At 59.0% G+C, this 56,179-nt stretch carries 61 protein-coding genes (2 of these 61 only partly in view); 50 read left to right on the top strand and 11 right to left on the bottom strand.

Annotation, left to right across the window (positions count from 1 at the left end):
* The 31 genes from LJX92_RS05745 to recX all read left to right on the top strand — a co-directional run.
* A protein-coding gene (locus tag LJX92_RS05745) for a phage tail protein (protein ID WP_228309401.1) crosses the window boundary here: on the top strand, window positions 1–211 show its end. Its footprint begins 320 nt before the window's first position; the window shows 211 of its 531 coding nt (coding positions 321–531); its start codon lies off the left edge, out of view; it ends in the stop codon at window positions 209–211.
* A gap of 53 nt (window positions 212–264) precedes the next feature.
* Window positions 265–1,017 carry a hypothetical protein gene (locus LJX92_RS05750; protein ID WP_005785395.1) on the top strand — a complete coding sequence of 251 codons (753 nt, stop codon included), beginning with the start codon at window positions 265–267 and terminating at the stop codon, window positions 1,015–1,017.
* A gap of 9 nt (window positions 1,018–1,026) precedes the next feature.
* Entirely contained in the window at window positions 1,027–1,263 is a 237-nt protein-coding gene (locus tag LJX92_RS05755; protein ID WP_005785396.1) for a tail fiber assembly protein, read from the top strand.
* A 90-nt stretch (window positions 1,264–1,353) separates the two neighbouring features.
* Entirely contained in the window at window positions 1,354–1,527 is a 174-nt protein-coding gene (locus tag LJX92_RS05760) for a hypothetical protein (RefSeq protein WP_003189022.1), read from the top strand.
* A 2-nt stretch (window positions 1,528–1,529) separates the two neighbouring features.
* Window positions 1,530–2,696: a phage tail protein gene (locus LJX92_RS05765; RefSeq protein WP_228309402.1), complete on the top strand. Its 1,167-nt coding sequence runs from the start codon at window positions 1,530–1,532 to the stop codon at window positions 2,694–2,696.
* Entirely contained in the window at window positions 2,696–3,202 is a 507-nt protein-coding gene (locus LJX92_RS05770) for a phage major tail tube protein (RefSeq protein WP_005785401.1), read from the top strand. The genes LJX92_RS05765 and LJX92_RS05770 overlap by 1 nt, the downstream gene beginning before the upstream one ends.
* Window positions 3,203–3,382: 180 nt before the next feature.
* The gene (locus tag LJX92_RS05775; RefSeq protein ID WP_228309403.1) at window positions 3,383–3,955 is read left to right on the top strand and encodes a phage tail assembly protein; all 573 of its coding nucleotides are present in this window, start codon (window positions 3,383–3,385) and stop codon (window positions 3,953–3,955) included.
* Between the two features lie 127 nt (window positions 3,956–4,082).
* Window positions 4,083–5,621, top strand: coding sequence for a tail tape measure protein (locus tag LJX92_RS05780; protein ID WP_228309404.1), 1,539 nt, complete (start codon window positions 4,083–4,085; stop codon window positions 5,619–5,621).
* Entirely contained in the window at window positions 5,621–6,004 is a 384-nt protein-coding gene (locus LJX92_RS05785; protein ID WP_005785407.1) for a phage tail protein, read from the top strand. The genes LJX92_RS05780 and LJX92_RS05785 overlap by 1 nt, the downstream gene beginning before the upstream one ends.
* Window positions 5,997–6,209: a tail protein X gene (locus LJX92_RS05790; protein WP_005785409.1), complete on the top strand. Its 213-nt coding sequence runs from the start codon at window positions 5,997–5,999 to the stop codon at window positions 6,207–6,209. The genes LJX92_RS05785 and LJX92_RS05790 overlap by 8 nt, the downstream gene beginning before the upstream one ends.
* A gap of 9 nt (window positions 6,210–6,218) precedes the next feature.
* Window positions 6,219–7,229 carry a contractile injection system protein, VgrG/Pvc8 family gene (locus LJX92_RS05795; RefSeq protein WP_103733419.1) on the top strand — a complete coding sequence of 337 codons (1,011 nt, stop codon included), beginning with the start codon at window positions 6,219–6,221 and terminating at the stop codon, window positions 7,227–7,229.
* 62 nt (window positions 7,230–7,291) lie between these two features.
* A complete protein-coding gene (locus LJX92_RS05800; protein ID WP_228309405.1) occupies window positions 7,292–7,489 on the top strand; it encodes a hypothetical protein in 198 nt (65 codons plus the stop codon).
* A gap of 92 nt (window positions 7,490–7,581) precedes the next feature.
* Complete coding sequence (locus LJX92_RS05805) at window positions 7,582–8,073, top strand: phage tail tube protein (protein ID WP_005785416.1); 492 nt, start codon at window positions 7,582–7,584, stop codon at window positions 8,071–8,073.
* 8 nt (window positions 8,074–8,081) lie between these two features.
* Complete coding sequence (locus LJX92_RS05810) at window positions 8,082–8,432, top strand: phage tail assembly chaperone family protein, TAC (RefSeq protein WP_005785418.1); 351 nt, start codon at window positions 8,082–8,084, stop codon at window positions 8,430–8,432.
* 29 nt (window positions 8,433–8,461) lie between these two features.
* Entirely contained in the window at window positions 8,462–8,716 is a 255-nt protein-coding gene (locus LJX92_RS05815; protein ID WP_032803291.1) for a hypothetical protein, read from the top strand.
* Between the two features lie 62 nt (window positions 8,717–8,778).
* Window positions 8,779–10,002 carry a phage tail tape measure C-terminal domain-containing protein gene (locus tag LJX92_RS05820; RefSeq protein WP_078820431.1) on the top strand — a complete coding sequence of 408 codons (1,224 nt, stop codon included), beginning with the start codon at window positions 8,779–8,781 and terminating at the stop codon, window positions 10,000–10,002.
* A 28-nt stretch (window positions 10,003–10,030) separates the two neighbouring features.
* Window positions 10,031–10,369 carry a phage tail protein gene (locus LJX92_RS05825; RefSeq protein ID WP_005785426.1) on the top strand — a complete coding sequence of 113 codons (339 nt, stop codon included), beginning with the start codon at window positions 10,031–10,033 and terminating at the stop codon, window positions 10,367–10,369.
* Between the two features lie 51 nt (window positions 10,370–10,420).
* Window positions 10,421–11,104, top strand: a complete 684-nt coding sequence (locus LJX92_RS05830) for a phage minor tail protein L (RefSeq protein ID WP_057021849.1) — start codon at window positions 10,421–10,423, stop codon at window positions 11,102–11,104.
* 2 nt (window positions 11,105–11,106) lie between these two features.
* Window positions 11,107–11,880, top strand: a complete 774-nt coding sequence (locus LJX92_RS05835) for a C40 family peptidase (protein ID WP_005785430.1) — start codon at window positions 11,107–11,109, stop codon at window positions 11,878–11,880.
* A gap of 33 nt (window positions 11,881–11,913) precedes the next feature.
* Window positions 11,914–12,543, top strand: coding sequence for a tail assembly protein (locus tag LJX92_RS05840; RefSeq protein ID WP_005785432.1), 630 nt, complete (start codon window positions 11,914–11,916; stop codon window positions 12,541–12,543).
* Window positions 12,540–13,199: a tail assembly protein gene (locus tag LJX92_RS05845; RefSeq protein WP_228309406.1), complete on the top strand. Its 660-nt coding sequence runs from the start codon at window positions 12,540–12,542 to the stop codon at window positions 13,197–13,199. Before LJX92_RS05840 ends, LJX92_RS05845 begins: the two co-directional genes overlap by 4 nt.
* Before the next feature lie 59 nt (window positions 13,200–13,258).
* Entirely contained in the window at window positions 13,259–17,200 is a 3,942-nt protein-coding gene (locus LJX92_RS05850; protein WP_228309407.1) for a phage tail protein, read from the top strand.
* Window positions 17,197–17,592 carry a hypothetical protein gene (locus LJX92_RS05855; protein WP_228309408.1) on the top strand — a complete coding sequence of 132 codons (396 nt, stop codon included), beginning with the start codon at window positions 17,197–17,199 and terminating at the stop codon, window positions 17,590–17,592. Before LJX92_RS05850 ends, LJX92_RS05855 begins: the two co-directional genes overlap by 4 nt.
* The gene (locus tag LJX92_RS05860; protein ID WP_228309409.1) at window positions 17,592–18,323 is read left to right on the top strand and encodes a hypothetical protein; all 732 of its coding nucleotides are present in this window, start codon (window positions 17,592–17,594) and stop codon (window positions 18,321–18,323) included. Before LJX92_RS05855 ends, LJX92_RS05860 begins: the two co-directional genes overlap by 1 nt.
* Before the next feature lie 1,098 nt (window positions 18,324–19,421).
* Window positions 19,422–19,769, top strand: a complete 348-nt coding sequence (locus LJX92_RS05865; RefSeq protein ID WP_228309410.1) for a hypothetical protein — start codon at window positions 19,422–19,424, stop codon at window positions 19,767–19,769.
* A complete protein-coding gene (locus tag LJX92_RS05870; protein WP_228309411.1) occupies window positions 19,766–19,978 on the top strand; it encodes a hypothetical protein in 213 nt (70 codons plus the stop codon). The genes LJX92_RS05865 and LJX92_RS05870 overlap by 4 nt, the downstream gene beginning before the upstream one ends.
* A gap of 196 nt (window positions 19,979–20,174) precedes the next feature.
* Entirely contained in the window at window positions 20,175–20,600 is a 426-nt protein-coding gene (locus LJX92_RS05875; RefSeq protein ID WP_228309412.1) for a structural protein, read from the top strand.
* A 35-nt stretch (window positions 20,601–20,635) separates the two neighbouring features.
* A complete protein-coding gene (locus LJX92_RS05880) occupies window positions 20,636–21,109 on the top strand; it encodes a lysis system i-spanin subunit Rz (protein ID WP_228309895.1) in 474 nt (157 codons plus the stop codon).
* An 81-nt stretch (window positions 21,110–21,190) separates the two neighbouring features.
* Entirely contained in the window at window positions 21,191–21,691 is a 501-nt protein-coding gene (locus LJX92_RS05885) for a CinA family protein (protein ID WP_034126488.1), read from the top strand.
* A gap of 83 nt (window positions 21,692–21,774) precedes the next feature.
* Window positions 21,775–22,833, top strand: coding sequence for a recombinase RecA (recA, locus tag LJX92_RS05890; protein ID WP_005785454.1), 1,059 nt, complete (start codon window positions 21,775–21,777; stop codon window positions 22,831–22,833).
* A gap of 8 nt (window positions 22,834–22,841) precedes the next feature.
* Window positions 22,842–23,309: a recombination regulator RecX gene (recX, locus tag LJX92_RS05895; RefSeq protein WP_005785456.1), complete on the top strand. Its 468-nt coding sequence runs from the start codon at window positions 22,842–22,844 to the stop codon at window positions 23,307–23,309.
* A 62-nt stretch (window positions 23,310–23,371) separates the two neighbouring features.
* Here the strand turns inward: recX and LJX92_RS05900 are convergent, their stop codons facing one another.
* Together LJX92_RS05900 and LJX92_RS05905 are read right to left on the bottom strand one after the other, a co-directional pair.
* Window positions 23,372–24,484 (bottom strand): TIGR00730 family Rossman fold protein, encoded by a 1,113-nt coding sequence (locus LJX92_RS05900; protein WP_228309413.1) that lies wholly within the window; start codon window positions 24,482–24,484, stop codon window positions 23,372–23,374.
* A 293-nt stretch (window positions 24,485–24,777) separates the two neighbouring features.
* Entirely contained in the window at window positions 24,778–25,212 is a 435-nt protein-coding gene (locus LJX92_RS05905; RefSeq protein WP_034126491.1) for a PA3611 family quorum-sensing-regulated virulence factor, read from the bottom strand.
* A 178-nt stretch (window positions 25,213–25,390) separates the two neighbouring features.
* Between LJX92_RS05905 and LJX92_RS05910 the strand changes: the two genes are divergently transcribed.
* From LJX92_RS05910 to LJX92_RS05920, 3 genes are all read left to right on the top strand, one after another.
* Entirely contained in the window at window positions 25,391–26,110 is a 720-nt protein-coding gene (locus tag LJX92_RS05910) for a tRNA-uridine aminocarboxypropyltransferase (RefSeq protein ID WP_228309414.1), read from the top strand.
* A 251-nt stretch (window positions 26,111–26,361) separates the two neighbouring features.
* Entirely contained in the window at window positions 26,362–27,012 is a 651-nt protein-coding gene (gene erdR / locus LJX92_RS05915; RefSeq protein WP_003189050.1) for a response regulator transcription factor ErdR, read from the top strand.
* Window positions 27,013–27,087: 75 nt separating this feature from the next.
* Window positions 27,088–27,450 (top strand): diacylglycerol kinase, encoded by a 363-nt coding sequence (locus LJX92_RS05920; RefSeq protein ID WP_003189051.1) that lies wholly within the window; start codon window positions 27,088–27,090, stop codon window positions 27,448–27,450.
* 3 nt (window positions 27,451–27,453) lie between these two features.
* Here the strand turns inward: LJX92_RS05920 and LJX92_RS05925 are convergent, their stop codons facing one another.
* A complete protein-coding gene (locus LJX92_RS05925; protein ID WP_003189054.1) occupies window positions 27,454–28,380 on the bottom strand; it encodes a LysR family transcriptional regulator in 927 nt (308 codons plus the stop codon).
* A gap of 125 nt (window positions 28,381–28,505) precedes the next feature.
* Between LJX92_RS05925 and fpr the strand changes: the two genes are divergently transcribed.
* Entirely contained in the window at window positions 28,506–29,285 is a 780-nt protein-coding gene (gene fpr, locus LJX92_RS05930) for a ferredoxin-NADP reductase (protein ID WP_003189055.1), read from the top strand.
* Between the two features lie 128 nt (window positions 29,286–29,413).
* Here fpr and tsaA read toward each other — a convergent pair whose 3' ends face one another.
* The 5 genes from tsaA to rimO all read right to left on the bottom strand — a co-directional run bounded on the left by tsaA (window position 29,414) and on the right by rimO (window position 33,348).
* Complete coding sequence (gene tsaA / locus LJX92_RS05935; protein ID WP_228309415.1) at window positions 29,414–30,109, bottom strand: tRNA (N6-threonylcarbamoyladenosine(37)-N6)-methyltransferase TrmO; 696 nt, start codon at window positions 30,107–30,109, stop codon at window positions 29,414–29,416.
* A gap of 3 nt (window positions 30,110–30,112) precedes the next feature.
* Window positions 30,113–30,574 carry a DUF1456 family protein gene (locus LJX92_RS05940; RefSeq protein ID WP_005785469.1) on the bottom strand — a complete coding sequence of 154 codons (462 nt, stop codon included), beginning with the start codon at window positions 30,572–30,574 and terminating at the stop codon, window positions 30,113–30,115.
* Between the two features lie 68 nt (window positions 30,575–30,642).
* A complete protein-coding gene (locus tag LJX92_RS05945; RefSeq protein WP_005785471.1) occupies window positions 30,643–31,353 on the bottom strand; it encodes an rRNA pseudouridine synthase in 711 nt (236 codons plus the stop codon).
* A gap of 71 nt (window positions 31,354–31,424) precedes the next feature.
* Entirely contained in the window at window positions 31,425–31,898 is a 474-nt protein-coding gene (locus LJX92_RS05950) for a GNAT family N-acetyltransferase (protein WP_032877496.1), read from the bottom strand.
* Window positions 31,899–32,007: 109 nt separating this feature from the next.
* The gene (gene rimO, locus LJX92_RS05955) at window positions 32,008–33,348 is read right to left on the bottom strand and encodes a 30S ribosomal protein S12 methylthiotransferase RimO (protein ID WP_005785474.1); all 1,341 of its coding nucleotides are present in this window, start codon (window positions 33,346–33,348) and stop codon (window positions 32,008–32,010) included.
* A 289-nt stretch (window positions 33,349–33,637) separates the two neighbouring features.
* On the opposite strand from rimO, the gene LJX92_RS05960 reads away from it, so the two are divergent.
* The 3 genes from LJX92_RS05960 to LJX92_RS05970 all read left to right on the top strand — a co-directional run bounded on the left by LJX92_RS05960 (window position 33,638) and on the right by LJX92_RS05970 (window position 37,259).
* A complete protein-coding gene (locus LJX92_RS05960; protein WP_005785476.1) occupies window positions 33,638–35,539 on the top strand; it encodes a potassium transporter Kup in 1,902 nt (633 codons plus the stop codon).
* A 126-nt stretch (window positions 35,540–35,665) separates the two neighbouring features.
* The gene (locus LJX92_RS05965) at window positions 35,666–36,772 is read left to right on the top strand and encodes an NADH:flavin oxidoreductase/NADH oxidase (protein WP_005785478.1); all 1,107 of its coding nucleotides are present in this window, start codon (window positions 35,666–35,668) and stop codon (window positions 36,770–36,772) included.
* Between the two features lie 301 nt (window positions 36,773–37,073).
* The gene (locus LJX92_RS05970; RefSeq protein WP_005785481.1) at window positions 37,074–37,259 is read left to right on the top strand and encodes a hypothetical protein; all 186 of its coding nucleotides are present in this window, start codon (window positions 37,074–37,076) and stop codon (window positions 37,257–37,259) included.
* 53 nt (window positions 37,260–37,312) lie between these two features.
* Here LJX92_RS05970 and LJX92_RS05975 read toward each other — a convergent pair whose 3' ends face one another.
* A complete protein-coding gene (locus tag LJX92_RS05975) occupies window positions 37,313–38,938 on the bottom strand; it encodes a glucan biosynthesis protein D (RefSeq protein WP_032877493.1) in 1,626 nt (541 codons plus the stop codon).
* Between the two features lie 304 nt (window positions 38,939–39,242).
* On the opposite strand from LJX92_RS05975, the gene LJX92_RS05980 reads away from it, so the two are divergent.
* The 8 genes from LJX92_RS05980 (at window position 39,243) to LJX92_RS06015 (ending at window position 48,955) form a co-directional block, all read left to right on the top strand.
* Complete coding sequence (locus tag LJX92_RS05980) at window positions 39,243–39,950, top strand: tellurite resistance TerB family protein (protein WP_223017657.1); 708 nt, start codon at window positions 39,243–39,245, stop codon at window positions 39,948–39,950.
* A 582-nt stretch (window positions 39,951–40,532) separates the two neighbouring features.
* Window positions 40,533–42,155, top strand: coding sequence for a methyl-accepting chemotaxis protein (locus LJX92_RS05985; RefSeq protein ID WP_032877491.1), 1,623 nt, complete (start codon window positions 40,533–40,535; stop codon window positions 42,153–42,155).
* A complete protein-coding gene (locus LJX92_RS05990) occupies window positions 42,155–42,667 on the top strand; it encodes a chemotaxis protein CheW (RefSeq protein WP_005785488.1) in 513 nt (170 codons plus the stop codon). Before LJX92_RS05985 ends, LJX92_RS05990 begins: the two co-directional genes overlap by 1 nt.
* Window positions 42,664–43,920: a CheR family methyltransferase gene (locus LJX92_RS05995; RefSeq protein WP_032877489.1), complete on the top strand. Its 1,257-nt coding sequence runs from the start codon at window positions 42,664–42,666 to the stop codon at window positions 43,918–43,920. The genes LJX92_RS05990 and LJX92_RS05995 overlap by 4 nt, the downstream gene beginning before the upstream one ends.
* Window positions 43,917–44,618: a chemotaxis protein CheW gene (locus LJX92_RS06000; protein WP_032877488.1), complete on the top strand. Its 702-nt coding sequence runs from the start codon at window positions 43,917–43,919 to the stop codon at window positions 44,616–44,618. The genes LJX92_RS05995 and LJX92_RS06000 overlap by 4 nt, the downstream gene beginning before the upstream one ends.
* Entirely contained in the window at window positions 44,615–46,894 is a 2,280-nt protein-coding gene (locus LJX92_RS06005; protein WP_103733436.1) for a hybrid sensor histidine kinase/response regulator, read from the top strand. Before LJX92_RS06000 ends, LJX92_RS06005 begins: the two co-directional genes overlap by 4 nt.
* Window positions 46,891–47,901 (top strand): chemotaxis response regulator protein-glutamate methylesterase, encoded by a 1,011-nt coding sequence (locus LJX92_RS06010; protein WP_078820447.1) that lies wholly within the window; start codon window positions 46,891–46,893, stop codon window positions 47,899–47,901. Before LJX92_RS06005 ends, LJX92_RS06010 begins: the two co-directional genes overlap by 4 nt.
* A 52-nt stretch (window positions 47,902–47,953) precedes the next feature.
* Window positions 47,954–48,955, top strand: a complete 1,002-nt coding sequence (locus LJX92_RS06015) for a response regulator (protein ID WP_032877485.1) — start codon at window positions 47,954–47,956, stop codon at window positions 48,953–48,955.
* A gap of 146 nt (window positions 48,956–49,101) precedes the next feature.
* Here the strand turns inward: LJX92_RS06015 and LJX92_RS06020 are convergent, their stop codons facing one another.
* Window positions 49,102–49,356 carry a bacteriocin immunity protein gene (locus tag LJX92_RS06020; protein ID WP_078820448.1) on the bottom strand — a complete coding sequence of 85 codons (255 nt, stop codon included), beginning with the start codon at window positions 49,354–49,356 and terminating at the stop codon, window positions 49,102–49,104.
* A gap of 1 nt (window position 49,357) precedes the next feature.
* Window positions 49,358–51,388 carry an S-type pyocin domain-containing protein gene (locus tag LJX92_RS06025; protein ID WP_228309416.1) on the bottom strand — a complete coding sequence of 677 codons (2,031 nt, stop codon included), beginning with the start codon at window positions 51,386–51,388 and terminating at the stop codon, window positions 49,358–49,360.
* Window positions 51,389–52,157: 769 nt separating this feature from the next.
* On the opposite strand from LJX92_RS06025, the gene prfB reads away from it, so the two are divergent.
* The 4 genes from prfB to LJX92_RS06045 form a co-directional block, all read left to right on the top strand.
* Window positions 52,158–53,253, top strand: a protein-coding gene (gene prfB, locus LJX92_RS06030; protein WP_098465888.1) for a peptide chain release factor 2 whose coding sequence is annotated in 2 segments (ribosomal slippage) — window positions 52,158–52,229 and window positions 52,231–53,253 — 1,095 coding nt in all. Because the reading frame shifts where the segments join, the coding sequence is not laid out codon by codon here.
* Between the two features lie 80 nt (window positions 53,254–53,333).
* Window positions 53,334–54,836 carry a lysine--tRNA ligase gene (gene lysS / locus LJX92_RS06035; RefSeq protein WP_005785507.1) on the top strand — a complete coding sequence of 501 codons (1,503 nt, stop codon included), beginning with the start codon at window positions 53,334–53,336 and terminating at the stop codon, window positions 54,834–54,836.
* Between the two features lie 84 nt (window positions 54,837–54,920).
* Complete coding sequence (locus tag LJX92_RS06040) at window positions 54,921–55,637, top strand: TetR/AcrR family transcriptional regulator (RefSeq protein ID WP_078820451.1); 717 nt, start codon at window positions 54,921–54,923, stop codon at window positions 55,635–55,637.
* A 53-nt stretch (window positions 55,638–55,690) separates the two neighbouring features.
* Window positions 55,691–56,179, top strand: the beginning of a protein-coding gene (locus LJX92_RS06045) for a flavohemoglobin expression-modulating QEGLA motif protein (protein ID WP_005785511.1). Its footprint extends 789 nt past the window's final position; the window shows 489 of its 1,278 coding nt (coding positions 1–489); its start codon is at window positions 55,691–55,693; its stop codon lies off the right edge, out of view.

The raw sequence follows: 56,179 nt of genomic DNA on the forward strand, positions 1-56,179 counted from the left end.
GACGTATAAGGCGGCGGCGGCTCGGGTGCTGCAGAAGTTTACGTTGGATGTTTCGCCGTTGCCGACGGATAGCGTGACGATTGTGGTGGGTAGCGACAATTTGAATGTGCTATTGACTGATGAAATTGCGGCCTTATCAGCTGCGAGCATAGACAATATGGCACGCGGTGTAGGGGTTCTATTTCGAGTGATGGAAGTCGAAAGAAAATAGAGCGTTTTCAATTTATTTTACATGACGCTATCCAGGCGTTTAGGAGCATTCATTTGAGTACCGAACAGCAACTTGCTGCCGTTGTAAGCGCGGCAAATAACTTGACTAACGTCATTACCGGAAAAGTCGGAGAAATTGACAAGGCGATAGTCGATGCCCGCCAGGCGTACGACGCTCAATTGTCGGAGTTGAAAAATAGACTCCCAAGATTGGCGGTCACCAAGAACTTCAATTTGTCCCCGAATGCCGATGGAACACTGATTGAAAATTGGGGGATTCACGCTGAAGTGACACCGACTAAGCTGCGAACTATCACCACTGCCTCTCAAGCGGCCGGACGCCCGCAAGCTGATGTGGATTTCTTGCTTCAGGTGCAGGCAGATGTGCGTGAGCAATATCCAAATTTTGAAATCAGGGCCAGCGACTATTGGCGCACGTTGGTACATCTGTGGCAAATGAAGTGGTCGGTGTCAGACGCTAGTCCTTGGCTCGCGTTCCCTTACACTGTCGATATGGCGCTCGCGAATGGCTCTGGTGCAGTACCGCAGAACTCCTACCTTACCGTTGGTGCCTTCGTACGTCTTTTGGAGGGTAACGTGTCTGGAGCATGGAGTAATGGCGTTGAAAAAGGCAAATGGCGCTGGTGCTCCAGTGTTATTTCTCCTACAGAGTTGTTTGGAACTTATTACCATCTGCACCCGATGCGCACCTCGTCAACTGGCGTTGTTGAGGTGATGCTCGCAGGGGCATGCACAGGCGTTGTAACCAACCCAGGTGATTGGGGAACGATGTTGGCCCTAGGCTGAGGAGAGAATATGAAACCACTATTTATACCTGCTGAACTTCATCCGATTATCAAGTGGGAAATGATTCGTAAGGCAAGGGATCAAGACTTGTCGGCGAGTGATTATGCAGCAATGCCAGACTATCCGATGCTCGACACCCATAAGCTCTTGTTCGCTGAGTATCGTCAAAAACTGCGTGATATTCCAGATCAGGGAGAAAACCCTGATGCAGTGCTCTGGCCATCCAAACCAGATTTCCTGAAATAACTGATAACCGCGAAAGCGGTTTTTTTTCGCCTCCCCAAAGCCCCTCCTCAACAGGGGCTTTTGTATTTTCCACCCGGAGATTTTTCACCCATGCCCACCCGCCAAACCTACACCGTCCTTATCCCATTCCCCATCGGCAACGGCCATTGGTCCACCGCTGGCGAAGAACTGGAACTGCTGGACGTCGAAGCATCCGCCTTGCGCACCGCTGGCCGCCTGGAACTGACCAGCGTCCTCAACTCCACCCCCAAGAAGGCTGAATAATCATGGCTGAGGTTTTGAACTTCGAGCACAACGGCATCACTGTGAATGCCACCGAATCACCCGAGGCCATGGGTGGCCTTGGCGATAACGTGATTGGCTTGGTCGGCACTGCCCCCAACGCCCACGCATCGATCCCGAAAAACGCCCCGTTCCGTATCAACAGCTTCACCACCCAGGCGCTGCTGGACCCCACCGGCACCGAGTCGGGCACCTTGTTCCAGGCGGTGTACCAGATCCTCAAAGTGGTCAAGGTGCCGGTCTACGTGGTCATCGTCGAAGAAGGCGCCACCCCGGCCGATACGGTCAACAATGTGATCGGCGGCAACGACCCGATCACCGGCCGCAAGCTGGGCCTGGCGGCCCTGAGCAGCGTGCCTGAAGACCTGACCATCATCGGCGCCCCAGGCTTTACCGGCACCAAGGCCGTGGCCGGTGAGTTTGCCTCCTTCGGCAAGCGCATCAAGGCGCGTGTGGTACTGGATGGCAAGGACGCTTCGGTGGCCGATCAAGTGACCTACAGCGGCGAGCTGGGCGGTGCCGACCTCGGTTTCGACCGTTGCCTGCTGGTGCACAACATGCCGTCGGTGTACTCCAAGGCCGCGAAGAAAAACGTATTCCTGTCGCCATCCTCGTTGGCCATCGCCGCACTGGCCAAGGTCAAACAGTGGGAAAGCCCGGGCAACCAGGTGACCTTCGCCGAAGACGTTTCCCGCGTGGTCGAGTACAACATCCTCGATACCTCCACCGAAGGGGACCTGCTCAACCGCTACGGCGTGAGCTACTACGCCCGCACCATCCTCGGCGGTTTCTCGCTGCTGGGTAACCGCTCCATCACCGGCAAGTTCATCAGCTACGTCGGCCTGGAAGATGCTATCAGCCGCAAGCTGGTCAAGGCCGGCCAGAAAGCCATGGCCAAGAACCTCACCAAGTCCTTCATGGACCAGGAGGTCAAGCGCATCAACGACTGGCTGCAAACCCTGGTGGCCGACGAGACCATCCCTGGCGGCAGCGTATACCTGCACCCGGAATTGAACAGCGTCGAGAAGTACAAGAACGGCACCTGGTTCATCGTTATCGACTACGGCCGCTACGCGCCGAACGAACACATGGTTTATCAACTCAACGCCCGCGATGAAATCATCGAGCAGTTCCTGGAGGACGTTCTCTAATGTTTACCAACCGAGTCAGACAGGCCATTGCGGCCACCCTTCAAGGCCTGCCGTTGTCCGCAACCGTGGAAGAGTTCACCCCGCCGAAGATCGAGTTCGACATGGAGCCCATGTCCGGCGGTCGCTTTATCGCCGAGGAAATGGCCAAGAGCGGCAAGGTGCTCAATGCCAAGCTGGTGCTGCAAGGTGCCGGTCCGGAAATCATGCTGGCCCTGGGCGTGCGCATGGGCGACGACATCCTGCTGAACGTGCGTGAAGCCGGCCAGGACCAGGACGGGAAGACCTACTTCACCTACCACACCGTCGGCGGCAAGCTCAAATCCCTGGAGGAGGCGAAGCTGAAAATGGGCGACAAGGCTACCACCACGCTGGAACTGTCCTGCCGTACCTACAACCGTCTGGAAAATGGCGTTTCGGTGATCGACATCGACGTGCGCACCCAGAAGTTCGTGCTCAACGGCGTCGACATTCTGGGCGATGCGCGCCGCGCCGTGCTGATGCCGTAAGGATAACTGCAATCGAAGCGGGCACGGTCAATGTGGGAGCCGGGCTTGCCCGCGATGCAGGCGACTCGGTGCGTCTGGAGCACCGAGTTGATGCTATCGCAGGCAAGCCAGCTCCCACAGAGACCGCGCTCAGATTGGGATTCCCGTGCTTTTCAATACCGTTCTACAAGGAATTGCCCCATGGCCTGGATGCCACCGTTGCACATCCTGCTGGCTCCGATCACCGCCGACACCGGCGCGACGATCCAGCAGGTTCAGCTAAAACCGTTGTTCTACGCCGCGCAAAAAGACGCGCTGGCCCGGGCCGGTGATGACGAGGACGATCAGTTTTTCGAACTGGCGAAACTCGCCACTGGCCTGTCGGAAAAAGAGCTCGACCAGCTCAAGCGCCCTGATTACGTGAGCATTGCCCAGTACGTACACGAGATGTCGACGCGCCCGACGTCGTTCTTCCTGAATGCGGATGAAGTGACACCCCAGGACCAACCCGTCCAGTTGCTACTGCCCCTGAACGCAGCCGGCCGAACCCTGACCGAACTGCCGCTGGAAATGCCTGCCCTGCGCGCCACCAAGGTGATGAAAAAACTCGCCACCAACAAAGAGCGCGCCGAATTCATCACCGCCCATTGCACCGGCCTGATGATCCCTGACCTGGCCGGTTTGACCGTGCCCGACTGGACGGAACTGCAGGAGCGTATCGACGATTTTTTAAATCAACCGGCGGACTTCTTTCGCAGCGCGACATCGACGTAATCCTCGATGTGGTGCCGCTGATCTACTCGGTCAATGAGGCGGAGATCCTCGACTGGGACGCCGGAAAAGCATTGCGCCGCTACGACATAGCGATCACTCGCCTTGGCGTTAAACAGGAGTAAGCGGGATGCAAGAGACTCAATTTGGGACCAGGCTCGTTCAGGAGGACAAGCGTTGGCTGCTTGGCGATGCGGAAATGGGCAATGTGCTGGCGCCGTTTTCCGCAGAGCTCGCCGCGCCTGTCAGCCTTGAATCGGTGCCACAATCGTCGCCGTTATTGTTGCCGCAGCCGCAGCCGCAGCCGCAACTCCAGCTGCAACCCCAGCCCCAACCGCAACCGCTGCCGGAGCTGACCTCGGCGCTGATCACCGTTAGTGTGGACATCAACGCTCTGGCCCAAGAGCAAATTCGGTTGCGCGAAACACTGGAAACGCTCACCAGCACGCTGTTCATTAGCGCCAATTCGCTGGCAACCAAGACGGCAGAGGTCCGCGCGGGAGTCGCAGAAAGCAAGCAGGACGAGCCTGCGTCTGCTACCCCGTCCTGGGGGGAAAAAAGTGTTGAACTGGCCACCGATGCCGTCAAGTTCGTCGGCAAGGAAGTGTTCACCGGTTTGTGGGATAAAGCCAAAGACCGTCTTTCAGGCAAGGCGATTGATGCGGTGGCTGCCAGGTATCCGAAGGGTGCCAAGTGGCTCAAGGACGATAACGGCAAGGGCGCTGAAAAAGGCAAGGACTGTTGCTGCACCGGAGCAGTGCCTGCGCAGATTCGCGGCCCGCTTGATAGCGCTGCCGCACAGTTGCCAGAGAGTGTCGGTGAGACCGCCAGGAAAGAAGAGAAGGCACGCCCCAAAGATAATCCCAGGAGGCCGCGCGGCAAGCGTAACAAGGCCCGTCAAATAAAATCGCGCGAGGTCAAAATCCCAGAGGTCAGAAGGCGGACGGATCTCAAATCGCAGCCTACTGTCACGCCAGCCCCTGCTGCGCCGCCAGTCAATATCATGGGCCAGCCGCAGCTAGCGTTCGACAGCAAACGGGTGAGCGAGACTACACGCAGTATTTCCGGCAACTCATTGACCTCTTACGCAGCCGCTTCGGCAGACCGAGTCGCAGCACAGGGTGGGCCCAAGGGTTTGGCCCCTGGACTGTCGGGGACGCTCGCAAAGCTTGAATCGTCCGCCGTACGCCGCCTTGGCCCGCTGAAGTATGTCGACACCGCCGTGGATGTGATCCAGGGCGTACGCAATGGCGACGCCAAGGCCGTCGGTGCTGGCCTTAGCACTGCTGGCGGCGCCTGGGCGGGAGCATCCGCCGGCGCCGCGCTCGGCACGCTGGTTTTCCCTGGCATTGGCACCGCAGTCGGTGGCGCCATCGGTGGCTTGCTCGGCAGCGAAGCCGGCAGTTGGCTTGGGGACAAGTTGTTCGGTTCAGGCGATCGTCTACCTGCGCCGAACGCGCTGAGTAAAGAGCTCAACAGCGCGCGAACGGACAACGTCCAGGTCACGCTCTCACCGAGCATCCAGATCACCGGCGTTAATCCGGCGGACGCCCAGCAAGTGGTCAATCAGGTGATCCAGGCCCTGCAGTTTCAATGCGTGCCGATGGTCACCGATTCCCTGGGCATCCGGCGCAACGCGGCACTGGCCGATCCTTCAGGAGGTGATTGATGCGACAACAAATGGTGCTGGGCGACTTTATTTTTGGCTTATCCCGAGGGTTCGCCTATTCCACACTGGCCCGCAACAGCGACGGCGGCTGGAGTGACCTGGCGATTATTGCCAGCAAGCCGCAGTCGCGTCAGAGCGGCCAGAAGCTGGAAAAACTCACCTTCAGCGGCACGGCCATGTACGCCGTTGGCATGCAGCGCCTGGACGAATTGCGCGCTCTGCAAAATGCGCGGGCGCCGTTGCCGCTGGTCGACGGTATCGGCCGTAACTGGGGCCTGTGGCGGATCAATTCGGTGGTGGAAGCCCAAAGCAATGTGATCGATGACGGCACTGCCATGGTCATGACCTGGACCCTTGAGCTGGAGGAGTACGTCAATGCGTAGAGTGCGAAGTATTGCCGGTGATTCGGTCAACCTGCTGCTCTACCGCGAACTGGGGCGTTGCGATGACGCGGCGGAAGAAACCCTCTGGCGCTTGAACCCTGAACTGGCTGAATACGGCCCGGTACTGCCGGCAGGCGTATGGGTGGTCGTGCCTGAGATGCAAGCCCGGCCGGCTGCTGTACGGCCCGTTCTGGCCTGGGATTAAGGAGGCTGCATGGCACAGGGATTTACCCCGATCGTAGAGTTCTACGGCGCCAACGCGGCGCTGCTCAATCAACGCCTGATGCACTGGAGCCACACCGACGCCGCGGGTATCCAGACTGACCGCCTGGAACTGACCCTTAATATAGAAGGGTTGGAGGGCTTGCCCAGCCTCAGTGGCAAGATTGGCCTGCGCGTCGGTTACCAGGAAACCGGCTTGGTGGAAAAAGGCGAGTTTGTTGTCACCCAACGCACCCCAGTGTTGTTTCCGATGCGCCTGATGATCGTGGCGACCGCCGCGCCCTTCAGCGAGGCGGATAAAAGCGGCTATCGCCAGCGCCGCTCCGCCAGCCATGGGCCGACTACCTTGGGGGCATTGTTTCGCCAAGTGGTCAGCCGCCATGGTTTTTCACCGCGAGTGGCACCGACACTGGACGGCATTGCGATTGCGCACATCGACCAGTCCAACGAAAGCGACATGGCCTTCATCACCCGCCTGGCCAAGCGTTACAACGCGGTCACCAAGCCGTTTAACGAGCTTTACGTGCTGGCCGAAGCGGGGCAGGCCAAGTCCCTTACCGGCCAGTTGCTGCCCGAAGTGAAGCTGTCTGTGACACACGACAACCGCCCGGGAGACCAGGCCTTTATCACCGCCAAGCTCGACGAAAAATCGCGCTCCAAGTACATGGGCAGCCGCGTCAGCTGGTGGGATTCCGGGGCTGGCAAGCAGCGCATGGTCCAGGTCGGGATTGCCCCGTTCAAGACCGTGCGCCAGCGCTGCCAGAACGAAGCCGAAGCCCGCGCCGTGGCCGAAGGCGAACTGCGCCGGGTGGGCCGTGAAGGTTTGAAGCTGCAGATCGATTGCCCCGGTAACCCTTTGCTCGCTGCCGAAGGCTTGCTGGTGCTGGATGAAACCTGGCCTTCGTATATGCAGGGGCGCTGGTCGATTACTCAAGTGACCCACGTTGGCGACCCGGCGACGGGATATCGCAGCTCGATCATGGCCAGTGGACTGGCGTCTTGATCGTCACTACTGCGCGCCGTTGAAGCTCCCCATTACCGACCTGAAGCGATACAGGAACCAAGATGCCTATGAACGACGAAGAATTGGCCGCGATCAACCGCTTGATCGCCGCCCTGCAAACCCAGACCGATGGCCAGGTGGAGCTCAACGCGGCCATTCGACTGTTGGCCCAGAGCAACCAGGCGTTGGTCGACCTGATCAAGAGCCGAGAGCCGGACCCGAATGCGCCGCCTTATCTGGATGGCAAACCGGCCCCCTGATCCCGTCTCGACCTGCCTTGCACGCAGCAACACAGCCGTTGCACCCCACAGCCCGCCTTCGCGGGTTTTTTATTGTTCATGGAGAACATTCGATGTCGATTCTTACCCAAGGTACCCAGATTTTTGCCCTCGTCCCGCCGGTCTCCGGCACCGGGCCCTACACCGTGCTGGAAGTCGAGCACGCCACTTCGTTCGAACCGGGCGGTGCCCCGGCCGAGCAGATTGAAGACACCAGCCTCAATGCCGAAGAGCGCAGCTACAAGAAAGGTTTGCGTACCCCTGGCACGGCGAGCCTGGGCCTGAACGCCGACCCGACCAACGCCAGCCATATCCGCCTGCACCAGCTCTCCGAGGCCAAGGGCGATACCGGCGTGAAGTGGGCGGTGGGCTGGTCCGACGGCAAGGACGTGCTGCCAACCGTCAACGCCAAGGGCGATGGCTTTGAGCTGCCGGCAACCCGCACCTGGTTCACATTCGACGGCTACGTCTCGGACTTCCCGTTCAACTTCGCACTGAACGCAGTCGTGACCACCACCGTCACCATCCAACGCACCGGCGCCAGCGCCTGGATCAAGAAAGTCTGAGAGACGCCATGAACCTCAAACAACTGAAAGCCAAGGGCGGCATCGTCGATGCCCAGCCGGTGAAGAAAGACATCAGCTGGACGCACCTGGACAGCAAAACCGGCAAGCAAGTGACTGACACATTCACGGTGCACATCCGTCGCCAGTCGTTCGGTGTGATCGAACGTCTGTTCAGCCAGGGCGAGTCGGCACAGAGCCGCAACGCCAGCTACCTCGCGGCCTCAGTGTCGTTGGGGGCCGAGGGTGATGAAGCCCTGAGTTACGACGATGCGTTCGGTCTTGAGCCGTCATTGGGGTTTGTGATCCTCAATGCAGTCAATGAGGTCAATGGCACCCAGGGTGGTGGCGCAAAGAGCTGACGGCCGCCGATGAGTTCTGGCACGAACTGGTGCTGAACGGAGTGGGCGGCCGCACGATCGCCGAAGCCAAGGAACGCATGACCTACCACGAAGCCCTGGCCTGGGGACGCTATATCGACCGATATGGCTCCCTGCACGCCGGTAGGCGGCTGGAGGCGGGCAGCGCGTTGGTGGCGCTGCAGACCCACCGGCTGGGCGGCGGCACGGCCGAGATGATTGACTTCATGCCCCACGAGCTGCGCCGGGGTGTGTCGCTTGAACGTGCGATGAACGAGTGGCGTTAAGGACGACGCCACTTTCCTTGAAACCCGTTTCGACGGGTTTTATCCATGACCCGGAGAAACCTATGGCAACTGCTTCCCAGGGTAATCTGACGCTCAACCTCGGCAGCCTGGAGCAGGCCCTGGCGAAGGCGTCGCGGATTACCGAAAACAGCATGCGCGAGATGCAGCAGAAGATCGAGGACGCCAGTAAAAAGGTCAGCGCCTCTGCCGCAGCTGCGCTACAGGTCACGTCCGGCCAGTTCAAGGGCTTTCAAAGGGCCTATGACCCGGCCACGGATGCGGCGGAAAAATTTATCCAGAAAAATGCGCAACTGGTGCAAGTGCTCAAGCAGAGCCAGGGTGCGCAGAATGATTTTGTTGGCGCGCTGGATGCGCAGTCCAGTTACACCGAGCGGGCGGGGCTGAAGTTTCCAGTGGGTGGGCCGTACGCAGAGGCTGTACCGACGCCTTCGGGTGACGACGCGACGATGGCATTTCTGGACGACGCAAAGACCCGGCAGGTAAAGAGCAACTTCGCCGAAATGACGCAGTTGCTTGATGACTGGCGCCAGGGGGCGAGCAGCGCATTCGAAGAGTATTCGACCAAGGCAGGCACGGCGGCCGAGCAGTCGAAGGCAGTGTTTAGCAGTGCTTTCGAAAAGATGGACCAGGCGGTGCTGACGTTCGCAACCACGGGCAAATTCAATTTTTCGGATTTCGCCACGTCAGTGCTCAAGGACATGGCCACGATGGCGGCGAAGACCGCGGCATCCAGTGCGCTGAGTTCGTTGTTCGGGCTGGCCAGTTCGGCAGTGGGCGCCTGGTTGGGCAGCAGCACGCCCACTCCGACAACCACCAGTGTCGGTGCTAACAGCTACACCTTTAACCCCCAGCTCAACACGGCGGGTATTCATTACAACGCGAAAGGGAGCGCCTGGAACTACGGTGTTCAAGCCTTCGCCAACGGCGGCACCTTCACCAATTCCGTCGCCTCAGGCCCAACCCTGGCCCCCATGGCCCTGTTCGGCGAAGCCGGCCCCGAAGCCATCATGCCTCTGAGTCGTGGCTCCGACGGCTCCCTCGGTGTGCGCGCACTGGGCGGCGGTCAGTCAGGCAGCACCAGCAGCAACCAGGTGGTGATCCAGCAAACCATCAACGTTGCCGACGGCCAGGGCTCAGGCACCGACACCAACGCCCAGAACGTTGCCCGCGCCTACGCCGGCTCTGCCCGTCAGGGCGCCGCCGAGCAGATCGCCCGCGACCTCAAGCCGGGCGGGCAAATCTGGTCGGCCATCAACGGCCGCTGATCATTAACGGCTTACGCCTGGAGAAAACATGAGCACAGAAACTTTCACATGGGTGCCCAAGGTGGAGCCCGTCGGCAGCGTCGAGTTTCGTCTTAAGACGGCCAAATTCGGCGATGGCTACCAGCAAACGGCAGCGGACGGGATCAACAACAAGACCCAGTCCTGGCCACTGACGTTCGTGGGTGATGAAGCGCGCATCAAAGCGATCGTTGCTTTCCTTGATCGCCATGCCGGCGCCAAGGCGTTCAACTGGACCGCACCACTGGCAGCGCCTGCGTTGTATCGCTGCAAGGGTTACCAGCCAACGCCCATGGGCGCCGGGCTCTACTCCCTGACGGCAACGTTCGAGCAAGCCTTCCACCCCTAGCGCCGCCTCCACCCCGCCGTAGTGCGGGGTTTTCTTTGCCCGGAGAATCATATGTCCATCACTGCAGATATCCAGACCCTGGAGCCCGGGGCCTGGGTGGAGCTTTTCGAGCTCGATGCCACCCCCCTGGGTGCCGAGTTGTACCGATTTCACGGTTACCCTCAGGAGTCATCGATCTTCTGGCAGGGCCACGAATATTCACCCTGGCCGATCCAGGCCGAGGGCTTCGAAATGTCGGGGCAGGGCACCCAACCGACGCCGACACTGGCCGTAGGCAACGTCGGCGGTTTCATCACGGCGCTGGTGCTGTATTTCGAAGACCTGGTAGGCGCGCGCCTGATCCGCCATCGGACTTTGGCCAAGTACCTCGACGGCCAGCCCGAAGCTGACCCGGAAGAGGAACTGCCGCCAGACATCTGGTACGTCGAGCGCAAGGTTGCCGAAAGCAGTGAGACGGTGAAGTTCGAACTGGCCAGCGCGCTGGACTTCAACGGCGTGCAACTGCCCCGTCGACAGATCGTTGCCAACGTATGTTGGTGGCTCAGCTGCGGCGGTTATCGCGGCCCCTATTGCGGCTACAACGGCGGCCCGGTGGCGGATGCCAATGACGTGATTGTCACCGACGCGGCCAAGGATAAATGCGGTGGGCGGCTGACCAGCTGCAAGCTGCGTTTCGGCGAGAACAACCCACTTCCCTACGGCTCATTCCCGGCAGCCGGACTATTGCGGAGCTGAGCATGAACAAGACCAATCTGGCGGCGATTGCCCGGCACGCCGTGGCCGCGTATCCCCATGAGTGCTGCGGCCTGCTGATTCGTGAAGGGCGCAAGCGTGTGTATGTGCCGTGTCGAAATACGGCGAGCACACCCAGCGAACACTTTCGCCTGGCACCCGAGGACTACGCTGGCGCCGAAGAGCGCGGCGAGATTCTCGCGGTGGTGCACAGCCATCCGGATTGTCCGGCGACACCCAGTGAAGCAGACCGCGTGGCGTGCGAAGCCTCCGGGTTGCCCTGGCACATTGTTGAGGTACGCACCGACGACGACGGACAGGTGCGTACCGGTGAATGGGCCAGTTGCACGCCAAACGGCTACCAGGCGCCCCTGATCGGTCGTGCCTTCGCCCACGGCGTGCATGACTGCCTGAGCATCATCCTCGACTACTACCGCCGCGAGCTGGGCATCGAGCTTGGCGACTATCAGCGTGAAGACGGTTGGTGGGACAAGGGCGGCAACCTCTACCTGGACAACCTGCCGGCCGCCGGTTTCGTGCAGGTCAGCCAACTGCAACAGGGCGATATCGTGCTGATGCAGATCCGCTCGCCAGTGCCCAACCATGCCGCGATCTACCTGGCCGACGGCGTGCTGCAAAGCGAACCCGAGCATTACCCGGCCCCAGGTTCCATCCTGCACCACCTGTATGGTCGCGACAGCAAGCGCGATACCTACGGCGGCTATTGGGGCGAGGTGACGGTCAGCTATTGGCGACATGGCCTGCGGGCCAAACACTAACCACATCGGCGGATCATTCGCCTGGAGGATGCCATGCATCATGAAAAAGTCAGGACGGTGCGCCTCTACGGCAGCCTGGGCGCGAGCTTCGGGCGTGTGCATCGGCTGGCGGTGAGCAATGCTTCGGAAGCGATCCATGCGCTGTGCATTCTGGTGCCGGGGTTCGAGCGTTTCTTGATGGAGTCCAAGGACCGGGGCGTGACGTATTCGATTTTCCTGGGCCGCGACAACATTGGCCAGGATCGCCTCAAGGCACCTCCAGGCGCTGCGGATATCCGTATCGCACCGGTGCTGATGGGCAGCAAGCGCGCAGGGTCGATGCAAACCATTATTGGTGTGGCGCTGATTGTGGCTGCGTCGTACTTCTCTGGCGGTCTGGCCTCGGGCAGTTCCTCTGCCTTGATCGGCGCTTCATCCACCACCGGTTGGACCTTCGCCGCGAGCATGGGGATTTCCATGGCCATGGGTGGCGTCGCGCAGTTGATGTCACCCATGGCCAAAGGCCTGGGAACCATGGACCGTCCGGAAAACCGTGCGAGTTACAGCTTCAATGGGCCGGTCAATACAAGCATTCAAGGCAGCCCGGTGGGCCTGCTTTATGGTCAGTTGACGGTAGGCAGCGCGGTAATCAGCGCAGGCATTTATGCACAGGACCAACTATGAGGAAGATTGCGGTGACTCCCGATTCCCCAACGTGCGTGCCAGCCATACAACAAGCCGCCACTGAAAAGGTGCGCACGGTTCGCTTGTACGGCGTGCTGGGTGCGCGCTTTGGCAGAGTGCATCGATTGGCGGTCAGTAGCGTTTCAGAAGCCATCCGGGCCCTGAGCATTCTCCTGCCTGGCTTTGAACGTTTCCTGATGGAATCCAAAGACAACGGGCTGACCTATTCGGTGTTCATGGGCAAGCAAAACATTCCCCAGGAGCGCCTCGGTGCCCCTGTCGGCAATGACGACATCCGCCTGGCGCCAGTGCTGATCGGCAGCAAGCGCGCAGGCGCCCTGCAGACCATTGTCGGTGCGGTGCTGATCGTCGTTGGCGCAATTATCACGGGCGGCACCTTTGGTGCCGGCGCACCGTTTGGTTCGAGCCTGATCATGATGGGCGCCTCCATGGTAATGGGCGGGGTAATGCAAATGTTGTCACCCGTGCCCAAGGGCCTGGCGGCGCAAGATGGCCCCAACAACCGCGCCAGCTACAGCTTCAACGGACCGGTCAACACCAGCGCCCAGGGCAACCCGGTAGGCCTGCTTTACGGCCAACTGATCGTCGGCAGCTCGGTGATCAGCGCCGGGATCTACACCCAGGATCAACTCTAACGTTCCTGCTCTTCAACCAGCCCGCCGAGTGCGGGCTTTATTTCGCCTGAAGGAAAGCCATGACTGACCTCACTCTCGCTGGCAGCAAAGGCGGCGCGTCCAAGCCCCGTCCCTCCGTGGAGGCGCCAGACAGCCTGCAAAGTACGGCCTATGCCCGTATCCTCGATCTCGTCAGCGAAGGCGAGATTGTCGGTTTGAAAAACGATAAGCGCTCGGTGTTTCTCGACGAGACCCCGCTGGCCAACGCCGATGGCAGCCTCAACTTCAGTGGCGTGACCCTCGACACCCGCAATGGCAGCCAGGACCAGTCACATATCCCTGGCTTCCCGGCCGTGGAAAACGAAAGCCCGGTGTCCATCGAGCTGCGCAGCGATCAGCCCTGGACCAAGTCCTACTCCAACCTGCAATTGTCGGCAGTGCGGATACGCTTGGCGGCCACGCGGCTGTCGCAGACCAACACCAGCAATGGCGACACCAACGGTTATACCGTGCAGTACGCCATTGACCTGTCTACCGACGGCGGTGCGTTTACAGAGGTGCTGGCCGCCGCGTTCAGCGGTAAAACCACCACCAAGTACGAACGTTCCCACCGCGTTGACTTGCCCCCTGCCAAAGTGGGTTGGGCCCTGCGCGTGCGGCGGATCACACCGAACTCCACCAGTGGCGCGATTGCCGATACCACCACCGTGGAGTCTTCCACCGAGGTGATTGATGCCAAGCTGCGCTACCCAGGCTCGGCGTTGATCGGTCTGCAATTCGATGCCGCGCAATTCCAGTCGATCCCCTCGCGCTCTTTCGAACTGCGTGGGCGAATCATCAAGGTGCCGAGTAACTACGACCCGCAAACCCGCACCTACAGCGGTGTATGGGACGGCACATTCAAATCGGCCTGGACCGACAACCCGGCCTGGATCTACTACGACCTGCTGTTACACCAACGCTATGGCCTGGGCCACCTGCTCAACGCCGGCCAAGTGGATAAGTGGGAGCTTTACCGCATCGGGCAGTACTGCGACCAGCCGGTGTCCGATGGCAAGGGCGGCACCGAACCGCGCTTCACCTGCAACCTGTACCTGTCGGTGCGCGCCGATGCCTTGAAGGTGCTGCAAGACCTGGCGACCACCTTCCGGGGCATGGCCTATTGGGGCGCGGGTTCGGTGATGGCGGTGGCGGACATGCCGGAAGACCCGGTCTACACCTACTCCAACGCCAACGTCATCGGCGGCCAATTCATCTACGGCGGCTCGGCGAAAAAGACCCGCTACACTGTCGCCCTGGTCAGTTGGAATGACCCGACGGATTTCTATCGCCAGAAGGTGCAGTACGTCGACGACGCCGAAGGCATCGCGCGCTACGGCATCCAGCAAACTGAAATCAGTGCCACCGGTTGTACCTCCCAGGCGCAAGCCCAGCGCATCGGCAAGTGGGCGTTGCTGACCAACCGCCTGGAAACCGAAAGCGTGACCTTCGCAGTCGGCCTGGACGGCACCCTGGCGCGGCCCGGCCAGATCATCCGCGTGGCCGACAACGACCGCGCCGGCCGCCGCATTGGCGGGCGCCTGCGTGCTGCCACACTCGACACCCTGACCCTGGATGCCGAAGTCACCGCCACTGCTGGCGACACCATCACCCTGGTGATGCCCAACGGCAAGGCGGTGTCCCGAGCGGTCAAATCCGTCAGCGCCGCAGGTGCGGACGAGCAGTTGGTTGCCCTGCAAACCAAGCTCGATGAACTGCCGCCGGCCCAATCGATCTGGGCCATCGACTCCGCGACCCTGGCTTTGCAACAGTTTCGCGTGTTGTCGATTTCCGAAGACTTTTCGGATGACGAAATCAAATACAGCCTCAGCGCGGTCAAGCACGTACCGAGCAAATTTGCCGCCATCGACAACGGCGCCAAAATCGACAGTCCGCCGATCACCGTGATCCCGCCGAGCGTGCAAGCAGCACCTACCGGGGTAACGGTCAGCAATGACCATTTCGTCGAGCAAGGCAGCGCGGTCAATGTCATGACCATCGAATGGCAGCGGGCGGCCAATGCCATTGCCTATGAGGCTTACTGGCGCAAGAACGACGGTGAGTGGGTCTACGCTGGCCGCACGGGCGGCAGTTCTATCGAGGTGTCCGGCATTTATGCCGGGCGTTATGTGGCCAAGGTGCGGGCGATCAACGCGCTGGATATCGGCTCCCTGTATAGCGAGTCCGTGGAGACCGTCCTTAACGGCAAGACCACACTGCCGCCGACCGTGGCAGCGCTGACGACGGAGTCGTTGGTGTTTGCGATCAAGGTCAAATGGCAGATTCCGCAGGGGGTGAGCACAGCGGATTTGCAGCGCACGGAGATCTGGTACGGGAAAACCGCTGATTTGGCGATGGCAACCAAGCTGGGGGATTACGCCTATCCGCAGACCGATTTGACCATGATGGGGCTGGCGGCGGGGACGTCGTTGTTTTTCTGGGCACGGTTGGTGGATCGCACGGGCAATATCGGGCCGTGGTTTCCAAGCGGGTCGGGCGTCAACGGGCAAGCGAGTTCGGATGCGTCGCCGATTCTGGATCTGATCGCAGGGAAGATTGGTGAAACGGAGTTGGGTAAGCACCTGTTGGATCGCATTGAGCTGATTGACGGTGTGGGCGTGGGCTCGGTCAACGAGCGCCTGGACAAGACGCGCAAGGATCTGGAAGGGCTGGTGGATCAGGTAACGGATGCGTTGCTGTTTGATTCGGCCAAAGCATATACCAGTGGTGAGTTTGTGCGGTTGGGCAATCACCTATACCAGGCTGTTGCGTCGGTGCCTGCTGGAAATACACCACCCAATACAACGTATTGGGTGGATATCGGCACGCTTGTGCAAACCACTGCGGCACTGGCTACACAGATACAGCAGAACTCGGCGGCGATTGCTCAGCATGGCAACGACATTAACGCTCAGGCCCAGCAACTGAATGCTGTGAAGGTCACGGTTGATGATCCGGTCACAGGTGTAAGCGCTACAGCTAATGGGTTGAACACCTTGAAGGCTACGGTGACCACGCTGGATGGCAAGGTTACTAGCACGGCAGAGCGGGTAGATGGCATTTCGTTGCAGGTAAACCCTTCTATGCAGGGTGACGAAACCGGGTGGCAGGGTTCCGAACAGCAGTACGTCGGCGTCTGGTCGATTCAGTCGGCGATTATCGAGGGCGACCTGATCCAGGGGCAGCGCACGGAAGCTCTGGAGGTAAAGAGTTCCGCGAACACTGCTGCTGTGCAGTCTGAACAGACTGCGCGTATCAATGCCGACGGGGTACTGGGTAGCAGGATCGATACGGTCATGGCGCAGACCAACGCCAACAAAGCGGCTGTTCAATCCGAACAGATTGCACGTATCAATGCCGATGGCGCTCTCGGTAGCAGGATCGATACCGTCACTGCACAAACCGACGCCAACAAAGCGGCTGTTCAGAACGAGACCAACGCGCGGACAAATGGCGATCAGGCGCTGGGCCAGCGCATCGACACCGTCCAAACCACGGTAGGGGGTCATACGTTGGCTATCCAGACCAACGCGACCTCTATTCAGACTGTGGACGGTAAGGTCTCGGCCAACTGGTCTGTACGCATGCAATACGATGCAGGTAAGGGACAGTATTCCTATGCCGGTATCGGGCTTGGTTTGGAGAATGGGCCGGGTGGGTTGGAGAGTCAGTTCATCATCAGTGCTGATCGGTTTGCAGTAGGGCAGAAGAATCAATTCCCGTTCGTTATTCAGGATGGGCAGACGATTATTGCTGATGCCTTTATTGGAAATGGAACTATTACTAACGCCAAGATCGGTAATTACATTCAATCTAATAACTATAAGGAGGCAGAGAGAGGTTGGAGGTTGTTCTTCGACGGCACCTTCGAAATGAATGGCGTCGTACCAGGGCAGGGTCGCTCTACCATGACGCATCGCTCTATGCGTTTTTGGGACAATAATAATATTAAAAGGGTTCAGCTTGGAGATTTAACCGAATGAGCTATGGTTTGAATATTTTTGATGAGAGAGGCGTGCAAACATTTGGTATGGATGACTTTACGCTACAGCTGCTCTACTCCATTGTATTGCCAGCTTCAAATCTCGGTGGTGTTGGCAGAAGGTCTGACTATATGACCATTGATGTCCCAGGGTACGATCCGAATACAGGGATCGTAGTCATCACACCAACAAAATATGCCAATTATGAGCAAGGGGCAGGTCAGCCTGCTTGGGGCTTTTTGCCCACCTATCGAGACCTTGGTGGAACTAGTATTGCTCTGTATCAGTATGTTAACTACGGCACCCCTGATGGTGGCGGGCGCGGGAAATATCGAGAAATTTGGAAACAGTTCACTGTTGAATGCACGGTGGAGGTTTTTAGGAGGTTGTAGTGGCAGGTGACTACGGTTTATCGGTTGTAAATAATTCAGGTTCTACCGTAATTAACTCTAGCAAGAAGATACTTGTTTTTTCAGAAAGGGGGGCGTTTGCTATTAAATCAAGACATTCAGATTCTCAGGGTGTCGGCATCTATAATTTTATAAAGCCCATTAAGACTCTGGCGCCCCCACAGATATTTTTGCGAACCGTATCTGCCACGAGCTCATCAATCATACTGTACGTTGTGATTATGTATGGTGGTGCAGGTAATTGGACTGGTGTCGGATTTACTTCAGGGGCTGGTGGTATCGATTTGCAGAATCACAACATGGAAATTGTAGTTTGTAAATATAGTGATGCATTGCCGGCCTCGCAGTACGGAATGGTTTTGAGAGATGAGAACGGTGCGATTCTTTTTTCGGCAGAGGATAGGGTGGTTAGATATAGTAGGTTTACAAAGAATTGGATAAGAACCAGAAGTACCTTTACCGATACGTACTCATCCGATATTACGCCAAGCGCTGATGAGTTTATATGTATGTCGCAAATGGATAGGGGAGTGAATTGGTATGCTGGTCAATCAGCCTACGCTACTTTGCAAATTCGATTAAATAATGCGCCGGCGCTGAATATGAAGGTTCAGTTGCAGAACTTAGGAGATCTTTATGGGCAGGGGACGAACGGCACCTGTTTTAGTATTCCAGTTTGTAGGTTTCCAGTTGATAGGTATTACAACGTTTAGCTTGGCTGGAAATAGGCGCCTGAGTGTTCAGGTTTGAAATTTATAACGCTTGGAGGTTAATTAAATGGCGAGACAAGAAATCAATCTGGGCGCCGCACCGACCGGAGCAGGTGGCGACACTACACGAAGTACCGGTGTCAAGATCAACGCTATGACCCAGGAACTTTACGTTTCAGCAGGCCTCGCAAATAATAGTGGGTGGGGTGGGGCAAGTCCTATAGTAATGCCAGAAGGGTTTGACGCGAATACACTAACCGGTACCAAGCTGGTCCTGTTCAATAACGGGGTAAATCTGCCAGACGTTCAATATTGGTTCGTGGAGAACATTGATAATGGTGGCGGTTATATAACTCAACGCGCAATGAAATTTACGTCTCGCGGGTACGCCGTCAGGCAGAGACACCCCACAACCGGTTGGACAGCTTGGGAAAGGCAGATTACGTCCAACGAATGGAACGCAAAAACCGATCTTCCTAATGCTAACGCTAACACCTTGATGGTTGAGGGGTCATACACTACGACCTCGACCTGGGTGGGGTCCCCGTTTCCAGGCACTGACGGTACGAACCAGGGTTTTCTGACTAATAGAATGTGGAATGCGGCTCAGGACCAGTATCGGAGCCAGACATTCCGCTATCTAGATGGTACTAGGTCGGGAGGCAGCCTATTCGAGAGGCGTTGTGTTGCGGGAGTATGGCAGCCGTGGGCTCAAGCAACTGACGCCTATAGCTTGGTTGGCTCAGTCGCCTCCGATACATCTGGATCAGCCTTTCAAGTGGGCACTGCCGGATCGGGGGTAGGCCAAGGATGGTATCAGTTCGATAGAGGTGGGAGGCTTATTTGCACCGTGTACCTTGGTGACAGGGCAATGGCCGCTAACGAAGTTTACGCAGTTGGAATAAGTCTTCCTGCATCCTTCACCTTGACAAAAAGCATTGTTGTAACCGGTTCCGTCATCCCCACTCACACACATGACCATTACGGTTTGGCGAATGGCCACATAACGTCACCAACCAACTGCGTTGTCGCGTGGAGAAATGGGCCGATGGCGCAAGGCTTCAACAATATGGCGGTTTGCGTAACCGGATGGTGGAAATAATGAAAATCGTATTTAAGTTTTTTCCGCTGCTTTCGATGGATGATACTGAAATCGTACCGCCGACCCTGTCGGTGAGGGGCGAAAAAGTCACGCTCAATGGTGTTGAGACAGACTTTTCAGTATTACCTGATGGGTACGAAATTTGGTATGCCGATATCGATGCGCCTGGTTATCGCGACTACTCGCGGCGCCTCGGAAATGTACTGACGATCGGTATTGAACTGCAGTTCAAGCACGGAGCACCGGTGACTGTCAGATGCCCCGCCGACATCACGGTTACGAAGGACGGCAACGTACCCGTGCCGGAAGATCAAACAAACAGTGAGGCGGAGCTAATCAAGCCATGAGTATCAATCTCGATCATCTTAAGAAAATCGTCACACCTGCAGATATTAAACGTGCCGCAGAGCGGACTCTTGCACTTCAATACTTGCAGTCTACCGATTGGCAGGTTATCGCCGACTATGAGCGCAAGCGACCAATTCCTGACGAGGTGCAGGCAAAGCGAAAAAACGCTCTCGACATCGTGACCGCTGAGCTTGTCACCGACACCTGACCGAAACGTACACCGATACCGCCGTGAACGGTTTTTTTTCGCTTGAAGATAAGTGCGCCGATCATCGAGCAACATCGCTTCAGATTTACCTAGCGCGCCAGCCGCATAACCTGAGCCACTTATACGGACCCGTATGTACGGTGGTATGAGAGACGGCGGACGTAAGTCCGCCTCCTACTTGATTCTGGAGAACACAATGCCAGTCACAGAACCTCGCGGGGTACGCAATCGAAACCCCGGGAATATCGACTACAGCCCAGCCAATCGATGGCAAGGCCAGCTCAAACCTGACCCGGCTATCGAGAAGCGATTTGTACGATTTGATACCCCCGAGAACGGTATCCGCGCCATGGGCAAGTTACTGCTCACTTACCAGCGCAAATATGGGCTCAGAACGGTGAGGGGGCTTATTGACCGCTGGGCACCCAATGTTGAGAACGATACGGCGGCATATATACATGCCGTAGAGGTGAGCAGCGATACGCCGTCTGAAGCCGAGATCGACCTGACCAAACCATTTGTGATGCGTGGGATCGTGAGGGCAATTATTCGTCATGAGAACGCGGGATATGTTTACCCCGATGCAGTGCTGGCCGAAGGTGTGCGAAGGGCTTTGCTTTGAGTCGGGTGCAGAAACTGGTCGGCTTGCTGGTGTTGATGGTGTTGTCGATGGCAGGAGCGGCAGCGGTTGCTTGGCAACTCCAGGCCTGGCGCTACGGTTTGCAACTGGAACGTCAGTTAACATCCCAGGCCGCCAAGCTAAACCAACAAATTGAGGCGGCGCTGAGTCAGCAGAGAACGGAACAGGAAAAGCGCCTGGCCCTTGAGCAACAGCTCAACGCCAGCGACCAGCAACACACCCAGGAATTAACCAATGCCCAACGCAACCAAGCGGCTCTGCGCGATCGCCTGGCCACTGCTGATGTGCGGCTGTCAGTCCTTCTCGACAGCGCCGCCACTGGCTACGCAGTGCCTGCCACCTCCACACCCGGCAGCGTGGTTCATGCAGCCCCGCGAGCCCGACTTGACCCGGCGCATGCTCAGCGAATTATCCGCATCACCGACGACGGCGACAGCGCCCTGATCGCCTTGCGCGCTTGTCAGGCCTATGTGCAGGCCGTCGCGCGTTAGCCTCTTGATGCACTCTGTATCTTGCATGGCCGATAGGCTCCTGTAGGGTAGGCGAACCCCCGCCCATTCCTGGAGACGACCGTGAAGGAAATCACTCAACTGGCTGCCGAACTGGGGCGCCGTTTGCAGGTGCTCAGTGCCCACGTCACCACTGCCGAGTCCTGTACCGGCGGCGGCATTGCCGAAGCCATCACGCGGATCCCGGGCAGTTCGGCCTGGTTCGAGGCGGGCTATGTCACCTATTCCAACCGACAGAAGACCCGGCAGTTGAATGTGCCAGAAAAACTGTTCGCCAAAGTCGGCGCCGTCAGCCAGGAAGTGGTGGAAGCGATGGCTCGCGGCGCGCAGGAAAAAAGCCTGGCGCGGTTTGCCGTGGCGGTCAGCGGTGTCGCCGGCCCGGATGGCGGCTCGCCGGACAAGCCGGTGGGCACCGTTTGGCTGGCTTTTGCCGTGGGTGAAGAGGTGACGGCTGAGCTTGCGCACTTCCCCGGCAACCGCGACGAGGTCCGCCGACAAACGGTAAAAGCCGCGCTGGAGGGCTTGTTGCGACGAGCTGCAGCAGAAATAGACAATCAGGGGTAGGCGATCTCGGATCTTTGTGGAACAATACTGTCTACTTATACAGGTGTTGGCCGTCAGGCCTTATTGATTACGTGAGGACTTTAATGGACGACAACAAGAAGAAAGCCTTGGCTGCGGCCCTGGGTCAGATCGAACGTCAATTCGGCAAGGGTGCCGTAATGCGTATGGGCGATCACGACCGTCAGGCGATCCCGGCTATTTCCACTGGCTCTCTGGGTCTGGACATCGCGCTCGGCATTGGCGGCCTGCCAAAAGGCCGTATCGTTGAAATCTACGGTCCTGAATCTTCCGGTAAGACCACCCTGACCCTGTCGGTGATTGCCCAGGCACAAAAGATGGGCGCCACCTGCGCGTTCGTCGACGCCGAGCACGCCCTGGATCCTGAGTACGCCGGCAAGCTGGGCGTCAACGTCGATGACCTGCTGGTTTCCCAGCCGGACACCGGCGAGCAAGCCCTGGAAATCACCGACATGCTGGTGCGCTCCAACGCCATCGACGTGATCGTGGTCGACTCCGTGGCTGCCCTGGTACCCAAGGCTGAAATCGAAGGCGAAATGGGTGACATGCACGTGGGCCTGCAAGCCCGCCTGATGTCCCAGGCGCTGCGTAAAATCACCGGTAACATCAAAAACGCCAACTGCCTGGTGATCTTCATCAACCAGATCCGCATGAAGATCGGCGTGATGTTCGGCAGCCCGGAAACCACCACCGGTGGTAACGCGCTGAAGTTCTACGCTTCGGTCCGTCTGGATATCCGCCGTACTGGCGCGGTGAAGGAAGGTGACGAGGTTGTCGGTAGCGAAACTCGCGTCAAGGTTGTGAAGAACAAAGTGGCCCCGCCATTCCGTCAGGCTGAGTTCCAGATTCTCTACGGCAAGGGTATCTACCTGAACGGCGAGATGATCGACCTGGGTGTACTGCACGGTTTCGTCGAAAAGTCCGGTGCCTGGTATGCCTACAACGGCAGCAAGATCGGTCAGGGCAAGGCCAACTCGGCCAAGTTCCTGGCGGACAACCCGGATATCGCTGCCACGCTTGAGAAGCAGATTCGCGACAAGCTGCTGACCCCGGCGCCGGACGTGAAAGCTGCCGCTAACCGCGAGCCGGTTGACGAGATGGAAGAAGCCGACACTGACATCTGAAGCAAACGATGACCGTTGTACTGGATACACTCGTTGCCGTTCGGCGCACTGCAATGGACCTGCTCGCTCGCCGCGAGCATGGCCGAGTCGAGCTGACGCGTAAATTGCGTCAGCGCGGCGCAGAGCCTGAGATGATCGAAACAGCCCTCGACCGTTTGACAGAAGAAGGGCTGTTGTCGGAAGCCCGTTACCTTGAAAGTTTTGTGTCCTACCGAGCGCGCTCCGGTTACGGCCCTGCGCGGATTCGTGAAGAGCTGAGCCAGCGTGGTCTGCAACGTGCCGATATCGACCTTGCCCTGCGTGAGTGCGGTATCAACTGGCAGTCGCAGTTGGAAGACACTTGGCGCCGCAAGTTTGCGGGGCACCTTCCGATTGACGCCAGGGAGCGTGCGAAGCAAGGGCGCTTTCTGAGCTATCGCGGGTTTTCGATGGACATGATCAGCCGCTTGTTGAGCGGCCGCGATATGGACGACTGAACGCCCCAAAACGAAAAGGCCCACTATGAAAATAGTGGGCCTTTTTTTTCGCCTGCAAAAAACTACGCCGGCAGTGACGTCACACGTTGCTGCGTCTTGCCTTGGGCCTGTGCCCAGTTTTCCGGCAGGTTGATGTAATCCACCAATTCACGCAGTCGCCCCTGGTCGCGGCCATTGAAGTTGAACATCAGGCGGGTCAAGTGACTGAACCTTGGTTCGTCATGGTCTTCGCCTGTATAGGCGAGCTGTTGAAACTCGCCACTGAGCCGCAGGCTGGCAAACTCTTGCTGCAAATGGGCCAGAGCACGCTCACTGAGAGGATGGTTCATGCGCACCACAAACTCGCGTTTCAACCAACGGGTGGAGTGGAAGTTGGCATAGAACTGGTTGATTTCATCCACTGCTTCTTCGGCGCTGTAGACCAGGCGTATCAGCTTGAGGTCAGTAGGCAGAATGTAGCGGTTGGCTTCCAACTGGCTGCGGATAAAGTCCAGGGCACCTTGCCAGAACCCACCGCCTGGCGCATCCAGCAACACTACTGGCACCAGCGGGCTCTTGCCAGTCTGGATCAGGGTCAGTACTTCCAAAGCCTCGTCCAGGGTGCCGAAACCGCCTGGGCACAACACCAGCGCGTCGGCTTCCTTGACGAAGAACAGCTTGCGGGTAAAGAAGAAGTGGAATGACAGCAGGTTTTCGGTGCCATTGATGGTGGGGTTGGCGTGCTGTTCAAAGGGTAGCGTGATATTGAACCCCAGGCTGTGCGCCAGGCCCGCGCCTTCGTGGGCTGCCGCCATGATGCCGCCGCCACCGCCGGTGATTACCATCAGGTCGGAGCGCGCCAATGCTGCACCCACCTCTCGTGCCAGTGCATACAGTGGGCTTTCCACAGGTGTACGTGCCGAGCCGAACACCGTCACCTTGCGCCGGTCCTTGAATTGTTCGAGTACGCGAAATGCATGGTCCAATTCACGAATGGCGCGCAGGGTGATCTTGGCATTCCAGCGATCCCGGTCGTCCTGGGCCATGCGCAGAACGGTAAGGATCATGTCGCGATAAAGGGGGATATTCGGGCTGTTGGGGGCGATCAACTGGATTTGCGCGTCGACCTGCTGCGTGAGGACGGTCCCGTTTTCTTCAAAATGACGAAGCAACTGATCATTGGATTCATAAGGCATTCAACTTCTCCTTCTTTACAGGGCCTGGATAGTCGACGAGAGCGTCGTCGGGGCCACGACACTGCATGTGTCGTTGCATGCCACAGGAGGGCAGGCCGCTTATGCCCTGAAAGTGTTACTGAACAGCATTGAAATAGCTGTGGGCGGGCGTATGGGATGGCTTGATCATGGGCCGAAAAACCCTTGGCTGGCAACCGCTTATTGGTTACGCATCAGAGCGTTCAGTTGTTGGCAGAAAACGGATCGAGGGATTGCGCGCCGCTGGACAGCCGCGCGCGAGGGTTTAGCAGTGGTTACTTTTTCTTCTTCGCCGGAGCCGGGCAATCGGCCTCTGCAAACTTGACCGAAGCCACCGGCCGATTGGTCTTGTTCTCGGTGATTTCGTAGCGCATCACCGCGCCCTTGGCCATCAGCTCGCGGTAGCCTGGGTTGGTGCACACACTGCGGCCTAGCTGGAAATACACAGCCTTTGGGTTGGCGCGCATCTGTTCGGCACGATCAGGCAGCACGCTGAGGTGATCGATCAACTGCATGCCTTCAACGGTGTAGGCGACTTCCAGGGTTTTTTCATCGATTTCCCGGGGCAGGTCCTTGTTGCTTTCGGCCGCGACGCTTTGCAGCTTCTTGTTCATTTGAGCCTCCAGCAGCGAGGCCGCGTGGGCGCCCATAGGCAAGACCAGCGCAAGGGCGACGGATGGGGCAACAAGGCGCAGCATGGAACGCAGCATGAAACTCTCCTGATTCGGTTACTGGTGCATAGACCAGCCACTGCGCTGTGCGTTCAGTGGCGCGCAATTATAGGTGAGCCCTTGCCACTACAGCCAGGCGTATCGCTGGTAAACTGCGGGACTTCTGTTTTTCACGAGTTTCTTCCGTGTCGATTCCCTTTTCTTCGCCGCGTGCCCGATGAGCCACGCCGTTTCCCGTTTGCGTGCTCAGCGTCTGGCGCGTGCCGTCAGGCCGTTTCTCAATCGGGGTTCGCGTGCTGAGCGTTGTCCCGGCTGTCGGGTCATTCCTGAGTACTGCCTGTGTGCCTGGCGGCCGCAGGTAGAAGCCAGGTCCGCCATGTGCCTGTTGATGCATGACGTAGAGCCGATGAAACCCAGCAACACGGGTTGGCTGATCGCCGATGTCATACACGACACCACCGCGTTCGCCTGGTCGCGCACCGAAGTCGACCCCGAGTTGCTCAGGGTGTTGGCCGACCCGCAGTGGCAACCGTACATCGTATTTCCCGGTGAATTCGTGGCGCCGCAACGGGTAGTCAGTGAAGTGCGCGTGGAGGAGGGCAAGCGCCCGCTGTTCATTCTGCTGGACGGTACTTGGAGCGAAGCGCGCAAGATGTTTCGCAAAAGCCCCTATCTGGAGCATCTACCAGTGCTGAGCCTGGCGCCCGAGCAGTTGTCGCGCTACAAACTACGGCGCTCCAAGCGCGATGACCATTTCTGCACCGCCGAGGTGGCGGCGCTGTGCCTGGAACTGGCCAATGACCTGGCCGCCAGCGAAGTGCTGGATGCTTACCTTGATGTGTTCAGCACCCATTACCTGGCTGCCAAGTTCCAGCTGCCACTGGATGCGGCAGACACCGTGCATACCCGCCTTGCACCCTACATCCCGGCGGTATAACCAGACGACGTTTGCATGATGGCACTGTAAGCCCGCAACCCGCTAAAATCCCCACGGGCGTAGTGCTTGACCCTCCAGGCTACGCTGGGCATGCTGTGCGCCGATTGGGCGCAACCGTGAATTATCGACGTCGTTTCATGTGTTTTTGACGTTGAGCGGGCCCTGTGGCGATCGCTGCCTGGCCGTCGCCTCGTGTATTGGTGAACCCTGAACCCATCAGGGCTCCCATAAAAAACAGGATCATTTAACCAATGGCCACATACGAAATCCTGATTGCCGATGACCACCCGCTGTTTCGCAGCGCACTGCATCAGGCCGTAACCCTGGGCCTTGGCCCCGATGTACGTCTGGTCGAAGTGGCCAGCATTGCCGAACTGGAAGCCCGCCTTACCGAAAAGTCCGACTGGGACCTGGTGTTGCTCGACCTGAACATGCCGGGCGCCTACGGTTTCTCCGGGCTGGTGCTGCTGCGTGGTCAATACCCACAGATCCCCGTGGTGATGGTGTCAGCCCAGGAAGAAGCCGACGTGGTGGTGCGCTCCAAGGAGTTTGGCGCCAGCGGTTTCATTCCCAAGTCCAGCGCGATGGAAGATATCCAGAAAGCCGTGCGCACGGTATTGGACGGCGATGTGTCCTGGCCACCCCAGGCGTTTGAAGAAATCAATGTGTCCGATGAAGCCAAGGCCGCCCGCGATGGCCTGGCCAGCTTGACGCCCCAGCAGTTCCGGGTATTGACCATGGTCTGCGAAGGGTTGTTGAACAAGCAGATTGCCTACGAATTGAGTGTGTCGGAAGCGACCATCAAGGCCCACGTTACGGCGATTTTCCGTAAGTTGGGCGTGCGTACGCGCACCCAGGCGGCGTTGCTGTTGCAGCAACTCGAGTCTATCTCGCAACATTAAGTTACAGCCGCTTCACGCTTTTTTGACTTTGCGTGATCTAGCTTCCCCACTTCTTTGGTTCAGTTGCCTACATCTATGTCGCCTTTCAAGGGTCAAACCGGTATCAAACGTATCTTCAATGCAGGGGGCTATTCCCTGGATGGCCTGCGCGCGGCCTTCACTGGCGAGGCGGCATTCCGCCAGCTGGTGTTGCTGAACGTCATCCTGATCCCCCTGAGCTTTTTCCTGCAGGTCAGTCGGGTTGAACGGGCGCTGCTGATTGCAGTGTGTTTGTTGGCGCTGATCGTTGAGTTGCTCAACTCAGCGGTGGAAGCGGCCATTGACCGTATTTCCCTGGACCGCCACCCGCTGTCGAAAAACGCCAAGGACATGGGCAGCGCCGCGCAGTTCGTGGCACTGACCATGATCACCCTGGTATGGGCGGTGATCCTGATCTGAGGATCACGCGATACTCGGCAGCACGATCTCGTCGCTGCGCTGCACCCCAGCGGTGAAGGCGCGGCACAATTCGAGAAACTCGCGCATCGCCGAGGTCTGGTACTTCTGCTTGTGCCAGATGAAGTAGAACTGCCGGGCCAGATCCAGGTCCGGGGTTTCTACCGGCACCAGGCTGCCACGGCGGAAGGCATCGCGCAGCGCCAGCCGCGAAATGCAGCCAATCCCCAAGCCTGACTCCACGGCCCGCTTGATTGCCTCCGTGTGTTCCAGCTCCAGGCGAATATTGAGTGCGCTACGGTGATGACGCATAGCCTGGTCGAAGGTCAGGCGCGTGCCCGAGCCTTGTTCCCGCAGTATCCACGCTTCGTGGGTCAATTCGTCCATGGTGGCCACGCCACGCTTGGCCAAATGATGCTGGGGCGCACAGAACACGACCAGCTCATCTTCTACCCACGTCTGCACCTCGATATCCGGGTGGCTGCAGTCGCCTTCAATTAGACCCAGGTCAATTTCGTAGTGGGCAACCTGATGCACGATATGGGCAGTGTTCTGCACGTGCAGCTTTACCTGGCTCTCGGGGTGTTGCTGCATAAAGCTGCCAATCAGCAGCGTAGCCAGGTAATTGCCGATGGTCAAGGTGGCGCCGACCGCCAGGGAACCGAAGCCGGACTTGCCGTTGAGCAGGTCTTCGATCTCCTTGGCCTGGTCCAGCAGTGCCACGGCCTGGGGCAGTAGCTGATGACCGAGGGCATTGAGGCTCAGGCGCTTACCGGCGCGGTCGAATAATTGGCAGCTGGATTGACGCTCCAGCTCGGTAATCGACGTGCTGGCGGCGGATTGAGATAAGGCCAGAAGGCCAGCAGCGCGCGAGACGCTTTCCTGCTGGGCGACGGCGACGAAAACTTGCAGTTGACGGAGAGTAAATCGCATATCGATATAACCGATAACCCTTATCTTAATAATCCAGTTAACAGATATTGTCGCCGCCATTAGAATGCTGTGCAATTGCGCATCCTTACCTTTGGCGCAGACCCATTTCCAGGAGTCCCCCGTACATGAGCAACATGAACCACGAGCGTGTCCTCAGTGTTCATCACTGGAACGACACTCTGTTCAGCTTCAAGTGCACCCGCGATCCGGGCCTGCGCTTCGAGAACGGTCAGTTCGTGATGATCGGCCTGCAACAGCCCAACGGCCGCCCGCTCATGCGCGCTTACTCGATTGCCAGCCCGAACTGGGAAGAGCATCTGGAATTCTTCAGCATCAAGGTGCCGGATGGCCCGCTGACTTCCCAATTGCAGCACTTGAAGGAAGGCGACGAGATCATCATCAGCAAAAAACCGACGGGCACCCTGGTGCTTGACGATTTGAAGCCGGGCAAACACCTGTACCTGCTCAGCACCGGCACTGGCCTCGCGCCGTTCATGAGCGTGATCCAGGACCCGGAGACCTACGAGCGTTTCGAAAAAGTCATCCTGTGCCACGGCGTGCGCTACGTCAACGAAGTCGCCTACCGCGAATTCATCACCGAGCACCTGCCGCAGAACGAATTCTTCGGCGAGGCCCTGCGTGACAAGTTGATCTACTACCCGACCGTGACCCGCGAGCCGTTCGAAAACGAAGGCCGCCTGACCGACCTGATGCGCAGTGGCAAGCTGTTCAGCGACATCGGCCTGCCACCGATCAACCCCGAAGACGACCGCGCCATGCTGTGCGGCAGCCCAAGCATGTTGGATGAGACCAGCGAAGTGCTGAACAGCTTCGGCCTGAAGGTTTCGCCACGGATGCGTGAGCCGGGCGATTACCTGATCGAGCGTGCGTTCGTCGAGAAGTAATACAGCGTCAGTAAGCAGATCAAAATGTGGGAGGGGGCTTGCCCCCGATGGCGGAGTGTCAGTCACTGCATCTGGTGACTGACCCACTGCTATCGGGAGCAAGCCCCCTCCCACATTCGGTCTCCGGTTTATCCGGCGGGAACCACTTCCAGCACACAAATCATCCCGGGTTCCGGGTAGTGCCAGCGCACATCCACATCCCAGAATTGCGCACCGTATTCCCGTTCCGACGTAGGAATCTGATACGCCGGCCGCGGATCCTGCGCCAAACACTGCTCAATCAGTTCCACCAACGGCTCGCCGAGGCGTTGAGCGTGGCCTTGCGCCTGTTGCAGCGCCGTCTTCAGCCACTGCACCGCAATCAGTTGCGGCGCGCTGCTGGCAATGGTGTTGGTAGCGCTGTCGACAATGTCGGCATAGGGCACATATGGCTTGATATCCAGCACCGGCGTGCCATCGAGCAAGTCGATCCCGGAAATCCACAGTCGCCCCGGTTCCACCTTGTCCAGCTTGACCACCGATTGGCCAATGCCATTAGGTCGGTGGGTGGCACGGGTGGCAAACACGCCCATGGACGTATTGCCGCCCAGGCGTGGCGGGCGCACTTTCAGGCGTGGCTTGTCTTCCAGGGCCTGATGAAACAGGAACAGCAACCACACATGGCTGACCTGTTCCAGCCCCTGCACCGCCTCGCCCTGGTCGAACGGCGCCACCAACTCCAGCACGCCACGGGCAGCCGGTGCCAGTTGCGGTTGGCGCGGGATGGCGAACTTCTCCTTGAAGCAGGAGCGTACGAAACCGACGGGCGAGACCTGGTAACTCATGGCTTAGGCACGGACCCGCAAGGTCAGGCCCTTGAGGAAGTTACGCAGCAACTGATCACCACAGGTGCGGTAGTTGGTATGGCCGAACTTGCGGAACAGCGCGCTCAGCTCTGGCTTGGACACCGGGAACTCCGCTGCCTTGAGGATGGCATGCATGTCGTCTTCCTTCAGTTCGAAGGCCACGCGCAGCTTTTTCAGGATGATGTTGTTGGTCACCGGCGTTTCGATCGGCTGCGGTGGACGGCTTTCGTCCTTGCCGCGCTTGAAGATGACCAGGCCATCGAGGAAGTGAGCCATGACTTCATCCGGGCAGAACACGAAGCCTTCTTCCTCATCTTTCTTGAGGTAGGTCAGCAGGTCTTCCTTGGTCACGTCCATGCCGCCGAGCTTGATGATCTCGACCATCTTGTTGTCGCTGATGTCGAGCATGTAGCGCACGCTGCGCAGTACGTCGTTGTGAATCATGGTGAGCAATCCTGCTATTGAACTGATGACGCCGCCCAATCAGGCGGTGTCGGGAAAAGGGGAACGGCTTAGAACTTCTCTTTGCCGGACAGGTAGCGCCATTGGCCCACTGGCACCTTGCCAATGGACACGCCGCCGATGCGGATACGGCGGATGGCGATGACTTTCAGGCCAACAGCTTCGCAGAACAGCGCGATAACGCCGGGTTGCGGGTTTTTCATCGCAAAGCGCAGGCGGTTTTCGTTCTGCCAGCTGGCTTTCACAGCGGGCAGTTCCTTACCTTTGTAGGTCAGGCCGTGGTTCAGGCGGTTGAGGCCGTGGGCAACCATGTCGCCTTCGACTTCTACTACGTATTCCTGCTCGATCTTGGCGGCGTCGGCGGTCAACTTGCGCAGAATCTTCCAGTCCTGGGTGAACACCAGCAAGCCGCTGGCCTTGGCTTGCAAGTCGGCGCTGGCGGTCAGGCGCAGGAAATGTCCCTTGAGCGGGCGCTTGCTGAAGCGGTGTTCTTCAGACAAGGTCTCGGCGCTGATCGTGGCCATGGCGGTTTCAGCGTCCATGCCTGCCGGCGCGTGCAACAGAATGGTCACCGGCTCTGGCGGGGTGGCTTTGGCCTCTGGGTCCAGCTCGACTTTTTCGGTTGTGACCTTGAACTGCGGCTCGTCGATCACTTCGCCGTCCACCGAGACCCAGCCGCCTTCGATAAACAGCTCAGCCTCCCGACGGGAGCAACCGACCAGTTCGATAAGGCGTTTGGAGAGGCGTATGGGGTCAGTCATGACAAGGGCCGTAACAAAAGGGGGCGGCTATTGTACCTGCCTGGCGCCGGTTAATCCCGAGCCCATTTCATTTAGCCCTGGCGCGCCTGTTGTTGCAGCTGGCGCAAACGCATATGCAGCAACGGGTAAGGCTGCCCAAGGCCATCATGCTCCGTGCGTCCGATCACCTCGAAGCCCTGCTTGAGGTAAAAGCCCAGCGCCTGGGGGTTCTGCTCGTTGACGTCCAGTTCCTCGGCGTTCAGGTGTTCGGTGGCATAGCCCAGCAATTGCCGGCCCAGGCCCTGGCCACGGTGTTGCGGGTCGATAAACAGCATTTCCACCTTGCCGGCCACCACCCCGGCGAACCCGGTGATGCGCTGGCGCGAGTCCTTGGTGCAGATCAGCATCACCGCATCTAGGTAGCGGGTCAGCACCAGGTTTTTCAACCGGTCGATATAGCTGTCCGGCAGGAAGTCGTGGGTGGCGCGTACTGAGGCTTCCCAGATCTGCGCCAGGCGCGGGTAGTCGCTGGATTTAGGCGTATAGATGACCGAATGCTGTCGCATGACCGCTGCCTCTTGGCGTTATTTGCGCTGATGAGCAAAACGATAGACCTAAAAAAGCCCCGCATCTTGTCAGAGGCGGGGCTTTTTCAAAATATTACGCAAACACGCTTCAGTCGCGCTTTTCAGCCCACAAGTCGTACTCGTCGGCGTCGGTCACGGTGCACCAGACCTTGTCGCCCGGCTTCAAGCCGCTGGCATCGTCAATAAACACGTTGCCGTCGATTTCCGGTGCATCGAAGAAGCAGCGGCCAACGGCGCCTTGCTCGTCGACTTCGTCGATCAGCACTTCGATTTCCTTGCCGATGCGCAGTTGCAGGCGTGCAGAGCTGATCGCCTGTTGGTGCGCCATGAAGCGCTCCCAACGATCTTGCTTGACGTCGTCCGGCACCACGGCCAGGTCCAGCAGGTTGGCCGGAGCGCCTTCCACTGGCGAGTACTGGAAGCATCCGACGCGGTCCAGCTGCGCTTCGGTCAGCCAGTCGAGCAGGTACTGGAAGTCTTCTTCGGTCTCGCCGGGGAAGCCGACGATGAAGGTGGAGCGGATGATCAGCTCCGGGCAGATCTCGCGCCAGTTCTTGATACGCGCCAGGGTCTTGTCTTCGAACGCCGGGCGTTTCATTGCCTTGAGCACTTTGGGGCTGGCGTGTTGGAACGGGATGTCCAGGTACGGCAGGATCTTGCCAGCGGCCATCAACGGGATCAGCTCGTCCACGTGCGGGTACGGGTAAACGTAGTGCAGGCGCACCCACACGCCCAGGCTGCTGAGGGCTTCGCAGAGTTCGGTCATGCGGGTTTTCACCGGCGCGCCGTTCCAGAAGCCAGTGCGGTATTTCACGTCGACGCCGTAGGCGCTGGTGTCCTGGGAGATCACCAGCAGCTCCTTGACGCCGGATTTGACCAGGCGCTGGGCCTCGTCAAGCACATCACCCACCGGGCGGCTTACCAGTTTGCCGCGCATCGACGGGATGATGCAGAAGCTGCAGCTGTGGTTACAGCCCTCGGATATCTTCAGGTACGCGTAGTGGCGTGGGGTCAGTTTGATGCCTTGGGGCGGCACCAGGTCGATCAGCGGGTTGTGGTCCTGGCGTGGCGGCACCACGTCATGCACGGCGTTGACCACCTGCTCGTACTGCTGCGGGCCGGTCACCGCCAGCACACTCGGGTGCACGTTACGGATATTGCCTTCTTCCACGCCCATGCAGCCGGTCACGATGACCTTGCCGTTTTCCTTGATGGCTTCGCCGATCACTTCCAGCGACTCCGCCTTGGCCGAGTCGATGAAGCCGCAGGTGTTGACCACCACCACATCGGCGTCCTGGTACGTGGACACGACGTCATAGCCTTCCATACGCAGTTGCGTGAGGATGCGCTCGGAGTCGACCAGAGCCTTCGGGCAACCCAGGGAAACAAAGCCAACCTTGGGGTTGGCTTTTGCGATGGTGGTGGACATGTCTAACCTCGGTATTGAATGACGCTGCCGGTCGTGCACGACAAGGCAACGGATGGGCGCTTGGTGCGCCTCTGATCAAAAAGTGCGCAATTCTATCGGCGGGCAGCGCACTTGACCAGCTTTATGCAGGGAAATGCGACGAGTGCTGCGCTATGCTTCGCGCCGTTGCGCACGGGTAATGCCCTTGGGTCAATAAAACGTCTGTTTCGAGAAGTAAAACAGCGCATGCTAGGGTCAGCTTAGTCGTGCTGTTTATAAAAGACCTTGGGTCAAAGGGCAGGAGTGGTTGATGGGTCAGGCAAGTAGTCAGGCAGCAGGTGCCGAGCATTCAAACGCCAAGCCGATTGGCATGCTGGTGGCGGCAGTCGGGGTGGTTTATGGCGATATCGGGACCAGCCCGCTCTACACCCTTAAAGAGGTGTTCAACGGCGGTTACGGAGTACAGGTCAACCATGACGGCGTCTTGGGGATACTGGCGCTGATCTTCTGGTCTCTGATCTGGGTGGTGTCGATCAAGTACATGTTGTTCGTGCTACGTGCCGACAACCAGGGCGAGGGCGGCATCATGGCGCTCACGGCGTTGGCGCGGCGGGCTGCTGGGGAGCGCGCTAAATTGCGCAGTTTCCTGGTGGTGTGCGGCCTGTGTGGCGCGGCACTCTTTTATGGCGACAGCATGATCACCCCGGCGATTTCGGTATTGTCGGCCATTGAAGGCCTGGAGCTGGCGTTCGACGGCCTGGAAAAATGGGTGGTGCCCATTGCGTTGATCGTGCTGGTGGCGCTGTTTCTGATCCAGAAACACGGCACCGATCGTATCGGCAAGCTGTTCGGTCCGGTGATGGTCACCTGGTTCCTGGTGCTGGGCGGTCTCGGGGTGTACGGCATTCTGCAGCAGCCTGAAGTATTGAATGCGCTGAACCCTGCATGGGGCGTGCGCTTCTTTATGGTTCACCCCGGCATCGGCGTGGCGATTCTTGGCGCGGTGGTGCTGGCCTTGACCGGCGCCGAAGCGTTGTACGCCGACATGGGCCACTTCGGGCGCAAGCCCATCGCCCGTGCCTGGTTCATCCTGGTGCTGCCGGCGCTGGTGCTCAACTATTTCGGCCAGGGCGCGATGCTGCTGGGCGATCCGGAGGCCGCGCGCAACCCGTTTTACCTGCTGGCACCGAGCTGGGCGCTGATCCCGCTGGTGGGCTTGTCCACCCTGGCGACCGTGATCGCGTCCCAGGCAGTCATTTCCGGTGCGTTCTCGTTGACCCGCCAGGCGATCCAGTTGGGTTACATCCCGCGTATGCACATCCAGCACACTTCGAGTGCCGAGCAAGGCCAGATCTACATCGGCGCCGTGAACTGGTCGTTGATGGTGGGCGTGATCCTGCTGGTGCTGGGCTTCGAATCTTCCGGTGCCCTGGCGTCGGCCTACGGCGTAGCGGTGACCGGCACCATGCTGATGACCACCATCCTGGTGTCGGCGGTCATGCTGTTGCTGTGGAAGTGGCCGCCGGTGCTGGCGGTGCCGGTGTTGCTCTGCTGCTTGCTGGTGGACGGTCTGTTTTTCGCCGCCAACGTGCCCAAGGTGATCCAGGGCGGCGCGTTCCCGGTACTGGCGGGGATTGTGTTGTTCGTGTTGATGACCACCTGGAAGCGCGGCAAGCAATTGCTGGTCGAGCGCCTCGACGAGGGTGGGCTGCCATTGCCGATTTTTATCAGCAGCATCCGCGTGCAGCCGCCTCATCGCGTGCAGGGCACGGCGGTGTTCCTGACCGCGCGCCCGGATGCGGTGCCCCACGCGCTGTTGCATAACCTGCTGCACAACCAGGTGCTGCATGAGCAGGTGGTGCTGCTGACGGTGGTCTACGAAGACATTCCACGGGTGCCTGCCGCACGGCGTTTCGAGGTGGACTCCTACGGCGAAGGCTTCTTTCGCGTGATCCTGCATTTCGGGTTCACCGATGAGCCGGACGTGCCCGAAGCGCTGAAACTGTGCCATCTGGATGATCTGGATTTCAGCCCGATGCGCACCACCTATTTCCTCAGCCGCGAGACCGTGATCGCCTCGCGCATCAAGGGCATGGCGCGCTGGCGCGAAACCTTGTTCGCCTTCATGTTGAAGAACGCCAACGGTAACCTGCGCTTCTTCAAGCTGCCGGTAAACCGTGTGATCGAGCTGGGCACCCAGGTCGAAATGTAAGGCGCTGCATAACGGGAGCCGGCAATCGGCTCCCGCTTTCCTTTCTGAACCCTGTGCAATCGGTGGTTGTCGACTAGGCTCTAAACACTGTTGAACAGTGCCCATAGAACCCAGAAGAGGTGCGCCATGAGTCAGCTGCTCGAACCCTATACCCTGCGCCAATTGACCCTGCTCAACCGCATCGCGGTCTCGCCGATGTGCCAATACTCCAGCGACGACGGCCTGGCCAATGACTGGCACCTGGTGCATCTCGGCAGCCGAGCCGTGGGGGGCGCGGGGCTGATTTTCACCGAAGCCACCGCCGTGACTGCTGATGGGCGTATCACCGCCCAGGACCTGGGCCTGTGGAACGACGCCCAGATCGAGCCGCTGCGGCGTATCACGCGCTTTATCGCGGCCCAGGGCGCGGTGGCGGGTATTCAACTGGCCCATGCCGGGCGCAAGGCCAGCACCCATCGGCCCTGGATCGGCAAGCATGGCAGCGTCAAGCCGGAGGAGGGCGGGTGGGTGCCGGTGGGCCCTTCGCCGATTGCCTTCGACCCCAATCACACCCAGCCCAAGCAATTGGACGAAGGGCAGATCCAGCAAGTAATCGCCGACTTTGTCGCTGCCGCCAAGCGTGCCTTGACCGCAGGTTTTGAAGTGGTGGAAATCCATGCTGCCCATGGCTACCTGCTGCACCAGTTTCTCTCGCCCATCAGCAACCAGCGTCAGGACCACTACGGCGGCTCGTTCGAAAACCGCATTCGCCTGGTGCTGGAGGTGACCAAGGCCGTACGTGCGGCCTGGCCTCAGGAGTTGCCACTGTTTGTGCGGGTATCGGCTACCGACTGGGTCGAAGACGGATGGAACCCGGATGAAACCGTGGAATTGGCGCGCCGCCTGAAAGACTTGGGTGTTGACCTGATCGATGTGTCCTCCGGGGGCACCGCCGCCAATGCCGAGATCCCCACCGGCCCTGGCTACCAGACGCGCTTCGCCGAGCGCGTGCGCAAGGAGTCGGGCATCGCCACCGGCACGGTTGGCATGATTACCGAACCGGCCCAGGCCGAGCACATCCTGCGCACCTGCCAGGCCGACATCATCTTCCTGGCCCGTGAACTGCTGCGCGACCCGTACTGGCCGCTGCATGCCGACGATGACCTGGGCGGGCGCAAGGCTATCTGGCCGGCGCAGTACCAGCGGGCAACCCATCGGGACCAGCCGATTCATGAGTCGGATCTGCGCGATTGATCCCGCGCACAGTTAGGTCGAACCCACCCTGATACGGTGGGTTTTTTCTTGCGGTTGCCAGAACTCGCGTCCTGTATCGACCACGGCGTAAGCAAGCGCTGTAGGGTTTTATTACCGAGGCCATTTTTTTAAGTGAATACTCTAAAAAAATCCCACGTGCCACAAGATAGTTTCTAAGCTTAGGGTAAGCCTGGTTCCTAGCCCAGGGAGGTAGGCTGCTTGACCACGAAAGCGTTGTGCTTCGGGGGGAGTTTGGAAATGGGCACCAGGAGTATTTGACTGATATCAGGAGTAGTGGTCCATGGCCAAATCCTATGGCGTAGCGGGTGCAATGGCGTCTTTTCTGAGCCGCCGGATGTCATTGCGGGGTCGAAGGTTGAGTTCGGATGAAATGGAGTTGCTGGCCCAGTACCGGGCGCTGACCGAGAGTGATCAGGTGGCGATGCGGTATCTGATTGGCGCGATGAAAAGCGTATCGCGGTTCTAAGCCACCTGCGATCATTCCCACGCTGCGACGTGGGAATGATCAGGCGGTTAATTTCAGGTGTACTTGCGCTGCTCCGGTGCGGGCGGGAAGTACTGATACAGCCAGGTTTCGCTCAGGGTGCGGTCTTGGGTGCGAATAAACAGGCGCAGCTCCACCGGCTCCACACTGTCGCTGGTGGGGTACCAGTCGAACAGAATGCGATAGCCCTTGATGTTATCCAGCACCAGCACGCTGAAATCCTTCACCTCACCATGGGAGCAGGTCACCACCGGCTCGATGCCGGTGCCCGCTGGCAGGCGATCCAGCCCGCCGCCTTTGAAGTCTACGGCGAAACGCCGCGCCCACACCTTCGGGTAATGCTCGCCGGGTGCCCAGCCTTCGGTAAAACCACCCATGCCTGACCGGGTCGCGTCGACCTGCGCCAGCGGCGTGCTCACCGGTGGCAGTGCGCTCCAGTACAACTTGTAGCCATAGTTGAGCGAATCACCCGCGGCTACGGGCTTTTTCGGGGTCCAGAAGGCGACGATATTGTCCAGGGTTTCGCCGGTGGTGGGGATCTCCAGCAGGTCGATCGAGCCTTCGCCCCACGCGGTGGTCGGTTCAACCCACAGGCTTGGGCGCTTGCTGTACCAGTCGACGGTGTCCTGGTAGCTGGCGAACTCATGGTCGGTCTGCACAAGGCCGAAGCCTTTGGGGTCGGTGTCGGCGAACGCGTTGAATTGCAGCTTGGCCGGGTTGTTCAGCGGGCGGCAGATCCACTCGCCATTGCCGCGCCACATGGCCAGGCGGTCCGAATCGTGGATTTGCGGGTGGATGGTGTCGCACATGCGCCGCTCATGGGTGCCGCAGCTGAACATGCTGGTCATGGGGGCGATGCCCAATTGTTCGATGGCAGTGCGTGCATTGATGTGCGCGTCGATTGCCATCACCACCTGGTTGGCCTGGCAGTCGATATCGAAGCGGTAGGCGCCGGTGGCGCTTGGCGAGTCAAGCAGGGCGTAGACCACAAAGCGGGTGGCATTCTTGTCCGGAGTTTCGAACCAGAACTGCGTGAAGTCGGGGAATTCCTCGCGTTTTTTCGCGTAGGTATCAATCGCCAGGCCGCGGGCCGACAGGCCATATTGGCCGGTGGAGTCAACCGCGCGAAAGTAGCTGGCGCCGAGAAACGACAGCACGTCATGGCGGTCCAGCTCCGGCGCCTTGAACAGCTTGAAGCCGGAAAAACCCAGGTCGCCGGTCAGTTGCTGGGTGTCCACCGTGGTTTTTTCATAGTTGAACAGTGAAGGGCGGAAATGAACTTCGCGAGCCTCGCGGGTCTTGGGGTCGACACTGTGCATGCGCACCGGCGTCTTGAAGCCCATGCCGACATGGAAGAATTGCACGTCCAGTTGGCCGTTCAACTCTTTCCACAACGAATGGTTACCGTCGTAGCCAATGGCGTTGAAATTCTGCGGGGTCATGGTGGCCAGGGTTGGCGGCAGCACCTGCTTAGTGTCTTGATAGCCACGGGTGGCCAGTTGCTTGGCTTGCGCCTTGAGCGCTTCGAAATCGAACGCCACGGCCTCGCCGTCGGCGGCACGGTTCCCGGCCCAAGCCTGCGCGGCCAGCAGGCCGCTGGCCGACAAACCGGTGTAAGCCGCAATGGCCATGGATGCTTTGAGCAAATTCCTGCGGTGCATAGAGACAACCTGTCGTGAGCAAATCCCGCGCCGTTCCTGGCACGTAGCGGATCAGAAATAACGGTTCGGACATGCCTTCGGCCAAACGCAACGGACAATAAACAGACGCCGGATAGCTTAAGCGGTTCGATGAACAAGGCAAATTGATTGATGGCGGGATGATGGCCTTGCATATGCAACAAGACGTTTCCTGGTTGGCATACCCGCGTTACATCTGGAAGCACTCTAGATCGCGGCTTTTTGGCACTTCGTCTTACGCTGGGGGCCTATTGGTCCTATGAACCCAAGTGTCTGGAGGCTACGAATGAATACCCGCGGATTGCTCGATCAGTTGCTCAAGTCCGGCCAGGATATGTTGCAAAACAAGGCTGGCGGCCAACGCAAATCCAACGACAAAAGCGCCCTTGGCGGTTTACTCGGCGGTAGCGGGCTGGGCAGCATGCTCGGCGGTGCCGGCGGCGGCGCCCTGGCGGCCGGAGCCATGGGCTTGCTGCTGGGCAACAAAAAAGCGCGCAAATTCGGCGGCAAGGCCCTGACCTACGGTGGCCTGGCCGCATTGGGTGTGATTGCCTATAAAGCCTACGGCAACTGGCAAGCCCAGCAAGCCAGCGCCCCCCAAGGCGAACCACAAACCATCGACCGCCTGCCTCCGGCCCAGGTTGAACAACACAGCCAGGGCATTCTCAAGGCACTGGTGGCCGCCGCAAAGGCAGACGGTCATGTGGATGAGCGCGAGCGCGCGTTGATCGAAGGCGAATTCACCAAGCTGGACAACGACCAGGAACTGCAACACTGGCTGCACGCCGAACTCAACAAGCCCCTGGATCCCGCAGACGTCGCCCGCGCCGCCAGCACCCCGGAAATGGCCGCCGAAATGTACATCGCCAGCGTAATGCTGGTGGATGAGGAAAATTTCATGGAAAAAGCCTACCTGGATGAACTGGCCCGCCAACTGAAACTTGAACCCGGCTTAAAGCTGGAGTTGGAAAAGCAAGTGCGGCTCAACGCATAAGTAAGGCTATCGACGCAGCTCTGCCCTGCTAACCACGATGCGAAGCGAGCCGCTCTTGATCTGCTTTTGATCTTGATCTTAGGCGCCCCGTCAAACCACGCTGGCCGGAATTCGACAGGGATTTGGGGGGTAACCCGGCAGGGATGCCGGTTTAGCCGCCCCGCGCCATGGACGGCGCGTGGCGGCGGCCTCCCAAATCCATGGCGGATTACGGGCACACCGAGCCTAAGCGAGGTGCCGAGTGGTGGGGCAAGAGCCCTTTTGGTTACTTTTGGCTGGGCCGGCATTCCGGGCTCTTTTCCAAAAGTGACCCGCTGTAAAAGCGGAACCAATAGCAACCGTTACCGCAGCAATGGATATGTACTCGGTCTGATCCAAGATCCCGGTCGACTACAAGACCGCCATCGGGAGCAAGCCCCCCTCCCACATTTGAACTGCGGCCCATCAGTTGGATCTCCCTAGGCACACGTACCACCCATCCCACTTACGCATTCTGTGGATCCCCCCTCAAAAGCGTTGATAAACCCGAGCATCCGCTCAGCTATACTCCCCTCCATTTGAATGCCCCTGCGAGGAATTACTGTGAAGAACTGGACCCTGCGCCAAAGGATTTTGGCGAGCTTTGCGGTAATTATCGCCATCATGCTGCTGATGGTGGTGCTCTCCTATTCGCGCCTGCTCAAGATCGAAGCCAGCGAAAACTCCGTGCGCGACGACGCCGTGCCCGGCGTGTTTTTCAGTTCGATGATCCGCAGTGCCTGGGTCGACAGCTACCTGCAAACCCAGGAACTGGTCGGGATCCACGAAAACCAGGGCATTTCCGATGAAGACAAGCAGGACTACAAGTCATTTGAAGCGCGGCTTGAGCAGCACATGGCCAGTTACGCGGGCACGATCAATATCACCCAGGATCGCACCGAATTCGATGCCTTCGAAAAACTGCACCAGAACTACAACGCCATTCTTGCCCAGGTCCTGGCGGCTCATCAGAGCAACAACCCGGCCGAGGCGCTGAGGCTGTTCAACGAGCAACTGACCCCCGCCTGGACCGCAGGCCGCATGAAGCTCAACGACATCATCAATGAGAACAAACAGGTCGCCGACAATGCCACCGCTGCCATCGATGATGCCGTAGCAGCGGCAAAGGTCAGCATGGGCGTCTCGCTGCTGCTGGCGATTCTCGCCGCGGCGCTGTGCGGCCTGTTGCTGATGCGCGCGATCATGGCGCCGATGCAGCGTATCGTGCAGATCCTCGAAGTCATGCGTACCGGCGACCTGAGCAAGCGCCTGAACCTGGAGCGCAAGGACGAATTCAACGCGGTCGAAACCGGCTTCAACGACATGATGACCGAGCTGACTGCCCTGGTGTCCCAGGCGCAGCGTTCGTCGGTGCAGGTCACCACCTCGGTCACCGAGATCGCCGCGACCTCCAAGCAGCAACAGGCCACCGCCACGGAAACCGCAGCCACCACCACGGAAATCGGCGCCACCTCCCGCGAGATTGCGGCCACGTCCAAGGATCTGGTGCGTACCATGACCGAAGTGTCCACCGCCGCCGACCAGGCCTCGGTGGCCGCCGGTTCCGGCCAGCAGGGCCTGGCACGCATGGAAGAGACCATGCACTCGGTGATGGGCGCCGCCGACCTGGTCAACGCCAAGCTGGCGATCCTCAATGAGAAGGCCGGCAACATCAACCAGGTGGTGGTGACCATCGTCAAGGTGGCTGACCAGACCAACCTGTTGTCTCTCAATGCCGCCATCGAGGCGGAGAAAGCTGGTGAGTACGGTCGCGGCTTTGCCGTGGTGGCCACCGAAGTGCGCCGCCTGGCCGACCAGACTGCCGTGGCAACCTACGACATCGAGCAAATGGTGCGTGAGATCCAGTCAGCGGTGTCGGCGGGCGTGATGGGCATGGACAAGTTCTCCGAGGAAGTCCGCCGGGGTATGTTCGAAGTGCAGCAAGTGGGCGAGCAACTGTCGCAGATCATCCACCAGGTACAGGCCCTGGCGCCGCGGGTGTTGATGGTCAACGAAGGCATGCAGGCCCAGGCCACCGGCGCCGAACAGATCAACCACGCGCTGGTGCAATTGGGCGATGCCAGCAGCCAGACCGTCGAATCCCTGCGTCAGGCCAGCTTTGCCATTGATGAGCTGAGCCAGGTCGCGGTGGGTCTGCGCAGTGGCGTGTCGCGTTTCAAAGTCTGATGAGCGATCTCGCGGCTAAACGCGTCGCCGTCCCGGCAGCGAAAACGGCGTTGTTCCTGGTGTTTCGCATCGGCAACGAACGCTTTGCCCTAAAGGCCACCGAAGTGGCGGAGGTGCTGCCGCGCCTGCCGCTCAAACCCATCGCCCATGCACCACTGTGGGTGGCGGGTATCTTTGCGCATCGCGGCGCGCTGGTGCCGGTAATCGATGTCAGTGCCCTGACGTTCGGCACCCCGGCCCAGGCTCGCACCAGCACGCGGCTGGTGCTGGTCAACTACCAGCCGCAACCCTGGAGTGAAGCGCGTGGGCTGGGGCTGATCCTGGAGCAGGCCACCGATACCCTGCGTTGCGACCCCGCCGAGTTCCAGCCTTATGGCGTGGACAACCAGCAGGCGCCCTACCTGGGGCCGGTACGCGAGGATGCACAGGGCTTGATGCAGTGGATTGGCATTGCCGAACTGCTGAGCGCTGAAGTACGCGCCTTGCTGTTTTGCGCCGAGTTAAGCCTATGAGCAGTGACCCGCGTTTTTCGGCGTTCTTGAAAGAACGCATCGGCCTGGACGTTGCCTCGGTGGGCGAGGCGATCATCGAGCGTGCGGTGCGCCAGCGCTGCCAAGCCTCCCAGGCGCAGTCGACGGAGGCCTACTGGCAGCTCCTGCAACATTCCCACGACGAGCAGCAGGCACTGATCGAAGCGGTGATCGTTCCCGAGACCTGGTTTTTCCGCTATCCCGAATCCTTCGCGACCTTGGCTCGCCTGGCCCTGCTGCGCCTGGCCGAGATCAAGCAGATGCGCGCGCTGCGCATCCTCAGCCTGCCGTGTTCGACTGGCGAAGAGCCCTATTCGATTGCCATGGCCTTGTTGGATGCGGGCCTGGCGCCCCATCAGTTCAAGGTTCAGGGGATGGACGTCAGCCCGCTGTCGGTGGAACGTGCCCGGCGCGGTGTGTACGGCAAGAACTCGTTTCGCGGGGCCGATCTCGAATTTCGCGACCGCCACTTCACAGAAGAAACGGGCGGTTACCGCATCGCCGACCGGGTGCGCGAGCAAGTGCGTCTGCAAGTGGGCAACTTGCTCGACCCGACACTGCTGGCCAACGAGCCGACCTACGATTTTGTGTTCTGCCGCAACCTATTGATCTACTTCGACCAGCCGACCCAGAAGCAAGTCTTTGATGTGCTCAAGGAACTGACTCATGTGGACGGTGTGCTGTTTATCGGCCCGGCCGAGGGCAGCCTGCTGGGGCGCCATGGCATGCGTTCGATTGGCGTGCCGCAATCCTTTGCCTTCAGTCGACACATAGAGCAGACCCCGCCGCCGGTATTCGTGCCGATGCCTGCGCCAGCACCGCAGCGCAGTGCAGCACCGATACCACTCAAGCCGCGTCCGTTCAGCACGGTCAGCACTCAGGTGCCGCCGGTCAAGGTGCCCCACACCGACGCAGGGGATTTGCTCGGCCAGATCGCGACCCTGGCCAATGAAGGCAAAAGTGCCGAGGCCCGGGCCGCCTGTGAGCGTTATTTAAGCAGCCACCCGCCGGTTGCCCAGGTGTTCTACTGGTTGGGGTTGCTCAGCGATGTTGCCGGCAGCGCCTTGGAAGCCCAGGGGTATTACCGAAAAGCCTTGTACCTGGAACCGCAGCATTCGCAGGCCTTGATGCATCTGGCCGCGTTGCTCGAATCCCAGGGCGACAGTGCGGGAGCGCGCCGGCTACAGGCCCGCGCCGCCCGTAGCGAGCGAGCACACAGTGAGTCCGAACGATGAACAGCCCTGACGCGCTCGACACCGCAGGCCTGGACCTGACGCTGACCGATACCCAAGCCATCGATGACTGCTGGAACCGTATCGGCATTCATGGCGACAGGTCCTGCCCACTGCTGGACGAGCATATTCACTGCCGCAACTGCTCGGTGTATTCCGCCGCCGCCACGCGCCTGCTCGACCGCTACGCCCTGCAGCAGGATGATCAGCGCCCGCAGGCCGCCGCCGAAGCGGGTAGCGAGGTGGTCACCCGTTCGCTGTTGATGTTCCGCCTCGGTGAAGAATGGCTCGGTATCGCCACCCGCTGCCTGGTGGAAGTGGCGCCATTGCAACCGATCCACTCCTTGCCGCACCAGCGTTCCCGTGCGCTGCTGGGAGTGGCCAACGTGCGGGGTGCGCTGGTGGCATGCCTGTCGCTGGTGGAACTGCTGGGCCTGGACAGCACCAGCAGCGTGCCCAGTGGCGGGCGGATCATGCCGCGCATGTTGATCATTGCCGCCCAGGACGGTCCGATCGTCGTGCCGGTGGATGAGGTGGATGGCATTCATGCCATCGATGAGCGCACCTTGAACGCGGCTTCGGCCTCCGGTACCCAGGCCAGCGCACGCTATACCCAAGGTGTGTTGCAGTTCAAAGGCCGCAGCCTGCGCTGGCTGGACGAAACGCAATTGTTGTCCGCCGTGACCCGGAGCCTCGCATGACCCCCGATCAGATGCGTGATGCCTCGCTGTTGGAGCTGTTCAGCCTGGAGGCCGATGCGCAAACCCAGGTCTTGAGCGCCGGCCTGCTGGCCCTGGAGCGCAACCCAACCCAGGCGGATCAACTTGAAGCCTGTATGCGCGCCGCACATTCGCTCAAGGGAGCGGCGCGGATTGTTGGCGTGGATGCCGGGGTCAGCGTGGCCCACGTCATGGAGGACTGCCTGGTCAGCGCCCAGGAAGGTCGTCTGTACCTGCAACCGGAACATATCGATGCGTTGTTGCAAGGCACTGACCTGCTGATGCGTATCGCCACGCCAGGCAACAGCGTGGGGCCGTTGGATATCCAGGCGTACGTGGCGTTGATGGAGCGTCTGCTTGACCCGGCGCAGCCACCCGCTACGCCTGCGCCAAAAGCTGAGCCCGAGCCTGCTCCGGCGCCTATCGTTGAAGCATTGCCGCAAGAGCCAGAGGTTGCACCGCCCGTCAGCAGTGAGCCACCGCGTCAGAACAAGCGCATCACCGAGGGTGGCGAGCGCGTGCTGCGGGTCACCGCCGAGCGCTTGAACAGCCTGTTGGACCTGTCGAGCAAGTCCCTGGTGGAAACCCAGCGGCTCAAGCCTCACCTGGCCAGTATGCAACGCCTCAAGCGCATTCAAAGCAACAGCCTGCGCGCCCTCGATACCCTGGACGGTCACCTCAAGCACCTGGATTTGAATCTTGAGACTCAGGAAGCCCTGGCCGATACCCGCCGCTTGTTGAGCGAAGCTCAGGCACTGCTGGCGGATAAAAACGCGGAACTTGACGAGTACGCCTGGCAGGCAGGCCAGCGCGCCCAGGTGCTATACGACACCGCGCTGGCCTGCCGCATGCGACCGTTTGCCGACGTGCTGGCGGGGCAGGTGCGCATGGTGCGTGACCTCGGTCGCAGCCTGGGCAAGCAAGTGCGCCTGGAAATCGAAGGCGAAAAGACCCAGGTCGATCGAGACGTCCTGGAAAAACTTGAAGCACCGCTCACTCATTTACTGCGCAATGCTGTCGACCACGGCATCGAAACGCCCGAGCAGCGGCTGCTGGCAGGCAAACCGGCGGAAGGCCTGATCCGCCTGCGTGCGTCCCATCAAGCCGGGTTGCTGGTACTGGAATTGAGCGACGACGGCAACGGTGTCGACCTGGAGCGGCTGCGCGGCACCATTGTCGAACGTAATCTGTCGCCGGTGGAAACTGCCCTGCGCCTGAGCGAAGAGGAATTGCTGACGTTCCTGTTCCTGCCGGGGTTCAGCTTGCGCGACAAGGTCACCGAGGTGTCCGGTCGTGGCGTTGGCCTGGATGCGGTGCAGCACATGGTTCGCCAACTGCGTGGCGCGGTGGTACTGGAGCAGACGGCGGGGCAGGGCAGTCGCTTCCATCTGGAAGTGCCGTTGACCTTGTCGGTGGTGCGCAGCCTGGTGGTGGACGTGGGCGAAGAAGCCTATGCCTTCCCCCTGGCCCACATTGAACGCATGTGTGACCTGGCTCCCGACGAAATTGTGCAACTGGAAGGCCGCCAGCATTTCTGGCACGAGGGCCGGCATGTGGGCCTGGTTGCCGCCAGCCAGTTGCTGCAGCGCCCACCGGGGCAGAGTCCTTCGCAAACCCTGAAAGTCGTGGTGATCCGCGAGCGCGATGCCGTGTACGGGATTGCCGTGGAGCGCTTTATCGGTGAACGCACCCTGGTGGTGTTGCCGCTGGATGATCGTCTGGGCAAGGTCCAGGATATTTCCGCAGGGGCCTTGCTCGATGACGGCTCGGTGGTGTTGATCGTCGATGTCGAAGACATGTTGCGTTCGGTGGATAAATTGCTCAACACCGGCCGCCTGGAACGTATCGCCCGGCGCAGCCAGCAGGCCACCGAAGCACCGCGCAAGCGCGTGCTGGTGGTAGACGACTCGCTGACCGTACGCGAGCTGCAACGCAAATTATTACTCAATCGTGGTTATGAAGTCGCTGTTGCGGTCGATGGCATGGATGGCTGGAACGCATTGCGCTCCGAGGACTTCGACCTGCTTATCACTGATATTGATATGCCTCGCATGGACGGTATTGAATTGGTCACACTTTTGCGTCGTGACAGTCGCCTGCAATCGTTGCCGGTGATGGTGGTTTCCTACAAGGATCGTGAAGAAGACCGACGTCGTGGACTCGACGCGGGCGCCGACTATTATTTAGCCAAAGCCAGTTTCCATGACGACGCCTTGCTCGACGCCGTGGTTGAACTGATTGGAGGCGCCCGGGCATGAGGATTGCGATCGTCAATGATATGCCCCTGGCGATAGAGGCCTTGCGCCGCGCCTTGAGCTTTGAGCCCGCCCACGAGGTGGTGTGGGTGGCCAGCAATGGCCTTGAAGCGGTGCGGCGCTGTGCCGAGTTGACCCCGGACCTGATCCTGATGGACCTGATAATGCCGGTAATGGATGGGGTGGAGGCTACCCGGCAGATCATGGCCGACACGCCTTGCCCTATCGTGATCGTTACTGTCGACCGCCAGGCCAACGTCAGCCGCGTATTCGAAGCCATGGGCCACGGAGCGCTGGATGTGGTGGATACCCCGGCGCTGGGCGTAGGCAACCCCAAGGATGCGGCGGCACCGCTATTGCGCAAGATCCTCAATATCGGTTGGTTGATCGGCCAGCGCGGCACGCGCGTGCGTGCCGAACCTCCACCGCAACGGGTCACCGGCAAGCGTCAACGGCTAGTGGCCATTGGTTCTTCAGCGGGTGGGCCGGCGGCCCTCGAGGTTCTGCTCAAGGGCTTGCCGCGGGATTTTCCCGCCGCCATCGTGCTGGTGCAGCATGTGGACCAGGTCTTCGCCGCCGGCATGGCCGAGTGGCTGAGCAGCGCCTCCGGCCTGCCCGTGCGCCTGGCCTGTGAGGGCGAGCCGCCCCAGGCCGGCGTGGTATTGCTGGCCGGCACCAACCACCATATTCGCTTGTTGAAAAATGGCACGCTAGCCTATACCGCAGAGCCGGTGAACGAGATTTACCGGCCCTCCATCGACGTGTTTTTCGAAAGCGTCGCCAGTTACTGGACCGGTGACGCCGTCGGCGTACTACTGACCGGCATGGGGCGCGACGGGGCTCAAGGCCTCAAGCTGATGCGCGAACAAGGATATTTGACCATCGCCCAGGATCAGCAGAGCTCGGCGGTGTACGGCATGCCCAAAGCGGCGGCGGCGATTGATGCTGCTGTTGAAATTCGCCCACTGGATAGAATTGCGCCCCGATTGCTGGAGGTCTTTGCAAAATGATCGAAAATCTCCCGCCGTGCTGGCTTGCAGGTAGTAATTCAGGTGACTGCACATGAATGATTTACAACTCGACGACTTCAAGACCGATGAGAACGCCGCCATGGTGCTGCTGGTCGACGATCAGGCCATGATCGGCGAAGCCGTGCGGCGCGGCCTGGCCCATGAAGAAAACATCGACTTCCACTTTTGCGCCGACCCGCACCAGGCGATTGCCCAGGCGATCCGCATCAAGCCGACGGTGATCCTGCAGGACCTGGTAATGCCCGGCCTCGACGGCCTGACCTTGGTGCGTGAATACCGCAATCACCCGGCGACCGCGAATATCCCGATCATCGTGCTGTCCACCAAGGAAGACCCGCTGATCAAGAGTGCGGCCTTTGCGGCCGGCGCCAACGATTACCTGGTCAAGCTGCCCGACAACATCGAGCTGGTGGCGCGTATCCGCTATCACTCGCGGTCCTACATGACCCTGTTGCAGCGCGACGCGGCCTACCGTGCGCTACGGGTCAGCCAGCAACAGTTGCTGGATACCAACCTGGTGCTGCAACGCCTGATGAACTCCGACGGCCTGACCGGGCTGTCCAACCGCCGCCACTTCGACGAATACCTGGAACTGGAGTGGCGCCGCGCCATGCGCGACCAGACCCAACTGTCGCTGCTGATGATCGACGTGGACTTCTTCAAGACCTACAACGACAGCTTCGGCCACGTCGAAGGCGATGAAGCCTTGCGCAAAGTCGCCGCCGCTATCCGCGACGCCAGCAGCCGCCCTTCGGACTTGCCGGCGCGCTACGGCGGAGAAGAATTTGCCCTGGTCCTGCCCAACACCTCGCCGGGCGGTGCGCGCCTGGTGGCAGAAAAACTGCGTATGGCGGTGGCGGCCCTGAAAATCCCGCACATTGCCCCGGCAGAAGGGGCGAGCCTGACCATCAGCATTGGCCTGTCGACCTTGACGCCGGTGCAGGGCACGGACTGCCGGCAGTTGATCATGGCGGCGGACAAGGGGCTGTATACGGCCAAGCATAATGGGCGCAATCAGGTGGGGATTGAGTGAGTTGGGACCAGCGTAACTCCAGGTGAGGAATTTATGCCCATCCTACACCTGGAATTTCAAAGCTTGTGAGTTGAGTGCGAATGAAGAAAGGTTGAAACAAGAACTCCGCCATCAATGCCTAGCCGATGACGGAGTTTGCCGGGGCGTTACCCCTCTTTAAAGCCAGGCTTACCATTAGCGGCGCGCCATTCTTTGACTTCTTTTACGATGCCTTCAGGGCTGTCTTCTCTGTCATCTCTCGGATAATAGACGAGATCTGATCCGTCAGGATGTTCTGTAAGACGCGTGAACTCTAATAGCATTTCGTCATCTTCTTCCTCAGTACGAGCACTCGCGTCACAAAGAGAGATTACGAAGTTTAAAAATTCGGTTTCTGTGTACTCGGAAATTGAAGTTTTCATCCTAATTACCTTTACCATGAATTTGTTTGTGGAGTTTTGGCGTGACTATGTAGATGTTGTCTATGTCGAAAACGTCTCCGCCTTTGGAGATGAATATCTTATGGTGGAGCTCGAATTTACCAGATTTTCCTGCATGCTCTAATTCGCTTGTATATGGGGCTTTGCCGTTAAGTATTCTTTGTAGGTTTTGACGGTTGAACTGATTCGCCAGTTCCGAGTCGTTCGCAATAGATTTCCAGAAGGCTTCGCGAAATGCTCTGAAGTTTTTAAACTCCTGACCTTTAAGCTTGTCGGCAATTTGCGAAGGTATAGGGGAGCCTTCCCCTTGTGAGGCCGCTCCTAGCCAGGAGCCGGTTATAGATTGCCCGTTGCCTGTCACAACTCCTAGGTCTTCCCGTCGATCCCTGAAAAACACATAGATGGGAGGTAAGCCAGAGTTGACCGGGAAGACAGTGATGAAGTCGTCAAATCCCGCCTCAGCAGCGGCCGGAAAACTGTCAATCCTTCCTTCAGCGGGAGTTACGGTAGCTCCCGCATAGACAGGCGGTTCAGGTTGATCAACGGGCAGCGTTGTTGAGCTATCCCCAGGGGCAACGATAGGTGTCCAGATCAACGTTCTTGGTGGAATGTCACTTGTCGTGACGGTGTATACCTTCTGCCCAGGATCATAGGTCGCAGCAACCACCTTGACCTTGGAAGGCACGCTTGTACCGTCGGCAGTGACCACGAATACTTCTGACCGCCCATCGGTAGCCGTCTTCGAACTCATTCGAACCGGCAGGTCGATTGTGCCGTTGACTGCCGAGGTTATCGTCGACTCGTTGAGGTCTGGTACCAAGGTTGAGATCGGTGTACCAAGCGCATAACGCTCTGGAAGTTCTCCATTTGCGAGTTTGGGGGAATAGACCAACGCTGAAACACCGACCATTAAGCCACTCGCGGTACTTGCGACCAACTCCGTCAATGCGGCCACTGCTGACCGAATAGCAGCTTGCAGCGTGATGGTAATGCCTTCTGCTGTAGCGATAGTCCCGACTGAGGTCATGACTATCGCTTGAGTCGCAGCAGCGGTGCCCGACAGTCGATAGGTATTGGTTACTCGTACCGCTTCAATACGCGCCTGGGCCGTGGCTACCTGCTGCGCACGTCCTGCGAGGTCGCTGATTGCATTGGAGGCGTTGGCAAGAAACCGCGCGGACTCTGACTTCAGCACAAAATCATGGTGGCTGAGCCATCTCACCCCAAGAGCGGTGTTCTGCTGCAGATAAATAAGCTGTTTCAGTCCCTCAAGCTCGGGTTTGCTCAGTGGCGGTGTAACCCGTGGGTTGGCTGCGGGATAGTAAATCATCAACCCGTTCCGGTTTATGGCTAACGGTGGGTCAATAGGTTTGATCGCAGCCATCGTTTCTTCGATCATTTTGTCCAGCGTGTTTTTGTAAAGCATGAGGGTCTGGTCGGGTGTCAATCCAACGACAGAACCGGCAAGAGAGGCGAGTTCCACCTGCAAATATTCCGGCAGCAACTGCACCTGAATTTCCAACTCATCGGCAATGGCCTTCAGATACTCATTGTGTAAATTTGCCCAGCCAGGATCATGTTCGGCTAAATTGGCCTCCAGCGTTTGCCGGGCCTTTGCCAACCCTGAAAGTTTTTTAGCCAGAATGTCTATGGAGAGCGAGAGAGCCTTGAGTTCTTGCGCGGCTCTCCAAACGTTGTCGTAAAGTGTGTACGTATCGCCCAAATTTTTTATCGGGTCAGAGGATGCAAGCGTTTCACGTAGTTTTGTATAGGTTAAGTTTTCCATCAGATAAAAAGGGCTTTGATCATAGAGCCCATAGATGAGTGGCGCAGTATTGGTGTATTTGGTTTTTTTTGCGTCGATGATTTCAAGTGCGATTTTTTGATCGAGAATGGCTGAGGCTGTCTCTGTGAGAGGCTGTGAAGCTTTCGCGGCTTGCTGTTTCTCTGCGAGTTCGCGTTCAGTTTCAGTCGTTAGCGTTGCGAACCGTGCGCTGTACTCTGCGTCAATCAAGGATTGATTGTACTGTTGCTCTCCAATGAAATCAGCGGTGGTGCTAGGGAAGTCAAACTGCTTGAAGCGGCTACGGTCTCCTTCACCTCGACGAGGCCCTTCTTGAAGGCCCCAGCCATCTCCACTTCCTGCTTAGCCTCCGCCTTCACCACCCCAATAAGTGTTTCGTCTCCCGGCGGTAATTATCGTGGGCTTGAGTTCTAAAGGTTGTCCTGGTTGCCACCCTTGCTGGGCCATAGGGTCTCTCCGTTTTTATGAGAGTGATCGAGTTTGAAAGTTTGTACGTCCTGAAAAAAGCTCAGTCGCTTTGATCGAACTTATTTGAGCGGGAAGGAGTAAAAAACTGATGGCGTTTTGATTTGATTTTATGTCTGTAGGAGTATTTGTAAGACGGGTCTGAAACTGATGTATTTATATTCTTGTATATTTGTGACTTGAGTCTTGGGGCGATTTGGCTAGAAACCTAATTGTTTGTTTTTGTTAGGGTGGGTTGGATTGTGCTCTTTTAGGCGGGCTCTGATTTTGATGTTCAGATTATTTGTATAAACAGATGAACGGTCATTTTTGAGCGAGTAGTAGGTGTGGTTTTTCTAACGCGGGGTATCGCCCTCCCGCAGGAAACGCTTTGGTGGTCGCGCATCTGTTAGCGAAGCTAGCGTGAGGAGAGGAAGCGCCGCCTTGGCAGAATCGGCCAAGCGGGCTGCCGTTCCCAGCCGTTTGCCGTTATACTCGCCGGCTTTCAAAAGTTCGCCAACGAGTGCTGCCCGCCATGGAAATCAACCCGATCCTTAACACCATCAAGGACCTGTCCGAGCGCTCCGAAACTATTCGGGGGTATCTTTGACTACGATCAAAAGCATGAGCGTCTGACCGAGGTCAACCGCGAGCTTGAAGATCCGAGTGTCTGGAACAAACCTGAATACGCCCAGGAACTGGGGCGCGAGCGCGCTGCGCTGGCGCAGATCGTCGACACCCTCGACGAGCTGAACACCGGTCTGGCCGATTGCCGTGACCTGCTGGACATGGCTGTCGAAGAAAATGATGAAGGCGCAGTGGGCGATGTCGTCGCCGAGCTGGCCCGTCTCGAGGAAAACCTCGCCAAGCTCGAATTCCGCCGCATGTTCAGCCATGAAATGGACCCGAACAACGCCTACCTGGACATCCAGGCCGGTTCCGGCGGCACCGAGGCCCAGGACTGGGCCAACATCCTGCTGCGCATGTACCTGCGCTGGGCCGACAAGCGCGGTTTCGACGCGACCATCATGGAACTGTCCGCCGGTGAAGTCGCCGGTATCAAGGGCGCGACCGTGCATATCAAGGGTGAATACGCCTTTGGCTGGCTGCGTACCGAAATCGGTGTGCACCGCCTGGTGCGCAAGAGCCCGTTCGACTCCGGCAACCGTCGTCACACTTCGTTCTCCGCCGTTTTCGTCTCGCCAGAGATCGACGACAAGGTGGAAATCGAGATCAACCCAGCCGACCTGCGCATCGACACCTACCGTTCCTCCGGTGCCGGTGGTCAGCACGTAAACACCACTGACTCGGCCGTACGTATTACCCACGTACCGACCAACACCGTGGTCAGTTGCCAGAACGAACGTTCCCAGCACGCCAACAAGGATACCGCCATGAAAATGCTGCGGGCCAAGTTGTACGAGCAGGAAATGCAGAAGCGCAACGCCGCTTCCCAGGCGCTGGAAGACACCAAGTCGGATATCGGCTGGGGTCACCAGATCCGTTCGTATGTACTCGATGCGTCGCGGATCAAGGATCTGCGCACCAACATCGAACGCAGCGACTGTGACAAGGTACTCGACGGTGATATCGACGAATACCTGGAAGCCAGCCTGAAATCCGGCCTGTAACACCCCTGTAGGAGCGAGCTTGCTCGCGATCCCCAGCCGAAGGCTGGGGAAAACGTACCTGTGATGGAATTTCAAAAGACATGAGCGACCAACAACTCGACCCGCAAGCCCTGCAACAGGAAGAAAACTCCCTGATCGCCCTGCGCAAGGAAAAGCTTGCTGCCGAGCGCGCCAAGGGTAACGCCTTCCCCAACGACTTCCGCCGCGACAACTACTGCGATGCCTTGCAGAAACAGTACGCGGACAAGACCAAGGAAGAGCTGGCAGAAGCGGCGATCCCGGTCAAGGTGGCAGGTCGCATCATGCTCAACCGTGGCTCGTTCATGGTGATTCAGGACATGACCGGGCGTATCCAGGTTTACGTCAACCGTAAAACCCTCTCGGAAGAAACCCTGGCCTCGGTGAAAACCTGGGACATGGGTGACATCATCGCCGCAGAAGGCACCCTGGCCCGTTCCGGCAAGGGCGACCTGTACGTCGAAATGACCAGCGTGCGCCTGCTGACCAAGTCCTTGCGCCCTCTGCCGGACAAGCACCACGGCCTGACCGACACCGAGCAGCGCTATCGCCAGCGTTACGTTGACCTGATCGTCAACGAAGACGTGCGCCAGACCTTCCGTGTGCGTTCGCAAGTCATTGCCCACATCCGCAGCTTCCTGATGCAGCGTGACTTCCTGGAAGTGGAAACGCCGATGCTGCAAACCATCCCCGGTGGTGCCGCAGCCAAGCCATTTGAAACCCACCACAACGCGCTGGACATGGAAATGTTCCTGCGTATCGCGCCGGAGCTGTACCTCAAGCGTCTGGTGGTCGGCGGGTTTGAGAAGGTGTTCGAGATCAACCGCAACTTCCGTAACGAAGGCGTCTCGACCCGTCACAACCCTGAATTCACCATGTTGGAGTTCTACCAGGCCTACGCCGACTACGAAGACAACATGGACCTGACCGAAGAACTGTTCCGTGAACTGGCGCAGCTTGTTCTGGGGACTACCGACGTGCCGTACGGCGACAAGGTGTTCCACTTCGGCGAGCCGTTCGTGCGTCTGTCGGTGTTCGACTCGATCCTCAAGTACAACCCTGAGCTGACCGCTGACGATCTGAACGACATCGACAAGGCTCGCGCCATCGCCAAGAAAGCCGGCGCCAAGGTGTTGGGCTTTGAAGGCCTGGGCAAATTGCAGGTGATGATTTTCGAAGAGCTGGTCGAGCACAAGCTGGAGCAGCCACACTTCATTACCCAGTACCCGTTCGAAGTGTCGCCGCTGGCGCGTCGCAACGACGACAACCCGAACGTCACTGACCGTTTCGAACTGTTCATCGGCGGCCGCGAAATCGCCAACGCCTACTCCGAGCTTAACGACGCGGAAGATCAGGCCGAGCGCTTCATGGCTCAGGTGGCCGACAAGGACGCCGGTGATGACGAAGCCATGCACTACGACGCCGACTTCGTACGTGCCCTGGAGTACGGCATGCCGCCGACTGCCGGTGAAGGCATCGGCATCGACCGGCTGGTGATGTTGTTGACCAACTCGCCATCGATCCGCGATGTGATCCTGTTCCCGCACATGCGGCCACAAGCGTAACCGTTGCGAAATCCGAAGCCGCCTTTTATAAGGCGGCTTTTTTATGTGGCGTATTCCAGTGTCACTTTTAAAGGAAGAAGTGTGGTGAACCGCGTAATGGCTCAAGAAGGTGCCGCCGGCATTGCTGCTGCCGTGGCTGAAAGCGTTCAGTACCAGGGCCGCAAGGCCAGCCGCCGCGGCAGCGAACAACGCCGCCAGGACATTCTCGATGCGGCCATGCGCATCGTGGTGCGCGAAGGGGTGCGTGCCGTACGCCATCGAGCCGTCGCGGCGGAGGCGGGTGTGCCGTTGTCGGCCACCACCTACTATTTCAAGGATATCGATGACCTGCTCACCGACACCTTCGCCCAATACGTCGAGCGCAGCGCGGCCTTCATGGGCAAACTGTGGGTGCGTAACGAGGGCTTGTTGCGCGAGATGGTTGCCTATGGCGATGGCAGCCCGCAGTCGCGCGCGCAACTGGCCGATGACATTGCCCGGCTGACCGCCGATTACGTGCTGCGCCAACTGACCAACCGCCGCGAATACCTGATGGCCGAGCAGGCGTTTCGACAGGAGGCCCTGCTGAACCCGCGACTGGCTGAACTGGTGCGCTCCCATCAACAGATTCTGTTGCAGGGCACCGGGCAGTTTTTTCAAGTGTTGGGCTCCCGTGAGCCGCAGCAGGATGCCAAGGTGTTGACGGCTATCATCAGTCGGATGGAATATCAGGGCCTGTTGGGCGGCGCAGAGCCTCTGACCGGTGAAGAGATGCTTGAAATCCTCAAGCGTTACATGCACCTGGTATTGGCCTCGGTCTGACAGCATTCGAGCAAAGCCTGACAACGCTCAACGTTTAAAGAGGAAAACACCGGGTGGACGATTACCAGCAGACGATACGCAGCTTGTCCGATCGCATTGTGCTGGCGCAGACACCGATCCGGGTTCTCGACGCAGTAAAGTGGGACGAGAACATCCGCCAGGGATTCCTCAAGGCCAAGGGCAAAGCCATGCCTGCCGTGGACCGCGATTACTACCTGAACCGGCCCCTGTCTTTCGATTCCAGTGCGGTGAAGCTGGAGTTCCAGAACATCGAGCGCGACATCACCCGCCGCCTGGGCCAGTTCAGCCCGGTGGGGCAGATCATGCGGCGCATGTGCCGCGAATACCGCATGGTGGTGCGTATGCTTGAAGCGCGCGGCACCGAGGACTTTGGCCTGATATCCCAGGAACTGTACGGCGCTGCCTCCGATGCGTTCCACGCCGGCGACCCGACCCTGGCAGACCTGGGGCTGATGCTGTCGGACTACCTGAACAATATCGATGGCCGGGGCGATCTGAAGGACGAAGCCAAGACCCTCACC

It is taken from the genome of Pseudomonas sp. HN8-3, from assembly GCF_020790195.1.
Taxonomy (GTDB): Bacteria; Pseudomonadota; Gammaproteobacteria; order Pseudomonadales; family Pseudomonadaceae; genus Aquipseudomonas; species Aquipseudomonas synxantha_A.

Bases quoted from the DNA above. Each gene is read 5' to 3' on its own strand.
- LJX92_RS05865 (WP_228309410.1), top strand. From the start codon at position 19,422: ATGAAAATCGTATTTAAGTTTTTTCCGCTGCTTTCGATGGATGATACT.
- LJX92_RS05970 (WP_005785481.1), top strand. From the start codon at position 37,074: ATGGCCAAATCCTATGGCGTAGCGGGTGCAATGGCGTCTTTTCTGAGC.
- recX (WP_005785456.1), top strand. From the start codon at position 22,842: ATGACCGTTGTACTGGATACACTCGTTGCCGTTCGGCGCACTGCAATG.
- LJX92_RS06015 (WP_032877485.1), top strand. From the start codon at position 47,954: ATGAATGATTTACAACTCGACGACTTCAAGACCGATGAGAACGCCGCC.
- LJX92_RS05965 (WP_005785478.1), top strand. From the start codon at position 35,666: ATGAGTCAGCTGCTCGAACCCTATACCCTGCGCCAATTGACCCTGCTC.
- LJX92_RS05805 (WP_005785416.1), top strand. From the start codon at position 7,582: ATGTCGATTCTTACCCAAGGTACCCAGATTTTTGCCCTCGTCCCGCCG.
- LJX92_RS05880 (WP_228309895.1), top strand. From the start codon at position 20,636: ATGGTGTTGTCGATGGCAGGAGCGGCAGCGGTTGCTTGGCAACTCCAG.
- LJX92_RS05855 (WP_228309408.1), top strand. From the start codon at position 17,197: ATGAGCTATGGTTTGAATATTTTTGATGAGAGAGGCGTGCAAACATTT.
- LJX92_RS05835 (WP_005785430.1), top strand. From the start codon at position 11,107: ATGAACAAGACCAATCTGGCGGCGATTGCCCGGCACGCCGTGGCCGCG.
- rimO (WP_005785474.1), bottom strand. From the start codon at position 33,348: ATGTCCACCACCATCGCAAAAGCCAACCCCAAGGTTGGCTTTGTTTCC.
- recA (WP_005785454.1), top strand. From the start codon at position 21,775: ATGGACGACAACAAGAAGAAAGCCTTGGCTGCGGCCCTGGGTCAGATC.
- LJX92_RS05980 (WP_223017657.1), top strand. From the start codon at position 39,243: ATGAATACCCGCGGATTGCTCGATCAGTTGCTCAAGTCCGGCCAGGAT.
- LJX92_RS05830 (WP_057021849.1), top strand. From the start codon at position 10,421: ATGTCCATCACTGCAGATATCCAGACCCTGGAGCCCGGGGCCTGGGTG.
- lysS (WP_005785507.1), top strand. From the start codon at position 53,334: ATGAGCGACCAACAACTCGACCCGCAAGCCCTGCAACAGGAAGAAAAC.
- LJX92_RS05820 (WP_078820431.1), top strand. From the start codon at position 8,779: ATGGCAACTGCTTCCCAGGGTAATCTGACGCTCAACCTCGGCAGCCTG.
- LJX92_RS05960 (WP_005785476.1), top strand. From the start codon at position 33,638: ATGGGTCAGGCAAGTAGTCAGGCAGCAGGTGCCGAGCATTCAAACGCC.
- LJX92_RS06020 (WP_078820448.1), bottom strand. From the start codon at position 49,356: ATGAAAACTTCAATTTCCGAGTACACAGAAACCGAATTTTTAAACTTC.
- LJX92_RS05765 (WP_228309402.1), top strand. From the start codon at position 1,530: ATGGCTGAGGTTTTGAACTTCGAGCACAACGGCATCACTGTGAATGCC.
- LJX92_RS05800 (WP_228309405.1), top strand. From the start codon at position 7,292: ATGCCTATGAACGACGAAGAATTGGCCGCGATCAACCGCTTGATCGCC.
- LJX92_RS05780 (WP_228309404.1), top strand. From the start codon at position 4,083: ATGCAAGAGACTCAATTTGGGACCAGGCTCGTTCAGGAGGACAAGCGT.
- LJX92_RS05845 (WP_228309406.1), top strand. From the start codon at position 12,540: ATGAGGAAGATTGCGGTGACTCCCGATTCCCCAACGTGCGTGCCAGCC.
- erdR (WP_003189050.1), top strand. From the start codon at position 26,362: ATGGCCACATACGAAATCCTGATTGCCGATGACCACCCGCTGTTTCGC.
- LJX92_RS05770 (WP_005785401.1), top strand. From the start codon at position 2,696: ATGTTTACCAACCGAGTCAGACAGGCCATTGCGGCCACCCTTCAAGGC.
- LJX92_RS05940 (WP_005785469.1), bottom strand. From the start codon at position 30,574: ATGATTCACAACGACGTACTGCGCAGCGTGCGCTACATGCTCGACATC.
- LJX92_RS05875 (WP_228309412.1), top strand. From the start codon at position 20,175: ATGCCAGTCACAGAACCTCGCGGGGTACGCAATCGAAACCCCGGGAAT.
- LJX92_RS05910 (WP_228309414.1), top strand. From the start codon at position 25,391: ATGAGCCACGCCGTTTCCCGTTTGCGTGCTCAGCGTCTGGCGCGTGCC.
- LJX92_RS05945 (WP_005785471.1), bottom strand. From the start codon at position 31,353: ATGACTGACCCCATACGCCTCTCCAAACGCCTTATCGAACTGGTCGGT.
- LJX92_RS05810 (WP_005785418.1), top strand. From the start codon at position 8,082: ATGAACCTCAAACAACTGAAAGCCAAGGGCGGCATCGTCGATGCCCAG.
- fpr (WP_003189055.1), top strand. From the start codon at position 28,506: ATGAGCAACATGAACCACGAGCGTGTCCTCAGTGTTCATCACTGGAAC.
- LJX92_RS06005 (WP_103733436.1), top strand. From the start codon at position 44,615: ATGACCCCCGATCAGATGCGTGATGCCTCGCTGTTGGAGCTGTTCAGC.
- LJX92_RS05785 (WP_005785407.1), top strand. From the start codon at position 5,621: ATGCGACAACAAATGGTGCTGGGCGACTTTATTTTTGGCTTATCCCGA.
- LJX92_RS05795 (WP_103733419.1), top strand. From the start codon at position 6,219: ATGGCACAGGGATTTACCCCGATCGTAGAGTTCTACGGCGCCAACGCG.
- LJX92_RS06010 (WP_078820447.1), top strand. From the start codon at position 46,891: ATGAGGATTGCGATCGTCAATGATATGCCCCTGGCGATAGAGGCCTTG.
- LJX92_RS05850 (WP_228309407.1), top strand. From the start codon at position 13,259: ATGACTGACCTCACTCTCGCTGGCAGCAAAGGCGGCGCGTCCAAGCCC.
- LJX92_RS06000 (WP_032877488.1), top strand. From the start codon at position 43,917: ATGAACAGCCCTGACGCGCTCGACACCGCAGGCCTGGACCTGACGCTG.
- LJX92_RS05990 (WP_005785488.1), top strand. From the start codon at position 42,155: ATGAGCGATCTCGCGGCTAAACGCGTCGCCGTCCCGGCAGCGAAAACG.
- LJX92_RS05905 (WP_034126491.1), bottom strand. From the start codon at position 25,212: ATGCTGCGTTCCATGCTGCGCCTTGTTGCCCCATCCGTCGCCCTTGCG.
- LJX92_RS05825 (WP_005785426.1), top strand. From the start codon at position 10,031: ATGAGCACAGAAACTTTCACATGGGTGCCCAAGGTGGAGCCCGTCGGC.
- LJX92_RS05755 (WP_005785396.1), top strand. From the start codon at position 1,027: ATGAAACCACTATTTATACCTGCTGAACTTCATCCGATTATCAAGTGG.
- LJX92_RS05925 (WP_003189054.1), bottom strand. From the start codon at position 28,380: ATGCGATTTACTCTCCGTCAACTGCAAGTTTTCGTCGCCGTCGCCCAG.
- LJX92_RS05760 (WP_003189022.1), top strand. From the start codon at position 1,354: ATGCCCACCCGCCAAACCTACACCGTCCTTATCCCATTCCCCATCGGC.
- tsaA (WP_228309415.1), bottom strand. From the start codon at position 30,109: ATGAGTTACCAGGTCTCGCCCGTCGGTTTCGTACGCTCCTGCTTCAAG.
- LJX92_RS05950 (WP_032877496.1), bottom strand. From the start codon at position 31,898: ATGCGACAGCATTCGGTCATCTATACGCCTAAATCCAGCGACTACCCG.
- LJX92_RS05775 (WP_228309403.1), top strand. From the start codon at position 3,383: ATGGCCTGGATGCCACCGTTGCACATCCTGCTGGCTCCGATCACCGCC.
- LJX92_RS05900 (WP_228309413.1), bottom strand. From the start codon at position 24,484: ATGCCTTATGAATCCAATGATCAGTTGCTTCGTCATTTTGAAGAAAAC.
- LJX92_RS05995 (WP_032877489.1), top strand. From the start codon at position 42,664: ATGAGCAGTGACCCGCGTTTTTCGGCGTTCTTGAAAGAACGCATCGGC.
- LJX92_RS05920 (WP_003189051.1), top strand. From the start codon at position 27,088: ATGTCGCCTTTCAAGGGTCAAACCGGTATCAAACGTATCTTCAATGCA.
- LJX92_RS05975 (WP_032877493.1), bottom strand. From the start codon at position 38,938: ATGCACCGCAGGAATTTGCTCAAAGCATCCATGGCCATTGCGGCTTAC.
- LJX92_RS05870 (WP_228309411.1), top strand. From the start codon at position 19,766: ATGAGTATCAATCTCGATCATCTTAAGAAAATCGTCACACCTGCAGAT.
- LJX92_RS05840 (WP_005785432.1), top strand. From the start codon at position 11,914: ATGCATCATGAAAAAGTCAGGACGGTGCGCCTCTACGGCAGCCTGGGC.
- LJX92_RS05790 (WP_005785409.1), top strand. From the start codon at position 5,997: ATGCGTAGAGTGCGAAGTATTGCCGGTGATTCGGTCAACCTGCTGCTC.